This window comes from Streptomyces sp. NPDC048636, assembly GCF_040650655.1.
GTDB lineage: Bacteria > Actinomycetota > Actinomycetes > Streptomycetales > Streptomycetaceae > Streptomyces.
Window position 1 is genome coordinate 224,812 of the sequence record NZ_JBEZHR010000001.1, and the last position, 56,775, is coordinate 281,586.

Genomic DNA, 56,775 nt, shown 5'->3' on the forward strand with positions numbered 1-56,775 from the left:
GATGGCCGCGGCGGCGGGCGGCGCGGTCGGGGTGCTGGCCGGAGGGCTGCTCACCGAATGGGCGGGCTGGCGCGCCGTGTTGCTCATCAATGTACCGATCGTGCTCGCCGCGCTGGCCGCGGCCCGCTTCTCGGTGGCGCCGGATCGGCGCGAGGGCCCGCCCGCCCGGTTGGACGCGGCCGGTGCGCTGCTGGTCACCGGCGGAATGACGGCCCTGGTGCTGGCGCTGGTGCGGACCGGGACCCACCCCTGGGGATCGGCGACCACCCTGACCACGCTCACCGTCGCGGCCGCGCTGCTGATCGCGTTCGTCGTGGTGGAACGGCGGGTGGCACAGCCGCTGTTGCGGATCGGACTGCTGCGGCAGCGTTCGGTGCTGGTCGCCAACCTCTTCGTACTGCTGCTGTTCTCCGGCCAGTTCGCGGCCTTCTACTTCACCTCGCTCTATACGCAGCAGATCCTCGGCTACGGACCGATCCGGGCCGGGATCGCCTTTCTGCCCTTCTGCGTGGGCATCGTGATCGGCTCGCTGACGGCGACGCGCACGGTGGCCCGGTTCGGGGTGCGGACCCTGCTGGTCGCGGGCGGGCTGCTGGGCGCCGCCGGGTTCGGATGGTTCTGGCTGACGGTCGGGGTGGACGGCGGATTCGCGGACTCGATCCTCGGTCCCTCGCTCGTGGCGAGCGTCGGCATCGGGCTGTGTGTCGTCCCGATGGGTACGGCCGCGACGACGGGCGTGGCGGCGCGGGAGGCCGGTATGGCCTCCGGACTGGTCAACAGCTCACGGCAGATCGGGGGTTCACTGGGGCTCGCGGTCCTCGCGACGGTGGCCTCGCACGCCACGGACGCCGACGGGGGCGAGGGCCCGTCCGCCCTCGTCTCCGGCTACGCCACGGCCTTCGGGGTGGCGGGCGCGCTGCTGGCGGTGGCGGCCCTGAGCGCGGCGCTGCTGCTGCCGGGACGTACCGCACCGATGGCGGCGGGCCCGGACCCGGCGGACGAGGAGGCGGCGGACCAGCAGGCGGTAGGGCCGGAGTCGACGGGCCGGGAGGCGGCGGCACCCGCCGCGTCATCCGTCGTCACGGCGCCGCGAGGTGGTCGAACGCGCCTGCCGTGACGGCGTCGAGCGGGGCCCGCGGCCGCGCGGGAGCGGTGGCCGGGACGATGTCGAGGTCATCGCTCTCGCGCGGGGCGACCCGCCGCCGGGTAGGGAGGCGAGCCTCACACAGGAACTGCCCTCCCCTGCGCGGAGTATGGATGCCGATGTTTCCCCATCTGCCCTACCGTGGGTGGCGGAACCGCTACCACGCGTCGATCGCCGCAACGGTGCGCCCACCATCGGCCCCCTCGCAGGGAGTTGACCCATGGGAACCGACCACGAGCCCGAGGACCTCCCGCCGTCCGCGCCCTCCTCGCCGCCCCCGTCCGTCCCGGCTGCCCCGTCCGGCCCGTCCGCCCCGTCCGGCCCTCGCGCCGCCGAAGCCTCCGACGACCCGTGCGTCTACACCCTGCGCGGCTGCCGCGGCCCCGCATCGCCCAAGATCCTGCGGGACTTCGTCGCCTGTGTGCTGAACTCCACCGGCCAGCAGGGCCTGGTGGACTCCGCGACCGTCTGCACCTCGGAACTGGCCACCAACGCCTATCTGCACGCCGAGGGCGACGCGCTGCTGCTGCGCGTGGTGATCGAGCCCCCGCGGCTGCGTGTGCTGCTCTACGACGGCTGCGCCGCGCTCCCGGTGCCCTCACGCCTCCCGGCCGGCGACCAGCTGCGCGGCCGGGGGCTGCGCGTGGTCGGCGCGCTGGCCGACGCGTGGGGGACGGCGGCGGGCGATCCGACGGGCGGATACGCCAAGGGGGTCTGGTTCGAGCTGTGGAACACCGGAGAGGCCGGGCGGGCGGTGCTCACGGACTGACCGGAGCGGTCTCCTCGGCCGGATGCCCCAGCAGCATCGTCGGAGCGCCGTCGGTGCGGGTGAGCAGGATGGTGCAGGAGTTGGGCCCCGCCAGCCGCAGCTTCTTGCGCAGTGTCTCCGGCTCCACCGCCGAACCGCGCTTCTTGATCGTGGCGATGCCGACCTCCCGCTCCCGCAGCAGCGCCTTGAGCTTCTTCAGATTGAACGGCAGCGCGTCGGTGATCTCGTACGCCGTGGCGTACGGCGTCGGCCGCAGCTCGTCCGCCGTGATGTAGGCGATCGTCGGGTCGATCAGCCGGCCGCCGATACGGGCCGCGACATCGGCCACCAGATGGGCGCGGATCACGGCGCCGTCCGGTTCGTACAGCCAGCGGCCCACCGGACCGGTCGGCGGGTCGGGCAGCAGCCGGGTGCCCAGCAGTGAATGGGCCGCCGGGAGCAGGGTGGCGCGGCGCATCCCGGGGCGGGCCGTACCGAACCAGAGCACGGCCTCCTTCACCTGTCCGTGGTCCGAGATCCACTCAGCCTCGGTGTCCTCCGGGACCGCCTCGTGGGGAATACCCGGGGCGATCTTGAGGGCGGCGCGCGGCGCGGTGCGGGCGGCCTCGACGGCCCAGGAGAGCGGCGGGGAGTACGCCTCCGGGTCGAAGATCCGGCCCCGGCCGCCGCGCCGGGCGGGGTCGACGAAGACCGCGTCGAACGGGGCGGTGTCGATCTCGGCGACATCCGCGCAGCGGACCTCGATGAGATCGGTCAGGCCCAGCGACCCGGCGTTGGCCCGGGCCACCGCACATGTCAGCGGATCCCGGTCGACGGCCAGTACGGAGATCCCGGCGCGCGCGAGCGCGATGGCGTCGCCGCCGATCCCGCAGCACAGATCGGCCACGCCGCGTACGCCGAACCCGGCGAACCGCTCGGCGCGGTAGGCGGCCACGGAGGTGCGGGTGGACTGCTCGACACCGTGCGGCGTGAAGTACATCCGGTGGGCGTCAGCGCCGAATTTGGCGACCGCCCGCTGACGCAACTGGGCCTGTGTCAGCGCCGCCGAGACCAGCGCGGCCGGATGGTCGCGGCGCAGCCGGGTCGCGGTGGTGAGTTCGTCCGCCGGGTCGTGGTCCCGGAGCGCGGTGAGCAGCTCCTGTCCCTCGTCGCCGAGCAGTGAGTCGAAGGCGTCAACGTCCACATGGCCCATTCTCCCCGCTCCGGCGGGCGAATTCGCACCCGCGCGGCGCGCGCTTCCACGCCTTCCGACTGAAGATCACTTATGTGATGGTGATCAAGAATGGGTTTTCGAGGTGTCTGGTTCTCGCCGCCGCGGCGGTCGTGCTCGCGGGCTGTGGAAGCCTCGAGGGCCCCGGTCCGCTCGCCCGGACCACCGTGGAAGGCGACCCGGCGACGGCGTCCTCCGCACCGCGCACCGCGGGGCGTTCCTCCACCGCCTCGCCCCCGGAGGGGCGTTCCCCACAGCCGTCCGCACCCCCGGAGCACTCCCGGCCACCGGTTCCCCCGGCCCCGGACGCGTCCGGTCCGTCAGATGACTCCGGTCCGTCCGGCGACTCCGGCGCGCCCGGTCCGTCGCGGACGCGCCCGGCCCGCGCGGGCGACCCCGAGGCGTACCGCATGTGGGGCCTGGACCGGCCGCTCGACCAGCCGCCGCCCCCGCCCGCCACCAAACCGCCGCTCGCGCCCGAGGAGCCGCCCGTCGAGGGGCTGCCGTCGGTCATCCGCCGGGTGCAGACCACCGATCGGGTGGTCTTCCTGACGATCGACGACGGCATCGAGAAGGATCCGCGCTTCGTGGAGCAGGCCCGCGATCTCGGGCTGCCGTTCACCGGCTTCCTCACCGACAACGTGATCGGCGACCACTACGACTACTTCGACCAGCTCCAGCGGCTCGGCAACCCGATGGAGAACCACACCCTCACCCATCCCAGCCTGGCCGGACTCGACTACGACGGCCAGCGGCAGGAGATCTGCGGTCAGCAGGAGAACCTCCGCGACCGCCTCGGCCGCCAGCCGAGGCTGTTCCGCCCGCCCTACGGTGAGTACGACGAGACGACGCTGCGCGCGGCGGCCGACTGCGGCGCGGAGACGGTGGTGCTGTGGCGCGCCGAGATGGAGCCGGGCGGGCTGGTGTACCGGTCCGGCGGCGGTCTCCAGCCGGGGGACATCGTGCTCGCGCACTTCCGCGGCCCGGAGCAGCTGGAGGGGAAGTCCATGACCGACATGATCACGTCGCTGGTGCGGGCGATCCAGGAGCAGGGCTTCACGGTCGCGCGGCTGGAGGACTACGTGTGAGGCCGGCCTGCTGACGTGGCCTGCTGACGTGGTCCTCGAGGGCGCCGGGACGGGCCGGTGACAGGGCGGCGGCCGGAGCTCGTCCCCGCATCGCCTGGCACTCTAGTTGACTGAGTGCTAACCGCGTCATAATGTCGAGGCTGGCACTCGGCAGTACGGAGTGCCAGCCACACAGCGACGGGCAGGTCCGGCACCCGCGACGACGGATCCACCTGGTCGCCACCTCAGACAGTTAACCCCGTGAGATCTCCGAAGGGGGAGGTCGGATCGTGACGACCACCAGCTCCAAGGTTGCCATCAAGCCGCTCGAGGACCGCATCGTGGTCCAGCCGCTCGACGCCGAGCAGACCACGGCTTCCGGTCTGGTCATCCCGGACACCGCCAAGGAGAAGCCCCAGGAGGGCGTCGTCCTGGCCGTGGGCCCGGGCCGCTTCGAGGACGGCAATCGTCTTCCGCTCGACGTCTCCGTCGGTGACGTCGTGCTCTACAGCAAGTACGGCGGCACCGAGGTGAAGTACAGCGGCGAGGAGTACCTCGTCCTCTCGGCTCGCGACGTCCTCGCGATCGTCGAGAAGTAATCACCGAAGTTTTGCCTATGAGCCGCGCCCCGGTGCCCGTGTCACAGATACCCGGGGTCGGGGCGCGGTTCGTTCGAGAGGACATACGCAACTCATGGCGAAGATCCTGAAGTTCGACGAGGACGCCCGTCGCGCCCTGGAGCGCGGCGTCAACAAGCTGGCGGACACCGTCAAGGTGACCATCGGCCCCCGTGGCCGCAATGTGGTCATCGACAAGAAGTTCGGCGCCCCGACCATCACCAACGACGGCGTCACCATCGCCCGTGAGGTCGAGGTCGAGGACCCGTACGAGAACCTTGGCGCCCAGCTCGTCAAGGAGGTGGCGACCAAGACCAACGACATCGCGGGTGACGGCACCACCACCGCCACCGTGCTGGCCCAGGCGCTGGTCCGGGAGGGCCTGCGCAATGTGGCCGCCGGTGCCTCCCCGGCCGCCCTGAAGAAGGGCATCGACGCCGCGGTCAAGGCCGTCTCCGACGACCTGCTGGCCAGCGCCCGTCCGATCGACTCCAAGTCCGACATCGCCGCCGTGGCCGCGCTGTCCGCCCAGGACAAGCAGGTCGGCGAGCTGATCGCCGAGGCGATGGACAAGGTCGGCAAGGACGGTGTCATCACCGTCGAGGAGTCCAACACCTTCGGCCTGGAGCTCGACTTCACCGAGGGCATGGCCTTCGACAAGGGCTACCTCTCGCCCTACATGGTGACCGACCAGGAGCGTATGGAGGCCGTCCTCGACGACCCGTACATCCTGATCCACCAGGGCAAGATCGCCTCGATCCAGGACCTGCTGCCGCTGCTGGAGAAGATCATCCAGGCCGGTGCCAGCAAGCCGCTGCTGATCATCGCCGAGGACGTGGAGGGCGAGGCCCTGTCCACCCTCGTCGTCAACAAGATCCGTGGCACCTTCAACGCCGTCGCGGTGAAGGCCCCGGGCTTCGGCGACCGCCGTAAGGCGATGCTCGGCGACATGGCGACCCTCACCGGCGCCACCGTCATCGCCGAGGAGGTCGGCCTCAAGCTGGACCAGGCCGGTCTGGACGTGCTGGGCACCGCCCGCCGCGTCACCGTCACCAAGGACGACACCACCATCGTCGACGGCGGCGGCAACAGCGAGGACGTCGCCGGCCGGATCGCCCAGATCAAGGCCGAGATCGACACCACCGACTCCGACTGGGACCGCGAGAAGCTCCAGGAGCGTCTGGCGAAGCTGGCCGGCGGTGTGTGCGTGATCCGTGTGGGCGCGGCCACCGAGGTCGAGCTCAAGGAGAAGAAGCACCGTCTGGAGGACGCCATCTCCGCGACCCGCGCCGCGGTCGAGGAGGGCATCGTCTCCGGTGGTGGCTCCGCCCTGGTCCACGCCGCCAAGGTGCTCGAGGGCAACCTCGGCCTGGCGGGCGACGAGGCCACCGGTGTCGCCGTGGTCCGCCGCGCCTCCGTCGAGCCGCTGCGCTGGATCGCCGAGAACGCCGGTCTCGAGGGCTACGTGATCACCGCGAAGGTGTCCGAGCTCGAGAAGGGCCACGGCTACAACGCGGCCACCGAGGAGTACGGCGACCTGGTGAAGGCCGGCGTCATCGACCCGGTCAAGGTCACCCGCTCCGCGCTGGAGAACGCGGCGTCGATCGCCTCGCTGCTGCTCACCACCGAGACCCTGGTGGTCGAGAAGCCGGCCGAGGAAGAGGCCGAGGCCGGTGGCCACGGCCACGGTCACGCGCACTGACCCGAGCCGTACGCCACGAAGGCGCGGCCACCCCGGACGGGGCGGCCGCGCCTTCGCGTCGCGCGGCGACCGCTGACGGTTCGCGTGGCGTGGCGACCGCCGACGGGTCGATCACCGGTGGGCGTATTTACGGCCGACCCGGGAGGAGACCGCGGACACCGCCGCCCTCGGGACCAGCTTCGCCAGCCCCGTCATCGTCTTGTAGCGCGGGTCCGGGATGGACAGCGACTTACCGCGCGCGAAGTCCTTCAGCGCCGACGCGACCAGCCGGTCGGCGTCCAGCCACATCCAGCTCGGCACGCTGTCCGGCTTGATCCCCGCCCGGGCGTGGAACTCCGTCCGTACGAAGCCGGGGCACAGCGCCATCAGCCGTACGCCCGAGCTCGCCAGGTCCTTCGCGGCGCCCTGGGTGAACTGCACGACCCACGCCTTGCTCGCGCCGTACGTCCCGCGCGGGAAGAACGCCGCGATCGACGACACATTGATCACTCCGCCGCGGCCCCGGGTGCGCATCGTCTCGCACGCCGCGCCGGTGAGCCGGAGCACCGCCTCGCAGTGGAGCCTGAGCATCCGCAGCTCATCGGTGAGCGGCACCTCCAGATAGCGGCCGCGATGGCCGAACCCGGCGTTGTTGACGAGCAGATCGACCGGATGGGTACGGTCGCCCAGCCGGTCCTCGACCGCCGCGATGCCGTCCTCCTCGGACAGATCGGCCCGCAGGACCTCGGCCTCCACCCCGTGCCGGTCGTGGAGATCCGCCGCCTGCTCGTGCAGCCGCTTCTCGTCACGGGCGACGAGCACCAGGTTGTGCCCGTCGGCGGCGAGCCGGCTCGCGAAGGAGGCGCCGATGCCCGCGGTGGATCCGGTGATCAGTGCAGTCGTCATAGGCGCACGTTATCGGCCCGGGAGTGACCGGGCGGGCCGTGCGGCGATCTCGCGCGGACTCGGCCGGAACGCATACCCGCGTCGGCTGCCCGAGTGGGCTGCCCGCGTCGGTTACCCGCCTCAGCGGTCGGCGGCCGCGGTGCGCCGCCGCTCGGCCTTCGCCACGTAGTCGAGTGCCTTGGCGCGCGCCTCGGGGTGCAGGGCGTCGCCCGCCGCCAGCACCCGCGGCAGCAGCGTCCGTTCGGTGGTCACGGCGCGGAACTGGAAGGCGACCGTCACCTCGTGGTCGGGCCGGTGCACCACCTCGATCCGGTCACCGGAGCGGATCTCGCCCGGTTCGAGCACCCGCAGATAGGCGCCGGGGACGGCCGCCTGGGTGAACCGCTTCAGCCAGCCGCGCTGGTCCAGCCAGCCCGCGAACGTCAGGCACGGGATGCGCGGCGCGGTCACCTGGACCAGCAGCTCGCGGCCGATCCGCCAGCGCTCGCCGACCAGGGTCCCGGTGATGTCGAGCCCGCGGGTGGTGAGGTTCTCGCCGAAGGCGCCGTTGGGCAGCTCACGGCCCAACTCGCGCTCCCAGACGTCGAGATCCTCGCGGGCGTAGACGTAGACGGCCTGGTGGTCGCCGCCGTGGAAGCGGGTGTTGCAGACATCGTCCCCGGCCAGACCGCTGCCGCCGACGCCCTTCGGACCCGGGGCCGTGACCCGTACCGGGCCGTCGACCGGCCGCTTGTCGATACCTGTGCCGGAGGGGCATTCGGTGTAATCGGTGATCGTCGCGCGCCCGACGTTCACGGTGAGCACGGATCCCGCGGAGTGCAGCATGGTCAAAACCGTAATCGACCGAGACCAAAGCGTCGACGGGATATCTCCGTCGGTGTCCAAGGGTCGCTTATGCTCGAAACATGATCGAGGCCCGTCATCTCAGGGTGCTGCGCGCGGTGGCCGCCACCGGTTCCTTCTCCGCGGCGGCGCGTGAGCTGGGCTGCACCCAGCCCGCCGTCAGCCAGCAGATGAAGGCCCTGGAGGGCGCCGCGGGCACCCCGCTGCTGATCCGCACCGGCCGGGAGATGCGGCTGACGGAGGCGGGCGAGGCCCTGGTACGCCACGCCGCGGGCATCCTGGCCGGGCTGACCGCCGCCGAGGAGGAGGTCGCGGCGATCGCCGGGCTGCGGGCGGGCCGGGTGCGGCTGGTGTCGTTTCCCAGCGGCAGTTCGACCCTGGTGCCGACCGCGCTGGCCGAGATGCGCGCCGCCCACCCCGGGACCCGGGCCTCGCTGGTGGAGGCGGAACCACCGCGTTCGGTGGAGATGCTCCGGGCGGGCGACTGCGAGATCGCCGTGGCCTTCCGCTATCCGCAGGCCGACGCCGCGGCCGAGGCGGGTCCGGGCTGGGAGGACCTGGTGGCCCGGCCGCTGCTGAGCGACCGGCTGGTGGTCATGGTCCCGCGCGAGCACCGGCTGGCGGGAGCCGGGACGGTGGGGATGGCGGAGCTGGCGGAGGAGCCGTGGATCGCGGGCTGCCCGCGCTGCCGCCGTCATCTGGTGGAGGTGTGCGAGTCCGAGGGCTTCACCCCGCGGATCGACTTCGCGACGGATGACTATCCGGCGGTGGTCGGCCTGGTGGCGGCCGGGCTCGGGGTCGCGGTGCTGCCGGAGCTGGCGCTGGAGTCGGTGCGCGCCAAGGGGGCGGTGACGCTGGAGGTCAAGCCCGCGGTGCGGCGCGAGGTGGTGGCGCTGACGCTGCCGGACCTGGCCCGGGTTCCCGCGGTGGCGGCCACGCTGGACCGGCTGGAGCGGGCGGCGCGCCGCTGAGGATCGCGTCGGGCCCGGGGGCCCGCGGGTGAAGGGGCGTGAGAATCCCCGCCGTGCACACGGAAATCGGCCGTTGGCCGCGCCGATGTGGGGCCGGGTGGGTGATGGAACGTTTCTTCAATGGGCCGGGTCCGGAATCCGGTCAGGATCCGGGATGCCCTGACGAGGTGGCCACCGCGCGGTGCCGCGCCCGCCCCATGAGCTCCTCGCGCTCGTCCTCGGTCAGTCCGCCCCACACGCCGTACGGCTCGCGTACGGCGAGTGCGTGAGCCGCGCACTGCGCCCGTACCGGGCAGCGCATGCACACCTCTTTCGCCGACATCTCCCGCGCGCTGCGGGCGGCGCCGCGCTCCCCCTCGGGGTGGAAGAAGAGCGAGCTGTCGACCCCGCGACACGCGGCCAGAAGCTGCCAGTCCCACAGGTCGGCGTTCGGACCGGGAAGACGGGAGAAATCTGCCATTGCCTTATCTCCTCGAAGCGATCGGTGCGGACGCTGTGTCCTGGGTCGCACACCTACGGTGTAAGTAGATGTAAATATGACTCATTGCGAATCTAGCCACACAGGTCGGCAAATTGGAAGCAAGGTCGCCAAATGCCACCGAAGGGGATGACCTGGGGGAGACCTATGGGGGAGAGGCGCTGGCGCGCGACCGGCGCGACGAAGCGGCTCCGTATTCGGGCCCTCACGTAGAGTGTCGAAGGTGGCCGCCGAACCCCGTAACTCTTTCGGGTGACCGTCGTTGAGAGTGCGGAGGCGGTTGATGGGTAAAGCTCTCGGACAGATATCCGGGGCTGTCAATCGCTCAGGTGACGATATGTACCAGCCTGGAGGCTCAAGGTGACGCGCATCAGCTGCGGAGGACGGCCATGACATCCGTCCTCGTCTGCGACGACTCCCCGCTTGCCCGAGAGGCGCTCCGCCGCGCGGTGGCGACCGTGCCCGGTGTCGAGCGTGTGACGACAGCGGCCAACGGCGAGGAAGTCCTCCGCCGCTGGGGTGCCGATCGCTCGGATCTGATTCTGATGGACGTACGGATGCCCGGTCTCGGCGGTGTCGAGACCGTGCGGCGGCTGCTGTCCGCCGACCCCGGCGCCCGGATCATCATGCTCACGGTGGCCGAGGATCTCGATGGAGTGGCGCTGGCGGTGGCCGCCGGCGCGCGTGGCTATCTGCACAAGGACGCCTCGCGCGCCGAGTTGCGGGCCACCGTGACCCAGGCGCTGGCCGACCCCACGTGGCGGCTGGCGCCGAGGCGGCTGCGGTCCGCCGAGATGGGCGCGGCCCCCACCCTCACCGCCCGGGAGATCCAGGTGCTGGAGGGCATGAGCCACGGCCGGTCCAACGCGGAGATCGGCCGTGAGCTGTTCCTCTCCGAGGACACGGTCAAGACGCACGCCCGCCGGCTGTTCAAGAAGCTCGGTGCCTCGGACCGGGCGCATGCGGTGGCCCTCGGATTCCGCTGGGGGCTGGTCCGCTAGCGGACCGGTCCCTCATCGACGTGCTGCGCAGCGGGGGCGCGACGGTCCCCGCCCGCCGGTTGGCGGGCGGGGCGAGAGCGTGTCCGGCGGGCGCGGTGACGGCGGCTTGTATCAGTTCCCCGCGCGATGCCGCATCCTTGATGGTGTGGAGTTCCTCGGGGACGAGTCGGTCGGGCGTGAGGGGAGGGCGCAGGACGTGACAACAGCCGGCGCACCTGCTCATAACGCTTCAGCGCACAACGAAGGACGCGGTGCCACGGAGCCGCCGGGCCCAAGGCACCATGGACGGATGCGCGACGACGAGAGGCCAGGGGCCCCCACGGGCGGTGCCCCGGCGGCCACGGGGCCGATCGGTGCCCTGGTCGGGCGCGCCGTCGAAGGTGATGAGCAGGCCACCCATGACCTGCTGGCCCATGTGCATCCGCTGGCCCTGCGCTACTGCCGCACGCGGCTGTCCAGGCTGCCCGGGGACGCCCGGCACTTCGTCGACGACCTCGCGCAGGAGGTCTGTCTCGCGGTGTTGTGCGCGCTGCCGCGCTACCGCGACACCGGAAAGCCCTTCGAGGCGTTCGTCGTGGCCATCGCCGCGCACAAGGTCGCCGATCTCCAGCGGGCCGCCATGCGGCACCCGGGGAGCACCGCCGTGCCCTCGGACGAGATGCCGGAGCAGCCGGACGACTCCCTGGGGCCCGAGGAGCGGGCGCTGCTCAGCAGCGACGCGGAGTGGGCCAAGAAGCTGCTCGCCAATCTCCCGGAGAACCAGCGCGAGCTGGTGCTGCTCCGGGTCGCGGTCGGGCTGACCGCCGAGGAGACCGGACAGATGCTCGGGATGTCGCCCGGAGCGGTACGGGTCGCGCAGCACCGGGCCCTCAGCAGGCTGCGCGCGCTCGCCGAGCAGTAGCCGCGAACCCGGTCTGAGCAGCGGCATCGTGCGGGAGCGCACAGTTGTCCACAGGGCGGGATGGGGCACCCGGGAAGGCCGTTAGCATGGGAGTCCGCGCTGGGGCAAGACCATTGGAAGGGTGTCATGACTGACAACGTCGACGGAGTGCCTGAGAAGTTCGCGATGCTCGGGCTGACGTACGACGACGTGCTGCTGCTGCCGGGCGCCTCCGAGGTGCTGCCGAACGCGGTCGACACCTCGTCCAGGGTCTCGCGGCACGTCCGGGTGAACATCCCGCTGCTGTCCGCCGCGATGGACAAGGTCACCGAGTCCCGGATGGCCATCGCCATGGCCCGGCAGGGCGGCGCGGGCGTGCTGCACCGCAATCTGTCCATCGAGGACCAGGCGAACCAGGTGGACCTGGTCAAGCGTTCCGAGTCCGGCATGGTGACCGACCCGATCACCGTCCGCCCGGACGCCACGCTCCACGAGGCGGACGCGCTGTGCGCGAAGTTCCGCATCAGCGGTGTCCCGGTGACGGACGCGGCGGGCAAGCTGCTCGGCATCGTCACCAACCGGGACATGGCCTTCGAGGTGGACCGCGGCCGTCAGGTCCGCGAGGTGATGACCCCGATGCCGCTGGTCACCGGCAAGGTGGGGATCTCCGGCGAGGACGCGATGCAGCTGCTGCGCCGCCACAAGATCGAGAAGCTGCCGCTGGTCGACGACGCCGGGGCGCTCAAGGGCCTGATCACCGTCAAGGACTTCGTCAAGGCCGAGAAGTATCCGAACGCGGCCAAGGACGCCGAGGGCCGGCTGGTCGTGGGCGCGGCCGTGGGCGTCGGCGACGAGGCGTACGACCGGGCCCAGGCGCTGGTCGAGGCCGGGGCCGACTTCCTGGTGGTGGACAGCGCGCATGGCCACAGCCGGGGCATCCTCGACATGATCGCCAAGGTGAAGTCCAATGTCGCGGTCGATGTGGTGGGCGGCAATGTCGCCACCCGGGACGGCGCCCAGGCGCTGATCGACGCCGGGGTGGACGGAGTGAAGGTCGGCGTCGGCCCGGGCTCCATCTGCACCACCCGCGTGGTCGCGGGGATCGGTGTGCCCCAGGTGACCGCGATCTACGAGGCGGCGCGGGCCTGCCACGCGGCGGGTGTGCCGCTGATCGGTGACGGCGGGCTCCAGTTCTCCGGTGATATCGCCAAGGCCATCGCGGCCGGTGCCGACACGGTGATGCTGGGCAGCCTGCTGGCCGGGTGCGAGGAGTCGCCGGGCGAGATGGTCTTCATCAACGGCAAGCAGTTCAAGTCCTACCGGGGCATGGGCTCGCTGGGCGCGATGCAGTCGCGCGGCCGGGGCCGTTCCTACTCCAAGGACCGCTACTTCCAGGACAATGTCCTCTCCGAGGACAAGCTGGTCCCCGAGGGCATCGAGGGCCAGGTGCCCTACCGCGGCCCGCTGGGCTCCGTCGCCCATCAGCTGGTGGGCGGTCTGCGGGCGTCCATGGGCTATGTCGGCTCGGCCGATGTGGCGGAGCTGAAGGAGAAGGGCCGCTTCGTGCGGATCACCGCGGCCGGTCTCAAGGAGAGCCACCCGCACGACATCCAGATGACCACCGAGGCGCCGAACTACTCCGGCCGTTGACCGCCCCGCCCCCGCGCGACCCCGGGCCATGGGGCCCGTGCGGGGGACAGGGATACTGGTACGGCAGATTCAGGCAGCGAAAGGCACCCACGTGACTGAGATCGAGATCGGGCGCGGTAAGCGCGGCCGCAGGGCGTACGCGTTCGACGACATCGCCGTTGTGCCCAGTCGTCGTACCCGGGACCCCAAGGAGGTCTCGATCGCCTGGCAGATCGACGCCTACCGCTTCGAGCTGCCGTTCCTCGCCGCCCCGATGGACTCGGTGGTCTCCCCGCGGACCGCGATCCGCATCGGTGAGCTGGGCGGTCTGGGCGTCCTCAATCTCGAGGGACTGTGGACCCGTTACGAGGATCCCGAGCCGCTGCTTGCGGAGATCGCCGAGCTGGACGAGCGCGCCGCCACCCGCCGCTTGCAGGAGATCTACGCCGAGCCGATCAAGGAAGAGCTGATCGGCCAGCGCCTCAAGGAGGTGCGTGACGCGGGCGTGGTGACCGCCGCCGCCCTGTCGCCGCAGCGCACCGCGCAGTTCTCCAAGGCCGTGGTGGACGCCGGGGTCGACATCTTCGTGATCCGCGGTACGACGGTCTCCGCCGAGCATGTGTCGGGCGCCGCCGAGCCGCTGAACCTCAAGCAGTTCATCTATGAGCTCGATGTGCCGGTGATCGTGGGCGGCTGTGCCACCTACACCGCCGCGCTGCATCTGATGCGCACCGGCGCGGCCGGTGTGCTGGTCGGCTTCGGCGGCGGCGCCGCCCACACCACCCGCAATGTGCTGGGCATCCAGGTGCCGATGGCCACCGCGGTGGCCGATGTCGCCGCCGCCCGCCGGGACTATATGGACGAGTCCGGCGGCCGCTATGTGCATGTGATCGCCGACGGCGGTGTGGGCTGGAGCGGAGATCTGCCGAAGGCCATCGCCTGCGGTGCGGACTCCGTGATGATGGGCTCGCCGCTGGCCCGCGCCACCGACGCGCCCGGCCGTGGCCACCACTGGGGCATGGAGGCCGTCCATGACGAGGTGCCGCGCGGAAAGCGGATGAATCTGGGCGCGGTGGGCACCACCGAGGAGATCCTGCTCGGTCCCTCGCACACCCCGGACGGTTCGATGAACTTCTTCGGAGCGCTGCGCCGGGCGATGGCCACCACCGGTTACTCGGAGCTCAAGGAGTTCCAGCGGGTCGAGGTCACGGTCGCGCCGTCACAGCACGACAAGCCCTGAGGTTTCCAGCGGCTCCCCAGCATGGGGAAGGCCCCGACCGCGGTGCGGTCGGGGCCTTCCCGTGTGCTCGGTGTGCCGTGGGCGTCAGCGGTTGCTGAGACGGTAGGCGGAGCCGACGGCGGCGATCGGGGCGAGCGCCATGAAGATGTAGGTCAGCGCGTCCGAGTCTTCCTTCCACGCGTCGATCAGGCCGGTGCCCGAAGCGCCCGGCGCCAGGGGCTCGGTGAGGTGGTTGAAGAAGATCTCCATTGCGGACGTGTGCTCGATCCCGGCTGCCTGCAACTGCGAGGCCGGCACCTTGTCCAGCAGGTCGGCCGTGATCATGGCGTAGCCGAAGAGCTCACCGATGAACACGGCGGCCAGTGCGAGCACCGCGCCGACGACCCACAGACCCGGGTTGCGGCCGCCGAGCTTGGCGATGACGAAGCCGATCAGACCGCCGAGCGCGACACCGGCGTAGGCGAACTGCGTCACCTTCGGCTCCGCGCCGTCCGTGTCCGCCATCGCGCTCAGCAGGAACGCGTAGAGGAAGGCGCCCACGAGCGCGGCGACAACGGCGGCACCGACGGCGAGGAGCGCGTTGCCCTGGCTGCCCTGCGGTGCGGGCGGCGGGAAGCCGCCGCCGAACTGCGGCTGCGGAGCGCCGTACTGCGGCGCCGGCGGCTGCTGCTGCGGGTAGCCGTATCCGGCGGGCTGCTGTGGCTGCTGGGGCTGGTGCGGCTGCTGTGGCTGCTGCCAGTTCTGGCTCATGGAGATCCCCCGGGGATGAAGGCGGAAACCCGCGTTCCGGGGACAGCCCTGAGCTGCGGTGCAGTGAGCTGGGAACGCGGACGAATGGTTCGCGCCATTAAATTAACAGCAGGGCATGACAACGGGACAAGTCGTGTCCGGCGTCCGTGACATGGCTGGGACCGGACGGAGACACGGTGCCCCGTCATATGTGGATATCCCCGGTGCTATTCGGTGATCCGTTTCGCTACGAGATAACTTCCGGCCCCCCGCCAGGGCGTAGAACGTGATCTCGCTCCGGCCCGGGACCTCTTCGCGCCGGTATTCGGCCACCCGGTCGAAGTGGTCGACCAGGGTATCCGCGGTGGCCCGGGAAGTCTGGTCCCCCCATCTGTGCCGCGATACCGATCAGTTGCGTGAAGAAGACGCCGACCAGGGCAGGCGGTATGCCGATCGGGGCGAGCGACGGCGTCCGGCCGCCCAGTCCGCCGAGTGCGGCCGCCGGTCAACAGCCCGGTGCCCAGGACCCCGTAGCCGACCTCCTGGCCGCCATGGCCGATTTTGCCCTGTGCCTCCGCGAAGACCGGCGCGCCGAGCGGTCCGGCCGCGACGCCCGCGCGCGGCCGCGGCCGGGTCGTGCCCGGGCGGCGGCGGAGGAAGCGGACGCGATCATGACGGCAAGGTAGCAGCGGTGGCTCCGCCCGGAAGTGCGCATGACACCGGGGGGAGGACAGAATCCGGCATAAGCAATAATGTCAACTTATGGCGCAGAACAAGTCGTTCACAGGACGAGACATGGGCATCGACCTGGGCACCGCGAACACGCTGGTGTACGTCCGGGGCAAGGGAATCGTGCTCAACGAGCCGTCGGTCGTGGCCGTCAACACGGTCGACGGCAATGTGCTGTCGGTGGGTTCGGCGGCGAAGGAGACCATGGGGCGGACCCCGACGAACATCGTCGCCGTCCGACCGCTGCGCGATGGCGTGATCGCCGATTTCGAGATCGCGGAGCGGATGCTCAGGTACTTCATCAAGAAGGTCACGGGCAGCCGTCGTCTCGCCCGCCCCCGCGTGGTGGTCTGTGTGCCCTCCGGTATCACCGGCGTCGAGCGGCGCGCGGTGATGGAGGCCGCCACCCAGGCCGGGGCCCGTCAAGTGCACCTGGTCGAGGAGCCGATCGCGGCGGCGATCGGCGCGGGGCTGCCGGTGAGCGAACCGACCGGCTGCATGGTGGTGGACGTCGGCGGCGGTACGACCGAGGTCGCGGTCGTCTCGCTGGGCGGCATCGTCACCGCCCGTTCGGTGCGGGTGGCGGGCGATGCGATGGACACCGCGATCAGCGCGTATGTGAAGAAGCACTACGCGCTCGCGATCGGTGAACGGACCGCCGAGGAGATCAAGGTGAGCATCGGCTCGGCGGCGGCGGGCGGTTCGCTCTCGACACCGCGGCTCGGTGTCCCCGTCCGGCAGTCGGAGCGGAACGTGGAGGTCGTCCTCGAGGGTGACAGCGGCGATCCGGAGGACACCCAGGCGCTGTTGCCGCCGGACCGCTGCACCATCCGGGGCCGAGACCAGGTCACCGGACTGCCCAAGGTGCTCGAACTGACCGCGGAGGAGGTGCGGCACGCGCTGGGCGAACCGGTGGACAGCATCGTGGCCGCGGTCCGCTCCACGCTGGACGAGACCCCGCCGGAGCTGGCGGGCGACATCATGGACCGCGGCATCGTGCTGACCGGCGGCGGTGCGCTGCTGCGCGGGCTGGACGTCCGGCTGGGCCGTGAGTTGGACATCCCGGTGCTGGTGGCCGATGACCCGCTGGACTGTGTGGCCATCGGCACCGGCCGCTGTGTCGAGGACTTCGAGTCCCTGCGGACCGCGATGCACGCCCGCCCCCGCCGCCTCGACACCGTCCGGGTCTGACGGCCCGACGGCGCGGAAGGGCCCCGGGCGACCCGGCCACCACCGGCCCCCGGACGCTCGCTCGGCCGCCGGGCCCGGGCGCCCCGTCCGCCGTCCGGCCCCGGGCGCCCTGTCCGCCGGGGTGCCCCGTCCACCGGGGTGCCCCCGCCTCCGTACGGCCGCGTCTCGGCACGCGGTCCCCACGGCCGCCCCCCGGCCGGGGTGTCCGGGCGTGCGGCGGTGCGGTGCCCGTGGTGGGCTGGTGGCACCGCGTCCCGAGCGGCGCGGGCGGACGGGAGGTGCGGGCGTCGACGTGACGGCAGTCGTGCGCGGGGCACACAGGCGGGCGGTCGTCCTGACCCTCGCCGTCCTGACCACGATCACCGCCGTCCTGCCCTGCGTGCTGCCCTCCGCCGCGGCCCTGCCCGCCGCCCCGCGTACAGCGCGCCCCACCGCCCACCCGCCGTCCGCGTACGGCCCCGGCAACGCCCCTGATCGGCCCACCCGGCCACGGTCCGTCAGCCGGACGTCGTACCCCACCTCCGTCGAACTGAAGTCGCTGAACCCCTCGGTGGTGCGGCAGGGCGGGCAACTGGTCATCGGCGGAACCGTCACCAACACCTCCGGCCGCCGGATCGGCGCCAGCCGCCTCGAGGTCCGGATCGGGAAGCGGGGCGCCATCGACACCCGCGGCGGGCTCGCCGCCGTGGCCGTACGCACCTCCCTGGGCCGCGCCGACGGCCCCCCGGTGCCGGGCCGTGACGCCGGCGTCGCCGCGCTCGCGCCCGGCGCCACCCACCGCTTCCGGCTCACCGTGGACGTACCGGACCTGGGCCTGGACGGGCCCGGGGCGTTCGCGCTGACCGTCGACGTCGCCCGAGAGGACGGCACCGTCCTCGGACTGACCCGTGATCATGTGTGCGCCTACCCCGACGGCACCGAAATGGAGCCGCTGCGCACCACCGTGCTGTGGCCTATCACCGATGTGCCGCATATGGAGGCGCTCACCCAGCGCACCACCGACCAGGTACTGCCGGTGTTCCGCGATGACGCCCTGAAGGCCGCCTTCGGCCCCGGCGGACGGCTGCGGCGGCTGGTCGAGGCGGGCGAGGACCAGCCGGTGACCTGGGTGATCGACCCCGACCTCATCGTCCAGGCGCAGGCCATGGCCGACGGCTACCGGGTCGCCAGGACCCCCGGCGGCACCGATCCGCAGAACGCCACCGCCGGTACGGGCGGTGACGCGGCGGCGGACTGGCTGGCCGCGCTGCGCAAGGCCGTCCACGGCCGGGATGTCATCGCGCTGCCGTACGCGGATCCGGACCTGGCCTCGCTCGCCCGCGGCGGAGACGAGGCCCTGGCCGGGCTGTTGCGCCGGTCGTCCAGGGCGGGCCGGACGGTGCTGGACCGGGCGCTGGACACCCGCGCCCGCGCCGATGTGGCCTGGCCCGCGGGCGGCGCCGTGGACGGCGCCATCGCCGCGTACACCCGGCGGCTGGGCCTCGGCACGGTGCTGGCCTCGGGCGGGACCGCCGGTCCCTCGGCCGAGCTGGTCGCGGGGGGAGCGACGGACGACGGCGCGGTGTCGCTCGGCGGCGGGACGACCGCGCTGACCTACGACACCACGCTCGCCGCCCTCCTCTCCCAGGGCCTCCAGGGCCCCCACGGCGAACCCGCCTCCGGGGCGGGGGCCCGGCTGCGGCTGCGGCAGCGGCTGCTCGCCGAGACCCTGACGGCCGTGCGGGAACTGCCGTACGCCCACCGCGACCTGGTGGTGGTGCCGCCGCGCCGGATGCCCGCCGCGGTGGCGGATGTGCTGCTGGGGTCGCTGGCCGACGGCCAGAAGGCGGGCTGGCTGGAGCCCGCCCGGTTCGAGGTGGCCCTGCGCGAGCCGGAGCCGGGGGAGGTGGGCAGCTTCGACGGCTATCCGGTCGCGCTGCGCGCCTCGGAGCTGCCGCCCGCCCGGCTCGCGGCGGTCGCCCGGGACCGGCGGCGGCTGCGGTCGCTGGCCAAGGTGCTGTCGGACGCGCGGGCCACCGCCGCGTCCGTACGGGCCGCGATGGCGCGCTCCCTGTCGACCGCCTGGCGCGGCGACGCGGCGGGCGCCGGGGCGTACCAGCGGGCCGTGGCGCGCTATCTGACCGCCTCGACGGAGTCGGTGCGGCTGGTGCCCAAGTCGCGGGTGGTGGTGGCCGGGGGCAGGGCCATCATCCCGGTCACCGTCGACAACGGGCTCCAGCAGGACCTCACCGGGGTCGAGCTGCGGGTGTTCTCCAGCCGCCCCGAGCGGCTGAGCACCCTGGACCGTTCGGTGGAGGTGCGGGCGTCCCGGGCGGTGAGCCGGACGGTACGGGTGCGGGTGAGCGCGTACGCCAACGGCCCGGTGCGGCTGACCGCCCGGCTCTACACCACCGCGGACGGCAGGCCGTGGGGCGAGCCGATGATGTTCACCGCGGATGTGCGGTCGGTGCCCTCGGGGGCGATCGCGTTCGTCGGCGGCGGGGTGCTGCTGATCGTGCTGGCCGCCACGGTCCGGCTGCGCCGCGCGCGCGGGCGGTGAACCACGGCCGGGTGCGCGGGCGGTGAACCACGGCCGGGCCTCAGGCCCCCTGGCGGTATGCGGTCAGCGCCGTACAGTGGGGCGGTTTCCGACACGCCGCATGCCGTCATCTGCGTCGTCCGGCGTGACTGCCGTGAACAGCAGCAATGAGCCGTGAAAGCCGTGAAGCCGTGGAGGTTGCCGCCATGACTATCGAGGTCCGCAAGCGCACCGGCCGGAGACCAGGCGCGACGGAGAGCCGCGACACCATCCTGGGGGTGGCCCAGGAGATGTTCGCGGAGGGCGGCTTCGACGGCGCCTCGGTGCGGTCGATCGCCAAGGCCGCGGGGGTCGACGCCGCGCTGGTCCACCACTTCTTCGTCTCCAAGGAGGGGCTGTTCGCCGCCTGTATGCGGGACGCGCTGCGCCCGGAGCTGCTGCTCGGCCCGGTCCTGGACGGCGGGGTGGAGGGGCTGGGGGAACGGCTGGTCCGTGCCTTCCTGCGGTTATGGGAGGAGGAGCCCACCCGCGACAAGCTGCTGTCGCTGCTGCGCTCGGCGGTCTCCCATCCGCCGTCCGCGCGGACCGTGCGCGGTTTCCTCGCCCGTGAGGTGCTGGGCCGGGTGGCCGAGGTGGCGGGCGGGCGGCGTCCGGAGATACGGGCCGGGCTGGTCGGCTCCCATCTCGTCGGGCTGGCCCTCACCCGCTATGTCCTGGAGATACCGCCGCTGGCCTCGCTCGACCGGGAGGTGGTGGTGGGGACGGTCGGGGCCACGGTCCAGCGGTATCTGACGGAGGAGCTGCCGGGCGTGGCGTAACCCCGGGGTGCTCCAGGGGGCGGGCGGGCCGCCGGACCGTTCCGGTGGCCCGCCCGTGGCCGGAGCCGGTGGCCCGCCCCGCCGTCAGAGCCGGTGGGCGGTGCCCGCCGGGCTCGCCCCCCTGGTGTCCAGCAGCAGTTGGGCCTTGACCGCGAGCCCTTGCAGGTCGTACGCCCGGTGGTGTTGCAGCAGCACGGTGAGGTCCGCGTCGGCGGCGGCCTCGTACAGCGCGTCCGCGCGCTCCACCCGCCGCCCCCGCACCCGCCACTGCGGTACGTACGGGTCGTGGTAGCTGATCTCGGCGCCCAGGTCCATCAGCCGGGACGCGACCTCCCGGGCGGGCGACCCCTCCTCGTCGGCGATATCGGGTTTGTAGCCGACGCCCAGGAGCAGCACGCGCGCACCGCGCGCGGACTTGCCGTACTCGTTGAGCAGGGCGGTGCACCGCTGGGTGACATAGCGCGGCATCCGCCCGTTGACCTGCTGTGCCAGCTCGACCATCCGCAGCGGCAGGCCGAGGCCGCGCTGCTGGTAGGCCATGTGGTCGTGGTCGACGGCCGCCCCATGGCCGCCGACGCCGGGGCCCGGCCGGAAGGACTGGAAGCCGAAGGGCTTGGTCTCGGCACAGCGGACCACGTCCCACAGGTCCACGCCCAGGTCGTGGCAGTACACCGCCATCTCGTTCACCAGGGCGATGTTGACGTGGCGGTAGTTGGTCTCCAGGACCTTCACGGCCTCGGCCTCGCGGGGGCCGCGGGCGCGCACCACCTTCTCGGTGAACCGGCCGTAGAAGGCGGCGGCCGCCTCGGTGCAGGCGGGGGTGAGTCCGCCGATCACCTTGGGGGTGTTGGCGGGCCCGTAGGCGCGGTTGCCGGGGTCGAGGCGGCAGGGGGAGTAGGCGAGGTGGAAGTCGCGTCCGGCCCGCAGTCCGGAGCCCTGCTCCAGAACCGGACGCAGGAATTCCTCGGTGGTGCCGGGGTACACGGTGGATTCCAGCAGGACAGTGGTGTGCGGCCGCAGCCGCGCCGCGAGCGTACGGGCCGCCTCGGCGACCGCCGACAGATCGAGCTTCCGGTCCTCGCCCGGCGGGGTCGGGGCGCAGATCACGGCGGTACGGACACGGCCCAGCTCGGCGGGGTCGCCGGTGACCTGGAAGCCGCCGGCGACCATCCGGCGCAGATCGGCGGCGGACAGCCGGCCGTCACCGGTCCCGGAGGGCAGCCGTCCGGCCCGCAGATCGCCGGTGACGCGTGGATCGGGGTCGTAGCCGACGGTGCGGATGGCCGCGGAGGTGGCGGCCTGGGCGAGGGGGAGACCGAGATGGCCGAGTCCGATGACGGCGAGATCTGCGGGCATGACTGCATGCCGTCCTTCCCGAGGTGATTCCGGATGGCGCAAAGGCAGACTAAGCGGAAATATGACTCGTATTCAGTATTGGTGGGTGATGTTGGTCCGGTGTTGCGGCAGTGGACGGAGCAGCGCCATGGCACAGCGAGGAGAAAGCCAGGAAAATCTCTGAACGTGCGACGTGATGTCGATCACAACGGGAGGCAGCGGTGAGGACACCGGCACTGGGACCGGCCGAGCGCGGCGAGGCGTTGGCCCGGATGGCGGACCGTGAGCTGGATGTGCTGGTCGTGGGCAGCGGGGTGGTCGGCGCGGGCACCGCGCTGGACGCCGCGACCCGCGGCCTGGAAACCGGTCTGGTCGAGGCGCGTGACTGGGCCTCGGGCACCTCCAGCCGGTCCAGCAAACTGGTCCACGGGGGGTTGCGCTATCTGGAGATGCTGGACTTCGCCCTCGTCAGAGAGGCGCTGAAGGAGCGCGGACTGCTGCTGGAGCGGATCGCTCCGCACCTGGTGAAGCCGGTGCCGTTCCTCTATCCGCTCAAGCACCGGGGCTGGGAGCGGCTGTACGCGGGGGCGGGGGTGGCGCTCTACGACGCGATGTCCGTCTCCTCGGGACACGGCCGCGGGCTGCCCGTCCACCGCCATCTGAGCCGCACCAAGGCGCTGCGGGTGGCCCCCTGCCTCCGTAAGGACGCCCTGGTCGGGGCGTTGCAGTACTACGACGCCCAGGTGGACGACGCGCGCTTCGTCACCGCCCTGGTCCGTACCGCCGCCCGCTACGGCGCCCATGTCGCCAACCGGGCGCGGGTGGTCGGCTTTCTGCGGGAGGGGGCGCGGGTCGTCGGCGCCCGGGTGCACGATCTGGAGCAGGGCGGGGAGTTCGAGGTCCGCGCCCGCCAGGTGGTGAACGCCAGCGGGGTGTGGACGGACGAGACACAGGCGTTGATCGGCGAGCGCGGCCAGTTCCACGTCCGCGCGTCCAAGGGCATCCACCTCGTGGTGCCCCGGGACCGGATCCACTCCACGAGCGGGCTGATCCTGCGCACCGAGAAGAGCGTGCTGTTCGTCATCCCCTGGGGCCGTCACTGGATCGTCGGCACCACCGACACCGACTGGGATCTCGACAAGGCCCATCCGGCCGCCTCCAGCGCCGATATCGACTATCTGCTGGAGCATGTCAACGAGGTGCTCGCGGTGCCGCTCACCCGTGACGACGTGGAGGGGGTCTACGCCGGGCTGCGCCCGCTGCTGGCCGGGGAGTCGGACGCGACCAGCAAGCTCTCCCGCGAGCACACGGTGGCCCACCCCGTACCGGGCATGGTGGTGGTCGCGGGCGGCAAGTACACCACCTACCGGGTGATGGCCAAGGACGCGGTGGACGAGGCGGTGCACGGCCTGGACCGCCGGGTCGGGCCGTGCGTCACCGAAGAGGTGCCGCTCGTCGGGGCCGTGGGCTACAAGGCCCTGTGGAACGCGCGGGCCCGGATCGCCCGGCGCTCCGGTCTCCATGTGGCCCGGGTGGAGCATCTGCTGAACCGCTACGGCGCGCTGGCCGAAGAGGTGCTGGAGCTGATCGCCCAGGACCCCACCCTCGGCGAACCGCTCCAGGCGGCCGACGACTATCTGCGCGCCGAGGCCGTCTACGCCACCTCCCACGAGGGCGCCCGCCATCTCGACGATGTGCTCACCCGCCGCACCCGCATCTCCATCGAGACCTTCGACCGCGGTACGCGCAGCGCGCGTGAGGTGGCCGAGCTGATGGCCGGGGTACTGGGCTGGGGCCAGGAGCAGACCGACAAGGAGGTCGAGCACTACGAGAAGCGGGTGGAGGCCGAACGCGAGTCGCAGCGGCAGCCGGACGATCTGACGGCGGACGCCGCCCGGCTGGGCGCGCCGGACATCATCCCGTTGTGAGCGCGGCGCGCGGCGCGCGCGTGGGTCCCGCGGCCGGGCGGTGGAACGCCCGGCCGCCGGTCACTCGGAGCGCGCGCAGAACGCGGCCTTGAGCAGGGTCGACTCATCGGCGGGGGAGGGCCGCGCACCGCTGTTGAGGCGGTAGGCGAGGCTGCGGCGGCCATCGGCGGTGGAGACCGCCAGCGCGTAGGAGCCGGGGATCTCCCCGTTGTGCCCCCAGAGCGTCACCCCGCAGGGCAGCCGCACCGGGAACAGCCCCATGCCGTACCGGCCGTGGGAGCCCGAGGTGTCCCGCAGGGTGCGCAGCCCGGTGCGGTCCACCACCCGGCCGCGCTGGAGCGCGGAGACCAGCCGGGCCAGGTCGTCGAGGGTGGAGACCATCTCGCCCGCGGCCCCCGCCGCCGAGGGGTTGAGGTCGGTGACATCCCGTCGGGCGCCGTCCTCGCCCGCGTACGCGCGGCCGTGCGGGGCCGGAAGGGTGGTGCGGGCGCCGGGGAAGGACGTGGCGTCCAGGGCGAGCGGACGCAGCACCAGCCGCCGCGAGACGTCGGCGTAGGGGCGTCCGGTGACCCGCTGGATCACCATGCCCAGCAGGACGTAGTTGGTGTTGGAGTAGCGCCAGCCGGACCCGGGCCGGAAGTACGGGCGGTGGGAGACGGCGGTACGCACCAGCGAGGCCGGGGTGCGGGTGCGGGTGTCGGCGGCGGACAGCCGCCGGGACAGCCGCCGGGACAGCTCCGGGTCGGCCGTGTAGTCGTACAGACCGCTGGTGTGGCGGAGCAGCTGACGGAGGGTGATGCGCCGCCCGTCGTTGCCCTGACCCCGCACCAGCCCCGGCAGATGGCGCTCGACGCTGTCGTCGAGCCGCAGCCGCCCCTGGGCGGCCAGCCGCAGCGTGGCCGCCGCGAGGACGGTCTTGGTGAGGCTCCCCGCGCGGAAGTGGTCGTTCCGGTGGATCGGCCGCCCGGTGCGGATATCGGCCGCCCCCGCCGCGGTGAACCGGGTTCCGCGCCCGTCCCGGACGAGCACCGCCGCGCCCGGCGCGTCGCCGTCCGCCACCAGCGCGCGGAGTGCCGTACGCACCGCCGCGTCACGCGACGCCGCCGCACTCGCCCGTGTCTCCCCGCGCGCCCCGCCGTTCGCGCCCTGGCCGCAGCCGGAGAGGACGACCGCCAGCGCGGCCGTCGCCGCGGCCAGCCGTACGGGCGCGGTCGGCATACGGCGCCGCCTGTGCCATCGTAGGGCGGAGATGGGCATGACACCGGCCTTCCTCAGCTGCGTACTCACCGATGTTCGCAGGTGTCGCGGAGGGTGGCGCGCCACGCCGTGGACCCCGGACTTCCGCGGGTCCGCGGATGAGAGACAATGGTCGCTCTCCCAGGGTGGGTTCAGGGTGGGTTGATTTGCAGAGGGGTCGCATGTCGGAGGCGGAGCAGACGCAGGGCTCGACTGGGCGCCTCCTCGCCGGGCGGTACCGGCTCGGGGAGATTCTCGGTGCGGGCGGTATGGGAACGGTCTGGCGCGCGAGCGACGAGACCCTCGGCCGTACGGTCGCGGTCAAGGAGCTGCGCTTCCCGTCCAGCGTCGACGAGGACGAGAAGAGACGGCTCATCACCCGCACGCTGCGCGAGGCGAAGGCGATCGCCCGCATCCGCAGCAACGGGGCCGTCACCGTCTATGACGTCGTCGACGAGGACGACCGCCCCTGGATCGTCATGGAGCTCATCGAGGGCAGCTCGCTGGCCGATGTGGTCCGTGACGACGGCCCGCTCACCCCGCGCCGCGCCGCCGAGGTCGGGCTCGCCGTCCTCGATGTGCTGCGCGCCGCGCACCAGGCGGGCATCCTGCACCGCGACGTCAAGCCGTCCAACGTCCTGATCTCCGACGACGGCCGGGTGGTGCTCACCGACTTCGGTATCGCCCAGGTCGAGGGCGACCCGTCGGTCACCTCCACCGGCATGCTCGTCGGCGCGCCCTCCTACATCTCGCCCGAGCGCGCCCGCGGCCATAAGCCGGGCCCGCCCGCCGACCTGTGGTCCCTGGGCGGTCTGCTGTACGCGTCGGTGGAGGGCGTACCGCCCTACGACAAGAGCACGGCCATAGCGACGCTCACGGCCGTGATGACCGAGCCGGTGGAGCCGCCGAAGAACGCGGGCCCGCTGGAGGAGGTCATCTACGGCCTGCTCGACAAGGACCCCGAGCGACGGCTCGACGACGCCGGTGCGCGGGCGCTGCTGGAGGACGCGCTGAGCGCCCCGGAGGGCACCGCCACCCCGCCGCCCGCCGACGCCACCCGCACGATGAGCCTGCCGCCCGCGCCGTCGGCGGAGGAGGAGGCCGCGGCCAAGGCCAAGGAGTCGGCCGTATCGGAGCGCAGGCGGGGCGCGCTGCGCTCGGTGCGCAACGCGGCGGCGGCCACGGCCGCGAAGCGGTCGGAGAACGCGCGGAAGTCGGGCTCGGGAGCGGGTTCGGGTTCGTCGGGTTCCGGTTCCGGGGCGAAGGCTGCCGGGGGTTCGGGCTCCACATCCGCGGGCTCCGGGTCCACGGCGAAGTCCGCGGGCTCGACGTCCGGTTCCGCTTCCGACTCCGGCGCGGATGCGGCTTCCGGGCCCGCCGCCGCGAAGAAGAAGGGCACCGCGAAGAAGACCAGCCCTGCGAAGAAGACGGCCGCGTCCGCTTCGGCGTCGTCGTCCCGGTCCCCGGTCAACCCGGAACCGCCCGCACCGCCCCGTGCCTCGCTCACCGATGTGGTGCCCAAGCGCACGCTGATCATCATCGCGGTGGCCTTGGCCCTCGCCGTCCTCGCGGTCGTTCTTGTCGTCGCCCTCAACGGCGGTGACGGCAGTGACGGCGCCAAGGGCACGTCCGGCGGCGACAAGACCGCTTCGGCCGGGGCGGGGGGCGATGCGAAGACCGAGAAGGACGACGCGAAGAAGACCGGGGGGTCGACGGGAAGGGCTTCGGGCCCGGATGGCTCCGGTGGCAAGCCGGGGCAGGAGGACGACCACTCCGGTAAGGGCGGCGGCGAGGGTTCGGACGACGACGGCGGCAAGGGCGAGGACTCCAGCGGCAAGGGCGGCGGGAAGGAGGACGGTTCGCTCCCGGACGGGTACCAGATGGTCAAGGACGACCGTTTCCCCTTCACCATGGGGATGCCGGAGGACTGGCGGGGCCACCGTGGGAGCTACGACGGAAGCCGCAGATACTACGGCGGTTCCACCATTCCGCGCATCCAGGTCGACTTCACCGACTCGCCCAAGGACGACGCGGCGGCGGACTGGCGCGCGAGCGAGAAGAGCGCACCGGGCCGGATGACCAACTACCAGGGGTTGGGCATCAAGGCGATCGACTGGCACGGCTACCCGACCGTCGCGGACTGGCAGTTCGAGTACAACACCGGGGGCAAGCGGGTCCGGGCGATCAACCGCGGGTTCAAGGTCGACGGCAGCCACGGCTTCGCCATAGTGGTCACCTGCGAGGCGTCCAAGTGGGACGACAAGGAGTGCAAGACCCTCCGCGAGACGGCCTTCAGGACCTTCGACGTCACGGACTGAGCACTCCTGTCGGCGAAGCGCCGCGCGGGCACGTATCGTGAGAGGCCGTGGACCGTGCGCAGCCGTATCGACCGGCAAAATGACCGTACTTGACGGTTTCCGGCTGTGCTGATGAGCGTGTGGAACGTGCGCTCGGGGAGGCGTCGTGGACGAGTACGCCGGTCGGGTGCTGGCCGACCGCTATCGCCTGCCCCTGCCACCCGCTGACGAGTACGAGTTCGTCGAGACCCGCGCCTTCGACACCTACAGCGGGCAGGAAGTCCATCTGCGGCAGATACCGCTTCCGGAGGTCGTGGACGCCGAAGTCGTCGACGAGGGCGCCCGTTTGGGCAATGGCCGCTCCGGCGGCCCGGGGTGGCCGAGCGGGGGCATGTCCGACGGCACGGCCGGGAGCGGCGACCCGGCCGTACGGCGCGCGATCGTCGCGGCGACAGCCGCCGCCCAACTCCCCGACCACCCGCGCCTTGGACAGGTCTTCCACGTCTTCGCCGAGTCCGGAAGTCTGTGGATCGTCAGCGAACTGGTCGCGGGACGGCCGCTCGCCGCACTGCTGGCGGAGGGGACGCTCTCCCCGCACCGCGCCGCCGAGATCGCCAATGACGTCCTGACCGCGCTGCGCGCCCTGCACGCCCACGGCTGGACCCATCGCAACATCACCACCCGCACGGTCCTGTTGTGCGAGGACGGCCGCGCGATGCTGACCGGCCTGGCGGCCGGTGCCGCCGAAGAGGCGCTGTGCGGCTACGACCCGGTGCCGTCGCCCTCCGGGGCGGATGAGGACGACGCCCCGGCCGACGCCCCGCCCCCGGCGCCGGTTCCGCCTCCGGCGCCCGCTGCCACGGAACGGGGCGCCGGGCCGGTCTACCGCGATCAGGGCACGGCCGGCGGCTTCCCCGGCCCGCGTACGGCGCCCGAGACGGGTGCGGTGGGAAGTAACGGTGGAACGAGCGCGGCGGGCGGGCCTGATGGGCCTGCCGGGGTGGAACGGGAGCCCGGTATGCCCTGGGTGCCCGGCGCGCGGGAGGGCGAACCGGCGGGCGGTGGGGCCGATCCGCAGGGCGCGGCCGCGCGTGCGGCGCGGGCCAGCGCCATCGCCGCGTACGCGGCGGGCGCCCGCGCCGCCGCCCGTACGGGCGCCGACCGCTCCCCGGACGCGTACGCGGGCCCGTACGACGCGCAGGACGCGGACGACGCGCAGGACCCGTACGACGAGCAGGACGCGCAGGACGCGTACGACGAGCAGCATCCGTACGAGGCGACGCGGGGCGAGCACCCCGAGCAGGACCTCTACGACGCACCGGACCCGAACGACGAGCAGGCCCAGGACCCCGGCCAGGACCTGGTCACCAGTGGGGCGTCCTGGCCCGGGGCGCGGGATGCCCACCCCCGCGCCGGCGGCGGTTCCTGGGACACCGACGGCGCTCCCGGCGGCGCCACCTCCGGCCGGGGCCCCGGCACCGCGCTGGCCGCCGAACGGGCCCGGCAGGCACGGATCGTGGTGGTCGGCGCGGTCACCGAGCGGTGGGCGCCCGAGCAGGCCGTCCCGGTCCATACGCATTGGCGGCTCGCACCGCCCGTCGGGCCGGCCGCCGATCTGTGGGCGCTCGGTGTGCTGCTGTTCCGCGTCGTCCAGGGCCATGCCCCGTACCCCGAGGACAGCGCCGCCGAGCTGGTCCAGCTCGTCTGCGCGGAGGCACCCGCGTACGCGGAGGAGTGCGGTCCGCTGCGCCCCGTCGTCGAGTCGCTGCTGCGCCAGGACCCCACCGAGCGGCCGGACTTCGAGGAGCTGCGCGGCTGGCTGCGGTCGCTGATCCGGTCCGCGCCCGAGCCGGACGTGGGCAGCCGTACGGTCACCGTGCCGTCGATCGGTCCTGGGGGGACGTCCGACCCCCGGCGGCTGCCGGTGGTGCGCCGCCGCGGCTGGCTGGTGCGCAGGGGCCGCGGCCGCCCCACCGCCTCGTCGGCCGCCGCCGCGCACGGACGGCACAAGAGGGCCAAGCAGCCGCGCCAGCCCCGCGCGGCCGCCCCGCCGCGCGAGGACCGTACGGCGGCGCGGCAGCCGTCACGGACCGCGGCCGAGGAGCGGCGTGAGCCGCGCAGACTGGGGCGGCTGCTGTTGCTGCTGATACTGCTCGCGCTGGTGGCGGCCGTGCTGTACGCGGTGATGTTCATGCCGCGCGACAAGGAGACCGGCGGCCAGGACCGTACGGGGTCTGCGGGTGCGCAGAGCGCCGCGCCCAGCACCCCGCATGACCCGGCCGGGTCCGCCTCCTCCGGCGGCAAGGGGGACTCCGACTCACCGGAGCCGCAGTCCACCCACCCGGCCGGGGTGGCGAAGGGCTTCGTCGTCCGCAACGACCCCAAGGGCTTCAAGGTCGCGGTGGACGAGGACTGGACGCGCCGGGGCGAGAACCAGCGCGGTCAGATCCGTTACCTCGGCGGTGACTTCGAGCTGCTGGTGGTGGCCGGGCGGGACACCTCGTCGGAGTTCGGCGGCGATCCGATGGCGTACCAGCAGAACCGGGAGGCGGAGCTCGCCGCCTTCCGCGGCTCCTCCTGGGCCTCGTCGTCGGGGCTGCGGCGGATCGACGTCGGCCGTACGGCGATGGCGGAGGGCGAGTTCAGCTGGCGGGACAGCAGCGGGCGCGATGTCTACGCCCGGAACCTCGCGATGCTGATCGACGGCCGGTACCACGTGGTGCTGGTGATCGGCCCGGCCGATGAACGCCGCGCGGTCACACGCTACTTCGAGCAGGCCACGGCCACGTACAGCACCACGGGTTAGCCCGGCGCGTCCTGGCCGTCGCCGCCGAAGCGCCCGCGCAGCCGGTACTTCAGCACCTTCCCCAGCGTCGGGTTGCGCGGCAGCGCCTCCACCACCTCCAGCCGCTCCGGGAGCTTGTGCACGCTGAGTCCCGCCTTCCGCAGATGCGCGGTCACGGTGTCGAGCGTCAGCGGCCGGGCGCCCGCGGGCTGTTCGACGACGGCGCACACCAGCTCGCCGCGTGCCGGGTCCGGCAGTCCGACCACGGCCACGTCGCCCACGTCCGGGTGCTGGTACAGCAATTGTTCGATCTCCTTGGCGGAGATGTTCTCGCCCTTGCGGATGATGATGTCCTTGGCCCGCCCGGTGAGGACGAGATGGCCGCTTCCGGTGAGGTGGCCGAGGTCGCCGGTGCGGAAGAAGCCGTCCTCGTCGAACGTCTCCCGGGTCTGGGCCTCGTCCAGATATCCGGCGCAGACCGCCTCACCGCGCAACCGCACCTCCCCGTCCACCACGCGGATCTCCATGTCCGCCGGGGGACGTCCCTCGGTCGTCGCGAGCAGTTCGTCGGTGTCGTCCGGGTCCCCCATGGTGATCATGGGGGCCTCGGTCATCCCGTAGCCGTGGGTGAGCGCGCAGCCCAGCTCCCGGGTGACCTCGTAGTACAGCTCGGGCGGCTTGGGGGCGCCGCCGCCCGCGAGCAGCCGCAGGGTGGGGATGAGCGGCCGCGCCGGGTCCTTGCGCTGTTCGGCCAGGAACATCGCGTAGAAGGCGGTGCTGCCGCCCGCGGTCGTGACCCCGTGCCGCCGGTACGCGGTGAGCGAGCCGGGCAGTGCGAAATGCTCGAGCAGCATGGCGGGGAAGCCGTAGAGCAGCAGCATCACGGTGTAGTCGGGCCCGGCGACATGGGCGTAGGGGAAGGCCATGGAGCCGATGTCGTCCGGGCCGAGCCGGAGGGCGTGGCCGAGACAGGCGCCCGCGGCGATGAGGCTGCGGTCGGTGTGCAGTACGCCCTTGGGGTCGGAGGTGGTGCCCGAGGTCCAGTAGATCCAGCGCACCGCGGTCCCGTCGGCCGGGGGCGGCGGCAGCCGTACGGTCGCGGGGTCGGCCTCCGGCAGGGTGTCGTACGCCTCCAGGACCAGCGGTGGTTCGGGCATCCCGGCGGCGAGGCGGTGGGCCAGCGCCGTGTGGTCGAAGCCGCGCCAGCGCCCGGGGACGGCGAAGAAGCGCGCCCCGGACTCGCGCAGCGCGAACCCCACTTCGCGGTCGCGGTAGGAGGGGATCAGCGGTGACTGGACGGCGCCGAGGCGGGCCAGCGCCATCGTCAGGACGACCGTCTCGATACGGGTGGGCAGCTGCCAGGCGACCCGGCTGCCGGGGCGTACGCCCAGCTCGTGCAGACCGGCCGCGGTCCGCTCCGCGCGCCGGAGCAGGGCGCCGAAGGTGAGCCGCCGGTCGTGACGGGGGTTGTCGGCGGCCTGGAGCAGGGCGGGGGCGTCGGGGGTGAGGGCGGCGCGCCGCTCCAGCAGCTCCCACAGCGTCGCCGATCGTCCGAGTTCACGCGCGGTGTCGGTCATCCCGGCCTCCCGTGGCACGCGCTCGCCGTAGCTGACGGTCAGTCAGATCGTGCGGGGAAGCGTAGGGCTCCGGGCCTTGTCGGTCCAGAGGGTGCGGGCTAGCCTTCCGGTGTCACGCTGTTCTGACGCTCCATCAGAAACGTCCATCAGAGTCAGCGGAATCGAAGGGCGGGCGGTGGCCGATGGATCTCTCCTGCACCGAGGAAGAGGAGGACTTCCGGCACCGGCTGCGCGGCTGGCTCGGCACGGTCCTGCCCACGCTGCCGCCCCGCCCGGACCCGGCCGACTGGCCCGGCCGCCGGGCCTACGACTGCGGCTGGCAGCGCAGGCTGTACGACGCCGGATACGCCGGGCTGCACTGGCCGGAGGAGGCCGGGGGCCGGGGCGCCACCCCCACCCAGCATCTGATCTTCCTGGAGGAGACGGAGCGCGCGGGCGCGCCCTACGTGGGCGCCAACTTCGTCGGACTGCTGCACGCGGGCCCCACCATCGCCGCCGAGGGCACGGCCGGGCAGCGGGCGCGCTGGCTGCCACCGATCCTGCGCGGCGACGAGGTCTGGTGTCAGGGCTTCTCCGAACCCGGGGCCGGATCCGACCTGGCGGCGCTGCGCACCAGGGCGGTACGGGACGGCGACGCGTATGTCGTCAGCGGCAGCAAGATCTGGACCTCGCACGCCGAGGTCGCCGACTGGTGCGAACTCCTGGTGCGTACGGCGCCGGTGAGCGAGGACACCCCGAAGCACCGGGGCATCTCCTGGCTGGCCCTGCCGATGGACGCGCCGGGGGTGACCGTACGGCCGCTGCGTACGCTCGCCGGAACCGCGGAGTTCGCCGAAGTGTTCCTGGACGAGGTGCGGGTGCCGGTCACCCACAGGGTCGGCGCGGAGAACGACGGCTGGCGGGTGACCATGGTGACGCTCTCCTTCGAGCGCGGCACCGCGTTCGTGGGCGAGGTCATCGCCTGCCGCCGGGTGCTGGAGTCGCTGGCCCGGACGGCGAAGGCCAACGGCCGCTGGGACGACCCGGGGCTACGGCGGCGGCTGGGGCGGCTCGCGGCCGACTGCGCCGCGCTGTGGCGGCTCACCCAGTGGAACGTGAGCGAGGCGCAGCGTACGGGCGGAGTGCCGGGCGTCGGCGGCTCGGTCTTCAAACTGCGCTTCTCACAGGTGCGGCAGGAGCTCTACGACGCGGCCGCCGAGGTGCTGGGGCCGGACGCGCTGGACGCGGGGCGGGAGTGGGTCGTGGACCGGCTCTCCTCGCTGTCGTACACGATCGCGGCCGGGACCTCGCAGATCCAGCGGAACATCGTGGCCGAGCGGATCCTCGGCCTGCCGAAGGGGCGGTGACCGGAACCGTGGACTTCTCGCTCACCGAGGACCAGCGGGCGCTGCGGGCGGGGATGCGCGAGCTGATGGAACGGCGCTATCCGCGCGCGGAGCTGCGGGCGGTGGTGGACGCGGTGGCGGCGGAGGGGGACGGCGCGGACGGCGCGGACGGTGCGGTCGACCGGTCCGTATGGCGGGAGCTGGGCGTGGCCGGGTTCTTCGCGCTACGGCTGCCGGAGGCGGCGGGCGGGGTGGGGCTCGGACTGCCCGAAGCGGTACTGGCCTTCGAGGAGGCGGGCCGGGCACTGCTGCCGGGCCCGTTGGCCATCACGCAGCTGGCGGCGGGGCTGTCGGCGGTGGGCCTCCCGGTGGCCGGCGCGGCCGAGGGGGAGGCCGTGGTGACGGGGCTGGACGCGGCGGATGAGGTACGTGCGTCGGGTGGCTCGGGTGGGGTGCTGGTCGAGCATCTGGCGTCGGCCGACGTGGTCCTGGTGCTCGGCGATGAGGACGCCGAGGTGCGCCCGGCGAAGGAGATCATGTCCACGGCCGAGGCCATCCGCTCCGTGGACCCGGCCACCCCGCTGCACCGGGTGCGCGGCCGGGCTCGTGGTGGGTCGGATGGCGGGGCGCGGTCATCTCCGGGGCGCGGGATCGCGGCCCGGCTGCGGCGGGAGGCCGCGCTGCTGACCGCCGCGCAACAGCTCGGCAGTGCGGCGCGGACGGTGGAGATGGCGGTCGCCCACGCCCGGGAACGGGAGCAGTTCGGCCGGGCGATCGGTACTTTCCAGGCGGTTCAGCATCTCTGCGCGTCCATGTTGGTACGTGCGGAAACAGCCAGAAGTGTGGTGTACGCGGCCGCGGTCACAGAAGACCCGGGTGACATCGCCGCGGCCACGCTGCTGGCGGATGAGGCGGCTGTCCGTAATGCCCGCGATTGTCTGCAAGTCCACGGTGGAATGGGGTTCACCTGGGAGGCTGATGTCCATCTGCACCTGAAGCGGGCCTGGGTGAGGGCCGAGCAGTGGCAGACCGCCGCGGCGGCCGAGGAGGAGCTCGCCACTGGTCTGGTGTCGACCGGTGCACGATGTTTGTAGCCGAGCTCAGGGGATACGCCTGAATTGTTGGGATGTCGCGATCTCTGGGGAAGTCCCCTGGGCTTAGAGGTGACCGAGCGTTGATACCGGGTTGTTTCCTAGGCGTGACTCGTCACAGGGGGGAGTCGGGCCCGAGCTCGGGTACTCTCCGTTGGGTGCGAGCTCTTTTGGGGTACGAAGAGTCCGGTGTTGCCCGTGGGGCGACTCCGGGCATGACAATGTGCCCCGGTCGCGCGGGGTGTGCGGCGGTTCGGGCTCGGTGTTCGAGTCCGCGTACCGCGCGTCGCACAGTATGCCCCACGCATACTCCTTGGCGCTGGAATATGACCGAAGCGCTTGTTGGGGTGACTGTACGTCAACCATGCTGTCTTGCAAGGGAGTCACGGTCCGTGACCTCTTGGAGGTACGAGGCGATGTGTCCGCCGGTTCGGATGGTGTGAGCGGTGCAGGTGCTTCAGATGCAGATGGAGGTCAAACCAGACCCCGCGGAGGTGAGCCGAGCCCGTCGATGGGCGCGCTCACGTCTCGCCGGTTCCGGGATCGCGGCCGACGAGGCGCTCGCCGATACGTTGGTGCTGCTGATTTCCGAGCTTGTCACCAACGCCGTGGTGCACACGGGCTGTCCCGCGGTGCTGCGGATGCTCTTCCCCGCGCAGTCCGCCACGGGCGGAGGTGCCGGGAGCGGTGGCGGCTCCGGTAGTGGCGGCGGTGGCGCGGCCGGTGGCGGTGGTCCGTTCGCGAGTAGGGGCGCGGGCCTCGGGACCGTCCGGGTCGAGGTCGCGGATACCAGCACCCGTGCGCCGCGGCAGCGCTGCGCCGATGAAGAGGCCACCAACGGCCGCGGTCTGGAACTGGTCGACGGTCTCGCCGACCGCTGGGGCTGGCAGCCGGAGGGTGCGGGCAAGAGCATTTGGTGCGAGATCGACCGCGGCAAGGGTGAAGATCCTTATCTGGCCGCACACAGCACCGCCCATCCGTCATCACAAATAGGGCGAACTCGACAAAGTCCAGACCAGGTGTTGACGTGACGTGGTCGGGTGATCACTCTAGGATCAGCGATTCGTCGCGAGGGGACGCCGAGGGCGTTGATGACTCTGTGAGCTCTGTGGTCAGGGAGTCGTTCCTCGGCGAGTGCGGGTCGCGGCCCGGTGGCTGAACAGGGCTCAGCTCCGGAGCCGGGTGGCGGTGCGCGGTGCCGTGCTCGGGGTGTGCATCGGCGCACCGCCGCCCGTTGACCCGCTCGTCCCCTCGCGCCGTTCGGCGCCCTGCGGGCGCGACGCCGGTGAGGCGGGGGCATGGTGCTCCTGACCGCGGTCGGTAAGCGGGTCGGTCGGCCGCGGGTCGGTCGGCCGCGGGGTGGTCAGAGGATCGCCACCGGGGCGACGGGGGAGCCCGTTCCGCCGGTGAACGGCTCGGGTGTGGCCGACAGCAGAAACGCGAAGCGGCCCTCGTCGGCGCAGACCGCCGCCAGCTCCTCCAGATTCCAGTTCTGGCCCTGCATCATTCCCATCTCGACGAGATCGAGGGCGTGTACGGGCAGCCAGAGGTCCTCGATCTCCGGCGGGAAGATCTCGAAGGTCAGCGTGTCATTGGCGACCGCGGCCACCTCACGCGCGTGGAACCACTCCGGAGTGCGGATCGACAGCCCGGGTGAGGGGTACGCGTATGCCTCCCTCTCGCCCGCCAGACAGCGCTGGATCTGACCGGTCCGGATGAGCGCGATGTCGCCGGAGCGCACCGTCACTCCGGCCAGCTCCTCGGCGGCGTCGAGATCTTCGGGGGTGACCGGGTGTCCCTCCGGCAGCCGGTCCATGCCACGGGCGCGGGCGACATCGAGGAGGACGCCGCGGGAGACGAGGTGGCGCGCCGTGTCGATACCGCTGAACGCGGCGCGGGTGTGGGCGGTGATGGAGTCGGCGGGGCGGCCGTTGTAGATCCTGCCCGAGTGCGAGACATGGGCGAGCCCGTCCCAGTGGGTGCCCGCCTGGAGGCCCATGGTCACGGCGTCGTCGCTGGTGGCCACGGTGTCCGGGCCGAAGATCTCCATATTGACCGCGACCATGGTGTGCAGGGGGTTGACCCGCCCGGGGATCATCCCGGTCTGGACCCCGTCCTGGCGCAGCGGGACCGCGAGAGGTACGCGCCGGCCGGTCCGTATGGTCGTCGCGGCCTCCCGGACCACCTCGTCGGTGATCAGGTTGAGGGTGCCGATCTCGTCCGCGGCCCCCCAGCGGCCCCAGTTGTTGACGCGCTTCGCGATCTCGTGGAACTCGGCCGGCAGCGTCATGGCATCTCCTTGGTGGTTTCGTTCGAGGGCTTGTACTCGGGCCGCCTCTGCTCAAAAATCTAACGGACCGTCAGAAACTCCGGGAGGGGACGCGACGTGGGCAACTTCTTGGACGGCAAGGTGATCGCCGTTACCGGGGCCGGGCGCGGCATCGGCCGGGCCGTGGCCCTCGCCTGCGCGGCCGAGGGAGCGAAGGTCGTCGTCAACGACTACGGGGTCTCGGTCGAGGGCGCCGAGCCCAGCAGCGAGGTCGCCGAGGCCGTGGTCAAGGAGATCGAGGCCATGGCGGTGGCGGGCACCGGCGGTGAGGCGGTCGCCGTCGCCGACGATGTCTCGACCATGGCCGGGGGCCAGCGCGTCGTGGACACCGCGCTCGCACGGTTCGGCAGCCTCGACGGTGTCGTCTGCGTCGCCGGGATCCTGCGTGAGCGGATGCTCTTCAACATGACCGAGGAGGAGTGGGACCCGGTCGTCGCCACCCACCTCAAGGGAACCTTCACCGTCTTCCGCGCCGCCGCGGCCGTGATGCGGGGGCAGCGCTCCGGCACGCTGATCGGCTTCACCAGCGGCAACCACCAGGGCAGCGTCGCCCAGGCCAACTACGCCTCGGCCAAGGGCGGGATCATCTCGCTGGTCCGCAGCGCCGCTCTGGGCCTGCACAAGTACGGAGTCACCGCCAACTGTGTGGCCCCGGTCGCCCGCACCCGGATGTCCGCCAACGTCCCCATGGAGCTCAAGGAGATCGGCGAACCGGAGGATGTGGCGGCACTCGTGGTCTATCTGCTGAGCGAGCGGGCCCGCGCGGAGCAGATCACCGGGCAGGTCTACACGATCGCGGGCCCCAAGATCGCGGTCTGGGCCCAGCCACGGGAACTGCGCGCCGGATACGCGGAAGGCGCCTGGACCCCCGAGAAGATCGCCGACTTCCTCCCGGGCACCGTCGGCGCCGACCCGATGCCGATGCTGGCGCAGTTGGAGGCGATGGCCCGGGCGGCCGCCGGCGACGAACGGCCCAATGCCTGACCGACCGGGAACCACTCCGCCGTCGGGAACGGCCACAAACGGCCAGATCGGAGAGGGGAGAGGTCGTGGACTTCGCTTTCGGGGCGGAGGACGAGCGGTTCCGCGGTGAGGCGCGGGCCTGGCTCGATGAGCATGTCGTCGGCCGGTTCGCCGCCCTGCGTGAGCAGCCACCCGGGCAGGACGGCCGGGCGGCCGCCCACCGGGAGTGGGAGCGCGCGCTCGGTGGGGACGGCTGGATCGGCCTCGGCTGGGACCGTACGCACGGGAGCTACGGAAACCGGGCCGCCACCCTGCCCCAACAGGTGGTCTGGGCCGAGGAGTACGCCCGCGCCGGGGCACCCGCCCGGCTCGGGCATATCGGCGAGAACCTCCTCGCACCCACCCTGCTCGCCTTCGGCGACACCGCCCAGCGCACCCGTTTCCTGCCCGCCATCGCGCACGGCGAGGAGCTGTGGTGCCAGGGCTACAGCGAACCGGGCGCCGGCTCGGACCTCGCGGGGGTGCGGACCCGCGCCGTCCGCGACCCGCGCGAGGGCGGCTACCGCATCACCGGGCAGAAGATCTGGACCTCCCTCGCCCATGAGGCGGACTGGTGCTTTGTGCTGGCGCGCACCGAACGGGACTCACAGCGCCACCATGGACTCTCCTTTCTGCTGGTGCCGATGGACCAGCCGGGCCGGATCGAGGTGCGGCCGATCCGGCAGCTGACCGGGACCGCCGACTTCAACGAGGTGTTCTTCGACGGGGCCGTGGCCCGCGCCGAACACCTCGTCGGCGGCGCGGGCCACGGCTGGCAGGTGGCCATGGGCCTGCTCGCGGTGGAGCGCGGGGTCTCCACCCTCGTCCAGCAGATCGGCTTCGCCCAGGAGCTGAGCCGGGTCGTGCGCCAGGCCCTGGAGAGCGGGGCCGCCCAGGAACCCGTGCTCCGCGACCGGCTGGTGCGGCAGTGGGCCGAGCTGAAGGTGATGCGCTGGAACGCCCTGCGCACCCTCGGCGCCGTGCGGGACCCGGGCGCGCCCAGCGTCGCCAAGCTGCTGTGGGGTGGCTGGCACCAGCGCCTCGGCGAGCTGGCCGTCCAGGTCAGGGGTGCGGCGGCGGCACTGGGCCCGATGTGCTGGACCGCGGGGCACCCCTATGAACTCGACGCTTCCCAGCGTCTCTTCCTCTTCTCCCGCGCCGACACCATCTACGGCGGCTCGGACGAGATCCAGCGCAACATCATCGCCGAGCGGGTACTTCACCTCCCCAAGGAATCACGCCGATGACCACAGACCGGCAGCGTGCGTACGGACATTGGATCGATGGCGCCTGGCGGGCGCCCGGCCAGGGGCACTACCCCGTGCTCAACCCCGCCACCGAGGAGACCGTCGGCCACGCCCCCGAGGCGGCCGAGGCGGATGTCGACGCCGCGGTCCGGGCAGCCCGCGCCGCGTACGACGGCTGGTCGCGCACCGCCCCGAGGGAGCGCGCCGCCGTACTCGACCGCGTGGCCGCCCTGCTGGCCGAGCGTGCTCCGGACCTGGTGCCCCTGCTCCAGGCGGAGACCGGCGCGACGCTGCGCGTCACCTCGGCGCTGCAAGTGCCCCCGGCCGTCGACCGCTTCCGCCGCTATGCGCGCGGTGCCGTCGAACCGGACACCCTGCCGCTCGCCCCGCTGCCCATGGCCGCCACCCCGCTGGCGCCCGGTGGGCTCATCGGGGCGGCCGCGGTCCGCCGCCCCCTGGGTGTCGTCGCCTGTATCACCTCCTACAACTTCCCTCTCGCGAATCTCGCGGGCAAGGTCGCCCCGGCGCTGGCCATGGGCAATACCGTCGTGGCCAAACCGGCCCCGCAGGATCCGCTGTGCTGTCTTGAACTCGGCCCGCTGCTGACGGAGGCCGGGCTCCCGGACGGTGTCTTCAACGTCGTCACCGGATCGGGCCCGGTGGTGGGCGAGGCACTGGTCGCCCACCCCGGTGTCGACATGGTCAGCTTCACCGGATCCACCACGGTGGGGAGGAAGATCGCCGAATCCGCGGGGCGGTCGATGAAGCGCACCCTGATGGAGCTCGGGGGCAAGGGCGCGGCCATCGTCCTGGGGGACGCCGACGAGCGAGTGATCGCGTCGGCGGTCGGGGCGGTCGGTTCGACCTTCTCCTTCCACAGCGGGCAGATCTGCACGGCGCCGACCCGCGTGCTCGTCCATCGATCGCTGTACGAGAAGGTCACCGCCGCACTCACACATTACGCACGGTCACTCAAGATCGGTGACCCTGTGGATAACTCCACGATCGTCGGCCCGTTGATCTCCGCGGCCCAGCGCGACCGCGTCGAGGCGTATCTCGCCGGAGCCCGTGAGCAGGGCGCCCGCGTCGTCGTGGGCGGTGAACGCCCTTCCCTCAAACCCGGTTTCTACGCCGCCCCCGCCCTCGTCGCCGACGCCACCCCCGCGATGACCATCGCGCAGGAGGAGGTGTTCGGCCCGGTCGTCGTGGCCCTGCCGTTCGACGACGAGGACGAGGCGGTGCGGATCGCCAACGGCACCCCGTACGGCCTCTACGACTACGTCTTCAGCGCCGACCCGGGCCGCGCCTGGTCCCTCGCCGCCCGTCTGCGCAGCGGCAACGTCGGCATCAACACCGCACAGCGCCACCCCGAGACCCCCTTCGGCGGGTTCAAGGACAGCGGAGTGGGCCGCGACGGCGGCTCGTTCGGCCTGCACGCGTACAGCGAACTCCAGTCGGTCGTCTGGGCCTCATGAGAGCGGTCAGAGGGAGTGTGATGAGGATGCGAGGCGTCGTCTTCGACGGCACGGAACCGCGGGTCGTCGACGATCTGGAGGTCCGGGACCCCGGCCCGGGCGAGGTCCTGGTGCGCGTCGCCGCCGCCGGGCTCTGCCACAGCGATCTGTCGGTCATCGACGGCACCATCCCCTTTCCCGTCCCCGTCGTCCTCGGCCACGAAGGGGCGGGCGTGGTCGAGGCGGTGGGCCCCGGCGTCGGCCATGTGACCCCCGGCGACCACGTCGCGCTGTCCACCCTGGCCAACTGCGGGACCTGCCCGGACTGCGACCGAGGCCGCCCCACCATGTGCCGTGCGGCGATCGGCCGGCCGTCCCGGCCGTTCTCACGCCCGGGCGGGGAGCGGCTGTTCAACTTCGCCTCGAACTCGGCCTTCGCCGAACGCACTCTGGTCAAGGCCGTTCAGGCGGTGAAGATCCCCGAACAGATCCCGCTCACCTCGGCCGCCCTCATCGGCTGCGGCGTCCTCACCGGTGTCGGCGCCGTGCTCAACCGCGCCCGGGTGGACCGCGGCGAGTCCGTCGTGGTCATCGGAGCCGGGGGGATCGGGCTCAATGTGCTCCAAGGGGCCCGGATCGCCGCCGCCTCCACCGTGGTGGCCATCGACTCCAACCCCGCCAAGGAGCCCCTGGCCAGACACTTCGGCGCGACCCACTTCGTCCCGTCCGCCGAGGCAGCCCGGGAGATCCTGCCGACCGGCGCGGACCATGTCTTCGAATGCGTCGGCTCCACCCCCCTCATCCGCCAGGCCGTCGATTTGCTCGACCGGCACGGTCAGGCGGTGCTGCTCGGCGTCCCGCCCGCCGACGCCGAGGCGTCCTTCCAGGTCTCCTCGCTCTATCTGGACAAGTCCATCCTGGGCTGCCGTTACGGCTCCTCCCGCCCCCAGCGAGATATCGCCCTCTACGCCGCTCTCTACCGGCGGGGCAGACTTCTGCTGGATGAACTGATCACCCGCAGCTATCCCGTGGAGGACTTCGCCAAGGCCGCCGACGACGCCCACCACGGGCGGGTGGCGCGGGCCGTACTCACCTTCTGACCCGACCGTCGGCGGAGGAGGAAGCCGCGCTCCCGGTGCGGAAGGTGCGCCGGTAGACCGTCGGCGAGACACCGAGCGCCGCCTGGAGGTGCTGGCGCATCGACGCGGGGGTGCCGAAGCCCGCGTCCCGCGCGATCCGGTCCACGGACAGATCGGTGTCCTCCAGCAGCTGTCGCGCGCGCTCGATCCGCTGCGTCGCCAGCCACTGGCCCGGGCTGGCACCGGTCTCCTCACGGAAGCGCCGGGTGAAGGTCCGTACGCTCATCGACTCCCGGGCGGCCAGCTCGCGCAGCGAGACGGGGCGGTCCAGACGGCCCAGGGCCCAGGCGCGCGCCGCCGTCGTGGTGGCCTGCTGCGGTTCGGGGAGCGGACGGCGGATGTACTGCGCCTGGCCGCCGTCGCGGTGCGGTGGCACCACACTGCGCCGGGCGACCTCGTTGGCCACGGCCGTGCCGTGGTCGCGCCGCACGATATGCAGACACAGATCGAGACCGGCGGCGGCACCGGCCGAGGTGAGGACATCGCCGTCGTCCACGAAGAGCACGTCCGGGTCGACCTTGATGGACGGGAAGAGCCGCTGGAAGTGGTCGGCCTCGTGCCAGTGGGTGGTGGCCGGGCGGCCGTCGAGCAGACCGGCCGCCGCGAGCACGTACGAGCCGGTGCAGATCGACACCCAGCGGATGCCGGGGCGGGCATGGGCGAGCGCGGCGGCGAGCGACGGGGGCAGTACGCCCTCCTCGAAGACCGGCCCGAGTTCGAACGAGGCGGGCACCACGATGGTGTCGGCCTCGGCCAGCGCCTCCGGACCGCGCTCCACGGTGATCGGGAAGTCGGCGTCGGTGCGTACCGCACCGGGCTCGGGGGTGCAGGTCACCACGTCGTAGAGGGGGTGACCCTCGGACGAGCGGGCCTTGCCGAAGATCCGGTAGGGGATGCCGAGTTCGAAGGGGATCACGCCGTGCAGGACGAGCACCACCACACGGTGGCGCGCTGTGGTCGTCTCCCGCCGGGACATCCGCCACCTCCAGAACGAAACCGCCACCGGGACAGGGGCTGGCCCGATTCTAGCGAATGCTGTCCCACGGGCCACTCGCTCGTCCCGGCCACTGCGCCGATGCTGGTCCGGTGACGCAGACAGCCGGACTCCCCGGAGCCTCAGAACAGGATGGGCGGCCGCCCGGAACGACCTCGCGGCGGGCGCCCCGCGTGCGCCTGCCCCGCCGTACCCCGCACCGCGCGTGGCTGGTCGCCGCCGTCACCTTCGTGACGATCATCGGGGCGGCAGGCTTCGCCTCGCTGCCCGGTCTGCTGATCGATCCGCTCCATGAGGAGTTCGGCTGGTCACGCGGCACGATCGGGCTGGCGGTCTCCGTCAATCTCGCCCTCTACGGGCTCACCGCGCCGTTCGCGGCGGCCCTTATGGATCGCTTCGGCATCCGTAAGGTTGTCGCCGCCGCCCTGATCGTGATCGCCGCGGGCGGTGGGCTGACGGTCTTCATGACCGCCGCATGGCAGCTCGTCCTCTGCTGGGGCGTGCTCGTGGGGCTCGGCAGCGGCTCCATGGCGCTCGCGTTCGCCGCGACCGTCACCAACCGGTGGTTCACCGCCCGACGCGGGCTGGTGACCGGCCTCCTCACCGCGGGAGGGGCCTCCGGACAACTGGTCTTCCTGCCGCTGCTCTCCTGGATCGTCGAACACCACGACTGGCGGCCCGCCGCCGTGACGGTCGCGCTGGCCGCGCTCGCCATCGTGCCGTTGGTCTGGCTGCTTCTGCGCGACTATCCCTCGGACGTGGGGCTCGCTCCTTACGGTGTCGACGGCCCGCCCGCCCCGCGCCCCGCGCCACGGCGGGGAGCGGCCCGCCGCGCGGTCTCCGCGCTCACCTCCGCGGCCCGCGGCGGCACCTTCTGGCTGCTCGCCGGGACCTTCGCGATCTGCGGCGCCTCCACCAACGGTCTGATCAAGACCCATTTCGTCCCCGCGGCGCACGACCACGGGATGCCGGTGACGGCGGCCGCGAGCCTGCTCGCCGTGGTCGGGGTCTTCGACATCCTGGGAACGGTGGCGTCCGGCTGGTTCACCGACCGCTTCGACGCGCGGCGGCTGCTGGCCGTCTACTACGCGCTGCGCGGGATCTCGCTGATGTTCCTGCCGATCCTGCTGGCCGACGCGGTACATCCGCCGATGATCTTCTTCATCGTCTTCTACGGCCTCGACTGGGTCGCCACCGTGCCGCCGACCATGGCGCTGTGCCGGGAGCGCTACGGCGAGGACAGCGCGATCGTCTTCGGCTGGGTGCTGGCCTCCCACCAGGTCGGGGCGGGGCTGGTGGCCTTCCTGGGCGGCGCCGCGCGCGACGCCTTCGGCTCCTACGACCTCGTCTGGTACGCCTCCGGGGCGCTGTGCGCGGTGGCGGCCCTGATGGCGCTGGTGATCCGGCGGTCCGCACCGGTCACGGCCGAGCCGGTGGCCCCCGCGGTCTGAGGGCCGCCGTCCGGGGCGCCGGGGCGCTACGAGGCGGGTGTGAAGGCGCCGAACCCGCCCCGGTGGAAGAGCAGCGGTCCCGCTCCCGCCGCCGACTCGTCCGTGCCCAGCGCGCGCACCCGGCCGACGACGACCAGGTGGTCGCCACCGGTATGCACGGTGTGCACGGCGCAGTCGATCCACGCCGGAGCGCCGGTGAGCCGGGGGGATCCGGTGGCCGGGGTCGGCTGGTGGGCGACGCCCGCGAACTTGTCCGGCCTTACGGAGGAGCTCACCGCGAAGCCCCGGCACAGCTCGCCCTGGTCCGCGCCGAGGACGTTGACGCAGAAGACCCCGGCGCGGGCGATCCGCGGCCAGGTGGTGGACGTACGGGCGACCATGAAGGCGATCAGCGGCGGGACCAGGGACAGTGAGGTGAACGACTGGCAGGCGAAGCCCGCCGGGCCCTCCTCGTCCGTAGTCGTGATCACGGTGACGCCGCTCGCGAAGTGCCCCAGCACCCGGCGGAATTCGGCCGGGCCGAACGGAACGCGCTCGTCGGCCCGGACGCAGCGCAGCTCGGGCGGGGGCAGCGGGTCCACCGCGCGCGGGGCGGACGTCGGTGAGCCGACCGCGCGCAGATAGCGGACGGCGGTGGCGGCCATACCGGCATGTCCCATCATGGGTTCCATTGAATCTGATGGATCGTCAGATAGGAAGGGCGGTGACACGGGGACCCGGCCCCTCAGCGGCCCCGGTACTCGGGGGTGCGGCGTTCGGCGAACGCGCGGAGGCCCTCCGCCGCGTCGGCCGTGGTCATGTTGATCTCCTGGGCGGTCGCCTCGGCGGCGAACGCGGCGGCCCGGCCCGACTCGAGCGAGGAGTTCACCAGCGCCTTGGTGAGGGCGATGGCCCGGGTGGGCCCGGTGGCCAGGCGCTCGGCCCAGGTGCGCGCGGTCGCGGTCAGTTCGGTGTCCGGGACGACCCGGTTGACCAGGCCGAGCCGTTCGGCCTCGGCGGCGGGCAGCCGGTCGCCGAAGAACATCAGCTCCTTCGCCCGCTGCGGTCCGGTCAGCCGGGGCAGCAGATAGGCGCCACCGCCGTCCGGCACCAGACCCCGGCGGATGAACACCTCGATGAAGGTGGCCGATTCGGCGGCGAGCACCAGATCGCAGGCGAGCGCCAGATGGGCGCCGAGCCCGGCCGCCGTGCCGTTCACCGCGGCGATGACCGGTTTCTCGCAGTCGAGCACGGCGGCGATCAGCCGCTGTGCCCCGGCCTGGATCAGCCGCGCCACATCGCCGGGAATCCTCTCGTCCGGCTGTGCGGCGCCGCCCGGCCGTCCGTTCGCCGACGGACCGCGCAGATCGGCGCCCGCGCAGAACCCCTTGCCGGTGGCGGTGAGCACCACCGCCCGGACCGCCGGGTCGGCGGAGGCGGCGTCGAGCAGGGAAATCAGCCGTTCGCGCTGGTCGGGGGTGAGGGCGTTCAGCGCGGCCGGGCGGTTGAGGGTGATCCACGAGACGCCGTTGTCAGTGGCGTGCCGTACAACGGAGTCGAGGGAGTCCTCGGGGGAGGGAGACATCATGGGGAAGCTCCGGACATCGGTGTGCTCGGCGGGGTGGACGAGTACGGCGGGCCGGACCGCGCCCACCGGACAGGCGGGGCGGACCGTCCCTTTCGCGCCGGGGGTGCGGATCGGAGCCGCCGGACCGGCGGGGTCGGCCGTGTGGGGGGGGCGGGGCCGGTGGGGTCAGCGGCAGATCGCGAGCGCGTCCAGCGCCACCGCGCCCTGCCCGCGCTCCAGCACCATCAGGGGGTTGACGTCGAGTTCGGCGAGATCGTCGCCGAGTTCCAGCGCCATGCGCTGGACCCGCAGCACCACCTCGACCAAGGCGTCCACATCGGACGGGGGAGCCCCGCGGACACCGTCCAGGAGGCCGCGGCCACGCAGTTCGTCGAGCATCGCGCGGGCGTGGTCCTCGCCGAACGGGGGGACGCGTACGGCGGTGTCGTTGAGGACCTCGACGAGCACACCCCCTACACCGACGGTCACCGTGGGGCCGAAGAGCGGGTCGTGGCTGAGGCCGACGACCATCTCCACCCCGCGCTCGACCATCTGACAGACCAGTACGCCGTCGAGTTCGACGCCTTCGTAGCGGGCGATGTCGGTCAGCTCGCGGTAGGTGTCGCGGACCTGGCTCGCGGAGGTCAGCCCCAGCCTGACCAGGCCGAGTTCGGTCTTATGGGCGAGCTGCGGGGCGGACGCCTTCATCACGACCGGGTAGCCGACCAGCCCGGCGGCGCGGACCGCGGCGGCGGCGCTGGTCACCAGCTGCTCGCGGGGCACACGGATGCCATAGGCGCGCAGCAGCTGTTTGGCCGCGTACTCGCTCAGCTGCTGGCCGGGCCGCATCAGTCCGCGCACCTTGCGCACCGCGGGCGAGGGGGTGCGCGGGGCGTCGTCGAAGGGGGAGCGGTAGCCGGTGGTGAAGCGGTGGTGGTCCAGATAGGCGCGGACGGCGGTGATGCAGTTGGCGAAGGTGCGGAAGGTCGCCACCCGGGAGGAGCCGAGCAGGGTGGTGCGATAGGCGTCCTCGGTGCCCACCGGGGAGCCCCACACCACACACACCAGCTTGTCGGTCTGCTCGGCCGCGTCCACCAGGTCCTGGGCGAGGCGGTCGCTCATGGGCGGGAAGGGGCCGGTGATCGGGCAGATCAGCACGCCCACGGCCGGATCGGCGAGGATCGCGTCGATGATCTTCCGGCCGCGCCAGTCGCCGACCGGATGGCCGCCGTTGTCCACCGGGTTGGCCACGCTGAGGTCGCCGGGTATCCACTGGTGGAGTTCGGTCTGCTTCTCGGCGGAGAGGGCGGGCAGCGGGAGTCCGGCCGCGGTGGCGAGGTCGGCGAAGTGGGCCCCGGTGCCCCCGGAGATCGAATACACCACCACGCCCTCGGCGCGCGGGGGCCGGGCGCGGGCCAGTAGCGCGGCGGTGTCCTGAAGCTCGTCCAGGCCGTCCACCCGGATCACGCCGAACTGCCGCATGGCCGCGTCCACCACCGTGTCCGTGCCGGTCAGCTTTCCGGTGTGGGAGGCGGCGGTGCGGGCTCCGGTCTCGGTCCGGCCCACCTTCACGGCCACGACGGGCACCTTGGCGCGGGCGGCCCGGTCGACGGCCAGCAGGAAGCCGCGTCCGTCCTTGAGCCCCTCCGCGTACAGGGCGATGGCACCGATATCGGGTTGGGTGGCGAAGTAGGAGATGAAGTCGGCCGTCTCCAGGTCTGCTTCATTGCCGGTCGGGGCCCAGTGGCTGAGCCGGATGCCGAGTTCCTGGAGGGTGAAGACGGGGCGGCCCTGGTGGCCGGACTGGGTGATCAGGGCGATGGCGGGCCCTTCGAGGTCTTCGCGGAACTCCTCGAAGGCGTTGAGGTTGGTGTTGGGGCCCAGCAGCCGCACCCCGGCGCGGCGGGCCGCGGCCACCAGCTGCTCCTGGGCGGCGGCGCCCTCGGGCCCGGTCTCGGCGAAGCCGGAGGCGAAGACGACGGCGAACTTCACCTTGGCCGCGGCCAGTTCCTCGATGACCGGGAGCGGATCGCGGACCAGCAGGACGGCGAGGTCGACCGGTTCGGGCAGCTCGGCCACGGACGGGACACAGGGGAGGCCGAAGACGGACGGACGGGAGGGATGGACGGGGTGCAGCCGGGCGTTGACGCGCTCGGCCCAGGCCACGAGCTGCCGGGTGATACCGGTGTTGGGACGGCCCTCGGTGTCGGAGGCGCCGATGAGCGCCATCGACTCGGGACGGAAGAAGCGGTCCAGATCGGGGACCTCGGCGTGCAGCGGACGCCCGCTGACGTCCCGGTCCACCGCCTCCTCCGCGCTCCCGGCACCCGCGGTGCCGGTGTGGACGTGGACGGTGGGGCCGGGGGCCCGTCCGCAGGCGACGGCTCGGGCGTGACGGGAGTTGGTGGTGAGGGTGCCGTGAGTCGATCCAAGCATCGGTGTCCGCCACTCCTGCTCGATGGCCAATAGTCGAATAACTGACGCCCAGTCAAATTACTGCCAAGTCAGGTTACTCAAGCGATGGCGTGTCAGGAATGCTCAAGGCGCGGATAACACGCACCGTGACGGCCCGGGGGTGGCCGGGCCGTGCGCGACCACGGGCGGTCGGGAGCTGGTGCGGGGTGCCCGGTGCGGAAGACGGGGGTGGTCAGGAGGTGGTGCGGGCGATGGTTTTCGCGATCTTGCGGGCGTCGATGGCCAGTTCGCGCAGCATGCCGCTGATCGGGTTGGTGTAGCCGGTGAAATGCAGTCCCGGGGCGGACTTCAGGGTGCGCCGGCCGTGGGTGCGGGGGCGGCCGCGGGCGTCGAGCACGCCCAGATGGCCGACCAGTTCCTCCAGTCCGCGCCGGTAGCCGGTCGCCGCCACGACCACCTCGGGGCTGATCCGGGTGCCGTCCGCCAGTACCACCTTGTCCTGGTCGAACGAGTCCACCGCCGCGACCACCTCGATCCTGCCCGTCCGTACCGCGTCGACGAGCCCCACGTCCTGCACCGGGATGGCGCCCTGCCGCACCCGGGTGTACAGCCCGGTCTCCGGCCAGGGCAGCCCGCGTTCGGTCAGATCCGGCATGCTCATCCGGCACATCAGCCGCGCCGCCCGGTCCACCAGGGGCCGCGGCAGCCGCCGTACCAGGATGCCGGTGCGCTGCGCGGGCCAGCCCGCGGTCGAGCGGCGCAGGATGTGCGGTGGGGTGCGGACCGCGAGCCGCACCCGCTCCGCCCCGCCCTCGACCAGGTCGACGGCGATCTCCGCGCCCGTGTTGCCGACCCCGACCACCAGCACGTCCTTGCCCGCGTAGGGGCGGGCGTCGCGGTAGTGGCCGGCGTGCAGCAGCTCACCGGTGTAGGTGTCACGGCCCGGCCAGTCCGGCACCCGCGGGGTGTGGTTGAAGCCGGTGGCGATCACGACGACGGGCGAGGTCAGCACCCGTCCACCGGTGGCCCGCAGCATCCACTCCGTATTGTCCGCCGTCCGTTCGATCCGGGAGACCTCCACCCCGGTGACGACCTCCAGCCGGTGGTGTTCGGCGTACCGCTCCAGGTACCGGACGACGTTGTCCCGGGCGACCCACCGCCCGAACGACCGCGGCATGGTGAGCCCGGGCAGGGCGGACAGCCGACGGGTGGTGTGCAGATGCAGCCGGTCGTAGTGGGTGCGCCAGGAGGCGGCGACCGCCTCGGACTTCTCCAGGACCACGGCGTGGATCCCGCGCTCGCGCAGCGTGGCGGCGGTGGCGAGTCCACCTGGTCCGCCGCCGATCACATACACGGGTGAGGACTTCGGAGAGGAACTGTCGACTGCCATGCGCGCGAGCGTAGTCGGGTAATTTGACGGGTTTCGGTCAAAGTGATTCCGAATCGATTGCGGAAGGGTCACGGCATGTACCGCCACCCCTACCCCTTGCGCACGCCTCGCCCGTCCGTTGAAACTGACGTACCGTCAGAAACGAAGGAGATCAGCCGGTCAGGAGGTGGGGGCACCATGCGGACGATCTGGATCAGCGGCCCCGAATGGCTCGCCGTGCTGCGCATCGGACTCGGGCTGTGGTGGCTGGAGAGCTGGCGGCACAAGGACAAGGAGAGCTGGTTCCGGCGCGGCAGCGGTATCGCCTGGGCGAAGGGGGTGGCGGACGAGCACCGCTGGGCGTTCGTCCGGCGCGGTTTCGACGCGGTGGTCGCACCGAGACCCAAGGCCATGGCGTATGTGGTGGTATATGCCGAACTGGCCCTCGGTCTCGGGCTGATCCTCGGTCTGCTGACCCCGATCGCCCTGATCGGCGGACTGCTCCTCAACCTGCTCTACCTCCTGCTCATGATCCACGACTGGGCCGAACAGGGGCAGAACAGCATGATGATGCTGATCTCCCTGGTCGGGCTGGCGGGGATGAGCTGGCAGACCTGGTCGCTCGACGAGGCGTGGGGGCTGTTCCTGTGAGCGCCGGGTCAAGCCCCGGTGAGGCCGGCGCCGACGGGTCCCCAGCCCGCGCGGCGGCTCCGCGGTTCGATCTGCCCGAGCCCGACGCGTTCACCCGCCCCTACTGGGACGCCGCCGCCGAGGGCCGGTTGCTGATCCGCCGCTGCGCGGCCTGCGGGCGCGCCCACCACTACCCCCGCGAGTTCTGCCCGCACTGCTGGAGCGAGAACGTCGTCTGGGAGGAGGCGAGCGGTGACGCCACCCTCTACACCTGGTCCGTGGTGCACCGGAACGACCTGCCTCCGTTCGGCGAACGCGTCCCGTACACCGCCGCCGTCGTCGATCTCACCGAAGGGCCGCGGATGATGACCGAACTGGTCGACGGCGCCACCGGCGAACCGCACCGCGGGACCGGACTGCGCATCGGGATGCCGCTCCGCGCCGCCTTCCGCGCTCCCCGCGACGACGTCACACCGACTGTTCCCGTCTTCCGCCCGCTGCTTGAATGACCGGGTGCTGAAACCGGTGGAGCTCCAGGCCCCTGGGCTGCGGCTGCGCCCGTGGGAGAACACCCCGGGCGACCGCCGGGCCGCCCTGCGCGGACTGACCGACCCCGACTTCCGCCGCTGGAACACCCCGGTGGCCCTCGTCGACGACGAGGAGGACGTCGGCGCCTGGACCCACGGCCGGGCCGACGGCTGGCGGCGCGGCGATATGGCGTCGTTCGCCGTCCTGGAGGACACCGAGGTCCGCGGCCATGTCTCCCTCGGCGTGATCGACTATGGAGCGCGCAGCGCGCGGGTCGGCTACTGGGTGCTGCCCGAGGCCCGCGACCGCCGGATCGCCTCCCGCGCCCTGGGGGCCGTCACCGGCTGGGCCTTCCGCGACCTCGGTCTGCACCGCCTGGAACTCCGGCACGACATCGGCAACGAGGCGTCCTGCCGGGTCGGCCTCCGCTGTGGATACGTAGCCGAGGGCGTGCTGCGCCAGGCGCGTTTCGACCTCGGCGGGGCGCCCCGCGACGTCCATCTCCACGCCCAGCTGGCCGTCGACGGGCCGCCGTGACCCCTCCGGACCATCAGGGCCAGAGCAGCTCCCGTCGCCAGCCACCGGGCTCCTGCGGGGCGTGCCGGTAGCGGAGCCGTACATGCCGCCGCCGCGCCTCCTCCTGGTAGAACTCCACCTCGTCCGGCTCCAGGACGTACAGCGTCCAGCTGGGGGCGTCGGCGTCCGGCTCCCGTTCCGCCCGCTCGTACGCCGCCTCGAAGGCGCGCACCAGCTCCCCGTACGAGCCGAGGACCTCGCTCTGCCGCCCGGCCCCGGCCAGCGCGGCCGCGAGCGCGGCGGGGGACCGGCCGCGCAGATCCGCCGCGCTCTGCTCGCCCCCGACCTCGTGCACCCGGCCGCCGATCCGCACCTGACGGCCGGTGTACGGCCAGTGGAACGCGAGTGAGGCGTACGGGCGCTCGGCCAGCTCCCGGCCCTTGCGGCTGGTGCGGTGGGTGCCGAAGTGCCAGCCGCGGGCGTCGGCGCCGCGCAGCATCACGATGCGCTGGGACGGGCGGCCGTCGGCCCCGGCGGTGGCCAGCGTCATGGTGTGCGGGGCGGGTTCGTCCGACGCGGCGGCCTCGCGCAGCCAGCGCCGGAACAGCGGAAGCGGAGCGTCCGGGGCCTGCTCCGGGTCGAAGACGGGCAGTTCGCCGCCGTGGCGCACGCGCAGCCCGCGCAGCAACTCCTCGAACGATGCGTCGGTCTCAGCCGGTGCGTCCGTCGCACCGGTCCCATCCGCGCCGGACGCCCCGGACTCGCCGGACGCCCCGGACACTCCCGGCCGCTTCTCCTCGGCTCCGCTCATCGGACGTTCTCCGCCTCCCCGCGCGTCCGCGCACGCTCGACTGCCCCACGGTTTCCGGCCATCCGATCACCCGGAACCGGCCGGGGCAAGCGTGGCGGGCCGTGTCAGCCGCGGCCGAGCACCACCGTGCCCGACGAGCAGAACCAGCCACCCGTCCCCGAGGCCACGGCCAGCTCCGGCAGCCGTCCGCCCGCCTTGCGGACCTGGCGTTCGCCCGCCTCGCCGCGCAACTGCCGTACCGCCTCGACCAGCAGGAACAGCCCGCGCATACCCGGGTGGCAGGCGGAGAGGCCGCCGCCGTCGGTGTTGGTCGGCAGCTCGCCGCCGAGCGTCAGCCGTCCCTTCGCCGCGAACGCGCCGCCCTCGCCCTTGGCGCAGAAACCGAGGTCCTCGAGGGTCACCAGGGTCATATAGGTGAACGCGTCGTACAGCTGGGCCACATCGATCTCCGACGGGCGCACCCCCGCCCGCCCGAAGGCCGCGCGCCCCGAGGCGGCCGCGGGGGAGACCGTGAAGTCGTCCCACTCGGACATGGTGGTGTGCGAGAGGGCGGTACCGGAGCCGAGCACCCACACCGGCGGCGCGGCGGTGTCCGGTACGTACTCCTCGCCCGCCAGCAGCACCGCGCAGCCGCCGTCCGAGCGGATGCAGCAGTGCAGTTTGGTGAAGGGATCGGCGATCATCGGCCCGCTCAGTACGTCGTCCACGGTGATCGGATCGCGAAACATCGCATCCGGATTGTGCGCGGCGTTGGCGCGCGTCTGAACGGCGATGTCCGCGAGCTGCTCGAGTGTGGTGCCGTACTCCTCCATATGGCGACGGGCGGCCATCGCGTACTTGGCGATGAGCGTATGGCCGTAGGCCACTTCGAACTGGAGGGGGCCGCGGGCCCCGAAGGACAGATTGGCGGTGCGGCGGCCCGCCCGGATGTCGGCGCGGGCGGTCGAGCCGTAGACCAGCAGAACGGCGCGGGCGTGCCCCGCCGCTATCGCGTCCACGGCGTGGGCCGCCATCACCTCCCAGGTGGCGCCGCCGACGGCCGTGGAGTCGGCCCACGCGGGGCGCAGCCCCAGGTACTCGGCGACCTCCAGCGGCGCGAGGGTGCCAAGACCGGCGGAGGCGAAACCGTCCACGACGGAGCGGTCGAGCCCGGAGTCGGCGAGCGCGCGCCGCGCGGCCTGGGCGTGCAGCGCGTAGGGGGTGGCCGTGTCGACACGGCCGCAGTCGGAGAGGGAGACGCCGACGACGGCAACCTTGCGGGTGCGCTTCGCTGCGGACATGAATCTGACGGTACATCAGGTATCGGAAGTCCGGCAGGGTGGGAAAGTGCGGAGCGGCTCTCTAGTATGACGGCCCGTCAGAAACGGCCGGTCGAAGACGGAGGGCTCGCCGATGGACGCCGCGTTCACCGAGGAACAGGAAGAGATCCGCCGTACGCTGCGCGAACTGCTGCGGGAGCGGAGCGACGCGGACGCGGTCAAGGCGGCGGTCCGCACCGCGCCCGGCCATGACGTATCGCTGTGGCGGCTGCTCGCCCGCGGTCCGGGTCTGCCCGGACTGGCCCTTCCCGAGACGTACGGCGGCGTCGGCTGCGGCCCCGTCGAACTGGCCCTGGCCTGCGAGGAGGCGGGACGGGCGCTGCTGCCGTCGCCCCTGCTGGCCACCGCCGTGCTCGGCGCGCCGCTGATCGCCCGGCTCGGCACCGATGCCCAGCGCGCCGAGCTGCTGCCGCGGATCGCGGAGGGCGAGCTGACGGCGGCGCTCGCGGTGCCGGGCGGCGCGCTGCCGGAAGCGCTCGGGCTGACCGGGGCGGGCGCGGAGGCCGCCGGGGGAGCGCGGGACGCCTGGGCGGGCGGCGGACGCGCGGGCGGGGTGCAGGCGCGCCACGACGGCGAGGCGGGGTGGCGGCTGTACGGGCAGGTGGAGCAGGTGCTCGACGGGCACAGCGCCGGGCTGCTGCTGGTCGCCGCCCGCACCGGGGGCTATACACGCGGCCGGACCGTGCTGTTCGTGGTCCGGGGCGACGCGGCCGGGCTCATCCGCACCCGGCTGACCGCGCTCGACGAGACGCGGCCGCAGGCCCGTGTCCAGCTGCGGAACGTGGCGGCGGAGCCGCTGGGCGGCGACGCGGGCGGCGGTCCGGGCCGCGACGCGGGCCGCGATACGGATCGGGGCGCGGGCGGGGGCGCGGAACGGGCGGTGGACGGGCTGGTGCGGCTGGGTACGTCGGCCGCGGCCCAACTCGCCGCCGAGGCCGTGGGCGTGGCCGACGCGGCGCTGACCAGCACGGTCGCCTACGTATGCGAGCGGGAGCAGTTCGGCCGTCCGATCGGCTCCTTCCAGGCGGTCAAACACCGGCTGGCGGATGTGTACGTCAGGGTCCAGGCGGCCCGTTCGGCGGCGTACTACGCGGCCTGGGCGACGGGCCGGGCGGACGGGTCCGACCGGAGCGACGACAACGAGGCGGCGGTCGCGGGCGGGCTGGCGCTTGCCCAGGCGCTGGAGGCGCAGCGCGCGGCGGCGGCCGAAGCCGTACAGCTCCACGGCGGCATCGGCTTCACCTGGGAGCACGACGCCCATCTCGCCTTCAAGCGGGCGGCCTCGGACGAGCTGCTCTTCGGCCCCGTCCATCGGCTGCGGGCGCGCGCCGCGGAGCGGGAGGGACTGTTCGGCGCCGGGCCGCACGCGGTGGCTCCTCCGACGGCGGTGGCGGTCTGATGGCCGGTTACGGCGTGCGGCTGGTGCGGAAGGTGTCGTCGACCCGCGCCTTCGCGAGGGTCGCACCGCACGTCATCCCGGCGTTCGACCGCGCCGTCCACCGGCTGACCCGCGGCCGGGTGCTGCCGAGCGCGCTGATGCTGCCCGGGGTGATCCTCACCGCCCGGGGCGCGCGGACGGGACAGCCCCGCCGTACGCCGCTGGCGTGCCTGCCGGAGGAGGACGGCGGCTGGATCCTGGTCGGCAGCAACTTCGGCCGCCCCGGGCATCCGGCGTGGACCGCGAATCTGCTGCGGCACCCGGACGCGGAGATCAGCTGGCGGGGCCGGGACATCGCGGTGCGGGCACGGCTGCTGGAGGGCCCGGAGCGGGAGTCGGCGTGGTCGGCGGTGCTGGCCTTCTGGCCGCCGTACGCGGGGTACCAGGCGCGGGTGGAGCGCCGGATCCGTCTGTTCCGCCTGGAACCGGCCCCGAGCGGCCACCACGAGTCTCCGCGCGAACGACACGAGTCCCCGCGCGAAGTGCGTGAACGCGGCGACTGACGCCGCTGACGCGCCGCTGCACGCCTCCGCCGCACCGCTCGCCGCCGCGCTCCGCCGCCCCGCTCCGGGAAACGGCCGCGGCGGACCACTCGGGTGGAGTGGTCCGCCGCGGCGTGACAGGACGTGCTGGCCCGCCGGTCGGCCGGACCGGCGCGCGCGGTGCTCAGACGGCTATTTCGCCGGCTTCCGGCCGGTGATGCCCAGGTGCACGATGTAGGCCAGGCTCGGCTTGAGCTCGGCCTGCTTCACGCCCCAGCTCTGGAACCCCTTCTGGTGCGCGGCGACCGCGGCCAGCATCGCGACGAGCGACCCCGCCACCGCCGCGGCGCTGACGTGCTTGTCGATCCGGCCCTTGGCCTGGAGGTCCTTGACGGCGTCGGTCAGGGAGTTGGTCACGGCGTTGAGGATCTTCATGCGGATCTTGTAGAACCGCTTGTCCCCCTCGGCCGCACCCAGGTCGACCACCCTCAGGATGGCGTCGTGTTTGCGCCAGAACGAGAGGAAGCCGTCGACCAGGTCCTCCGCCGCCTGCGCGCCGGACTTCCCGGCCCAGGAGCGCCCGGCGGCCAGATCGGTCAGCGCCGCGCCCTCCTTGGCCATCTCCTCCGCGAGCTCGAGGACGGCGCCCTCGACATCGGGGAAGTACTGGTAGAACGTCGCCGGCGAGGTCCCTGCCTTGCGCGCGACATCGATGACCTTGACATCTCGGTACGGGGATGAGCTGAGCATCTCGCTGAGGCAGTCGAGCAGCTTCTGCCGTGTCGCCTGCCCGCGGCGGCCGGCCACCCGCCCGTCGACGGTGCGTACTTGTCCTGTCATGCCGTCAGCTTACCGAGGGGTGATCAGAGCGCGATTCGGCTGCGTGCAAATGGGGTTAGCGAGGGATGAGACGGTTTGTCGGGCCTCTTCAGCAGGTCGGAATGGCTTATTCCGGCTGCTACCGGTCCAGGGAACCCCCTCCGAGGCCGCTCACCCACATGAGTGATTTGTGTTATCAACAGCCTGTGGATAACGAGAGTGGGTGAGCCGCCGAGCCCCATCGCGGGAGTACAGGATTGGCCGAAAGGTGAGAATTCCGGAGCGGGCGCGGGGAGCGATCCCCCGTTAGCGTGGCAAGAGGGGAGAACGCCCCCAACAGGAGGACGCGGGAGGATCCGGGACATGGGCGCATTCGCCGAAGGCGTGCCCTGCTGGGCGGACGCGATGCTTCCCGACCTCGAGGCGGGCAAGCGCTTCTACGGTGAGCTGTTCGGCTGGACCTTCGACGAGCGGGCCACGGACTACGGCTCGTACACCCGCGCCCTGCTCGGCGGAAAGGATGTCGCGGGGCTCGTGCCCAAGCCCGACGGACGGATGCCGACCGTCTGGAACATCTACTTCGCCACCAGGGACGCCGCCGCGACCGCGGCCCGGATCCGCGAGGCGGGCGGCCGGGTGATCGCCCCGCCCGTGTGGATCGACGACTCCTGTGTCATGGCCACGGCCGCCGACCCGGGCGGCGCGGTCTTCGGGCTCTGGCAGGCGGGCAGCCACACCGGCTTCGCGCGGCGCGGCACCCCGGGCTCGTACGGCTGGACCGAGGTCCACACCCGGCAGCCCCGGCCGGTGGACGCCTTCTACCGGGCGGTCTTCGGATACGGCATGGAGCCCGTCACCCTGCGCCGGCCCCCCGCCGCCGCGGAACCCCGTGAGGCCGCCGCTCCGGAGTCCCACGAGACCGCCCCGCCGGAGCCCCGGCGCGCCCCCGCGCCCGATCTTGTCCTCTGGTCGCCGCGCGGCGAGCCCACCGGGGCCCGGCACGCGATCGGCGGACGGGTCGTGATCGGCGAGCGGTACCCGACCGAACTGCCCGCCCATTTCCTCACGTACTTTGTGGTGGCGGACTGTGAACAAGCGCTGCGCGCGGCCCACCGGCTGGGCGGGCGAGTTCTCAATGACCCCGAAGATACGCCGTACGGGCGTTTCGCGGTCCTTGCGGACAATCAGGGCGCGGTCTTCGCCGTCATCGACCCCTCGGCGACAGGCCCCTCCCCCGCGGAGAGCAGGGCGGGACCGGGCTGAGAGCGTGGTGACGGCCGTACCGTCGAAC

General features: G+C 72.5%; 47 protein-coding genes (1 of these 47 only partly in view). 30 read left to right on the top strand and 17 right to left on the bottom strand.

Translation table 11 applies throughout. The features are described from left to right. Together AB0C66_RS01135 and AB0C66_RS01140 are read left to right on the top strand one after the other, a co-directional pair. On the top strand, nucleotides 1–1,117 hold the 3' portion of the coding sequence (locus AB0C66_RS01135) for an MFS transporter (RefSeq protein WP_362431227.1). Its footprint begins 422 nt before the window's first position; only the last 1,117 of its 1,539 coding nucleotides appear in the window; the start codon falls outside the window, past its left edge; its stop codon occupies nucleotides 1,115–1,117. A 247-nt stretch (nucleotides 1,118–1,364) separates the two neighbouring features. Continuing rightward, nucleotides 1,365–1,913 (top strand): ATP-binding protein, encoded by a 549-nt coding sequence (locus AB0C66_RS01140; RefSeq protein WP_362431229.1) that lies wholly within the window; start codon nucleotides 1,365–1,367, stop codon nucleotides 1,911–1,913. Here the strand turns inward: AB0C66_RS01140 and AB0C66_RS01145 are convergent. After that, on the bottom strand, nucleotides 1,903–3,105 hold the full coding sequence (locus AB0C66_RS01145; RefSeq protein WP_362431231.1) for a methyltransferase domain-containing protein: 1,203 nt from the start codon (nucleotides 3,103–3,105) through the stop codon (nucleotides 1,903–1,905). The genes AB0C66_RS01140 and AB0C66_RS01145 overlap by 11 nt on opposite strands. 77 nt (nucleotides 3,106–3,182) lie before the next feature. Here AB0C66_RS01145 and AB0C66_RS01150 point away from each other — a divergent pair, with 77 nt between their 5' ends. The 3 genes from AB0C66_RS01150 to groL all read left to right on the top strand — a co-directional run bounded on the left by AB0C66_RS01150 (nucleotide 3,183) and on the right by groL (nucleotide 6,509). Then, on the top strand, nucleotides 3,183–4,211 hold the full coding sequence (locus AB0C66_RS01150; RefSeq protein ID WP_362431234.1) for a polysaccharide deacetylase family protein: 1,029 nt from the start codon (nucleotides 3,183–3,185) through the stop codon (nucleotides 4,209–4,211). Between the two features lie 269 nt (nucleotides 4,212–4,480). Next, nucleotides 4,481–4,789: a co-chaperone GroES gene (gene groES / locus AB0C66_RS01155; RefSeq protein ID WP_362431237.1), complete on the top strand. Its 309-nt coding sequence runs from the start codon at nucleotides 4,481–4,483 to the stop codon at nucleotides 4,787–4,789. A gap of 94 nt (nucleotides 4,790–4,883) precedes the next feature. Next, nucleotides 4,884–6,509: a chaperonin GroEL gene (gene groL / locus AB0C66_RS01160; RefSeq protein WP_362431239.1), complete on the top strand. Its 1,626-nt coding sequence runs from the start codon at nucleotides 4,884–4,886 to the stop codon at nucleotides 6,507–6,509. A 111-nt stretch (nucleotides 6,510–6,620) separates the two neighbouring features. Here the strand turns inward: groL and AB0C66_RS01165 are convergent, their stop codons facing one another. Together AB0C66_RS01165 and AB0C66_RS01170 are read right to left on the bottom strand one after the other, a co-directional pair. Next, nucleotides 6,621–7,394 carry an SDR family oxidoreductase gene (locus tag AB0C66_RS01165; protein ID WP_362431241.1) on the bottom strand — a complete coding sequence of 258 codons (774 nt, stop codon included), beginning with the start codon at nucleotides 7,392–7,394 and terminating at the stop codon, nucleotides 6,621–6,623. A 120-nt stretch (nucleotides 7,395–7,514) separates the two neighbouring features. Beyond that, the gene (locus AB0C66_RS01170) at nucleotides 7,515–8,219 is read right to left on the bottom strand and encodes an MOSC domain-containing protein (protein ID WP_362431243.1); all 705 of its coding nucleotides are present in this window, start codon (nucleotides 8,217–8,219) and stop codon (nucleotides 7,515–7,517) included. 80 nt (nucleotides 8,220–8,299) lie between these two features. Here AB0C66_RS01170 and AB0C66_RS01175 point away from each other — a divergent pair, with 80 nt between their 5' ends. After that, nucleotides 8,300–9,208 carry a LysR family transcriptional regulator gene (locus tag AB0C66_RS01175; protein WP_362431245.1) on the top strand — a complete coding sequence of 303 codons (909 nt, stop codon included), beginning with the start codon at nucleotides 8,300–8,302 and terminating at the stop codon, nucleotides 9,206–9,208. 142 nt (nucleotides 9,209–9,350) lie between these two features. Here AB0C66_RS01175 and AB0C66_RS01180 read toward each other — a convergent pair whose 3' ends face one another. Further along, nucleotides 9,351–9,668 carry a WhiB family transcriptional regulator gene (locus AB0C66_RS01180; protein ID WP_362431248.1) on the bottom strand — a complete coding sequence of 106 codons (318 nt, stop codon included), beginning with the start codon at nucleotides 9,666–9,668 and terminating at the stop codon, nucleotides 9,351–9,353. A 407-nt stretch (nucleotides 9,669–10,075) separates the two neighbouring features. Here AB0C66_RS01180 and AB0C66_RS01185 point away from each other — a divergent pair, with 407 nt between their 5' ends. From AB0C66_RS01185 to AB0C66_RS01200, 4 genes are all read left to right on the top strand, one after another. Further along, nucleotides 10,076–10,687 carry a response regulator transcription factor gene (locus AB0C66_RS01185; protein WP_003948568.1) on the top strand — a complete coding sequence of 204 codons (612 nt, stop codon included), beginning with the start codon at nucleotides 10,076–10,078 and terminating at the stop codon, nucleotides 10,685–10,687. Between the two features lie 289 nt (nucleotides 10,688–10,976). After that, entirely contained in the window at nucleotides 10,977–11,588 is a 612-nt protein-coding gene (locus AB0C66_RS01190) for a sigma-70 family RNA polymerase sigma factor (protein WP_254743752.1), read from the top strand. Nucleotides 11,589–11,714: 126 nt separating this feature from the next. Then, the gene (guaB, locus tag AB0C66_RS01195) at nucleotides 11,715–13,217 is read left to right on the top strand and encodes an IMP dehydrogenase (protein ID WP_362431250.1); all 1,503 of its coding nucleotides are present in this window, start codon (nucleotides 11,715–11,717) and stop codon (nucleotides 13,215–13,217) included. A 91-nt stretch (nucleotides 13,218–13,308) separates the two neighbouring features. After that, nucleotides 13,309–14,436, top strand: a complete 1,128-nt coding sequence (locus AB0C66_RS01200) for a GuaB3 family IMP dehydrogenase-related protein (protein ID WP_362431252.1) — start codon at nucleotides 13,309–13,311, stop codon at nucleotides 14,434–14,436. Between the two features lie 84 nt (nucleotides 14,437–14,520). Here the strand turns inward: AB0C66_RS01200 and AB0C66_RS01205 are convergent, their stop codons facing one another. Beyond that, nucleotides 14,521–15,186, bottom strand: a complete 666-nt coding sequence (locus tag AB0C66_RS01205) for a hypothetical protein (protein WP_362431254.1) — start codon at nucleotides 15,184–15,186, stop codon at nucleotides 14,521–14,523. Nucleotides 15,187–15,927: 741 nt separating this feature from the next. Here AB0C66_RS01205 and AB0C66_RS01210 point away from each other — a divergent pair. From AB0C66_RS01210 to AB0C66_RS01220, 3 genes are all read left to right on the top strand, one after another. Then, the gene (locus AB0C66_RS01210; RefSeq protein ID WP_362431256.1) at nucleotides 15,928–17,085 is read left to right on the top strand and encodes a rod shape-determining protein; all 1,158 of its coding nucleotides are present in this window, start codon (nucleotides 15,928–15,930) and stop codon (nucleotides 17,083–17,085) included. Between the two features lie 292 nt (nucleotides 17,086–17,377). Further along, complete coding sequence (locus tag AB0C66_RS01215; RefSeq protein WP_362431259.1) at nucleotides 17,378–19,624, top strand: DUF6049 family protein; 2,247 nt, start codon at nucleotides 17,378–17,380, stop codon at nucleotides 19,622–19,624. Nucleotides 19,625–19,809: 185 nt separating this feature from the next. After that, entirely contained in the window at nucleotides 19,810–20,421 is a 612-nt protein-coding gene (locus AB0C66_RS01220; protein ID WP_362431261.1) for a TetR family transcriptional regulator, read from the top strand. Nucleotides 20,422–20,505: 84 nt separating this feature from the next. On the opposite strand, the gene AB0C66_RS01225 is transcribed toward AB0C66_RS01220, so the two are convergent. Beyond that, the gene (locus AB0C66_RS01225; RefSeq protein ID WP_362431263.1) at nucleotides 20,506–21,777 is read right to left on the bottom strand and encodes a nucleotide sugar dehydrogenase; all 1,272 of its coding nucleotides are present in this window, start codon (nucleotides 21,775–21,777) and stop codon (nucleotides 20,506–20,508) included. Between the two features lie 200 nt (nucleotides 21,778–21,977). Between AB0C66_RS01225 and AB0C66_RS01230 the strand changes: the two genes are divergently transcribed. Continuing rightward, nucleotides 21,978–23,684 (top strand): glycerol-3-phosphate dehydrogenase/oxidase, encoded by a 1,707-nt coding sequence (locus tag AB0C66_RS01230; RefSeq protein ID WP_362431265.1) that lies wholly within the window; start codon nucleotides 21,978–21,980, stop codon nucleotides 23,682–23,684. Between the two features lie 60 nt (nucleotides 23,685–23,744). Here the strand turns inward: AB0C66_RS01230 and AB0C66_RS01235 are convergent, their stop codons facing one another. Beyond that, nucleotides 23,745–24,902, bottom strand: coding sequence for a serine hydrolase domain-containing protein (locus AB0C66_RS01235; protein ID WP_362431267.1), 1,158 nt, complete (start codon nucleotides 24,900–24,902; stop codon nucleotides 23,745–23,747). 200 nt (nucleotides 24,903–25,102) lie between these two features. Between AB0C66_RS01235 and AB0C66_RS01240 the strand changes: the two genes are divergently transcribed. Together AB0C66_RS01240 and AB0C66_RS01245 are read left to right on the top strand one after the other, a co-directional pair. Beyond that, nucleotides 25,103–27,238 carry a serine/threonine-protein kinase gene (locus tag AB0C66_RS01240; protein ID WP_362431269.1) on the top strand — a complete coding sequence of 712 codons (2,136 nt, stop codon included), beginning with the start codon at nucleotides 25,103–25,105 and terminating at the stop codon, nucleotides 27,236–27,238. A gap of 145 nt (nucleotides 27,239–27,383) precedes the next feature. After that, nucleotides 27,384–30,023 carry a protein kinase gene (locus AB0C66_RS01245; RefSeq protein WP_362431271.1) on the top strand — a complete coding sequence of 880 codons (2,640 nt, stop codon included), beginning with the start codon at nucleotides 27,384–27,386 and terminating at the stop codon, nucleotides 30,021–30,023. On the opposite strand, the gene AB0C66_RS01250 is transcribed toward AB0C66_RS01245, so the two are convergent. Next, complete coding sequence (locus AB0C66_RS01250; RefSeq protein ID WP_362431273.1) at nucleotides 30,020–31,579, bottom strand: AMP-binding protein; 1,560 nt, start codon at nucleotides 31,577–31,579, stop codon at nucleotides 30,020–30,022. The genes AB0C66_RS01245 and AB0C66_RS01250 overlap by 4 nt on opposite strands. A 182-nt stretch (nucleotides 31,580–31,761) precedes the next feature. Here AB0C66_RS01250 and AB0C66_RS01255 point away from each other — a divergent pair, with 182 nt between their 5' ends. From AB0C66_RS01255 to AB0C66_RS01265, 3 genes are all read left to right on the top strand, one after another. Next, complete coding sequence (locus tag AB0C66_RS01255; protein WP_362431275.1) at nucleotides 31,762–32,925, top strand: acyl-CoA dehydrogenase family protein; 1,164 nt, start codon at nucleotides 31,762–31,764, stop codon at nucleotides 32,923–32,925. 8 nt (nucleotides 32,926–32,933) lie between these two features. After that, nucleotides 32,934–33,998: an acyl-CoA dehydrogenase family protein gene (locus AB0C66_RS01260; RefSeq protein WP_362433277.1), complete on the top strand. Its 1,065-nt coding sequence runs from the start codon at nucleotides 32,934–32,936 to the stop codon at nucleotides 33,996–33,998. A gap of 443 nt (nucleotides 33,999–34,441) precedes the next feature. Next, nucleotides 34,442–35,026, top strand: a complete 585-nt coding sequence (locus AB0C66_RS01265; RefSeq protein WP_362431278.1) for an ATP-binding protein — start codon at nucleotides 34,442–34,444, stop codon at nucleotides 35,024–35,026. 332 nt (nucleotides 35,027–35,358) lie between these two features. On the opposite strand, the gene AB0C66_RS01270 is transcribed toward AB0C66_RS01265, so the two are convergent. Next, complete coding sequence (locus tag AB0C66_RS01270) at nucleotides 35,359–36,285, bottom strand: cyclase family protein (protein WP_362431280.1); 927 nt, start codon at nucleotides 36,283–36,285, stop codon at nucleotides 35,359–35,361. Nucleotides 36,286–36,381: 96 nt separating this feature from the next. Between AB0C66_RS01270 and AB0C66_RS01275 the strand changes: the two genes are divergently transcribed. From AB0C66_RS01275 to AB0C66_RS01290, 4 genes are all read left to right on the top strand, one after another. Then, nucleotides 36,382–37,308 (top strand): SDR family oxidoreductase, encoded by a 927-nt coding sequence (locus AB0C66_RS01275; RefSeq protein ID WP_362431282.1) that lies wholly within the window; start codon nucleotides 36,382–36,384, stop codon nucleotides 37,306–37,308. Between the two features lie 65 nt (nucleotides 37,309–37,373). Continuing rightward, nucleotides 37,374–38,573 (top strand): acyl-CoA dehydrogenase family protein, encoded by a 1,200-nt coding sequence (locus tag AB0C66_RS01280; protein ID WP_362431284.1) that lies wholly within the window; start codon nucleotides 37,374–37,376, stop codon nucleotides 38,571–38,573. Next, nucleotides 38,570–40,048 carry an aldehyde dehydrogenase family protein gene (locus AB0C66_RS01285; protein ID WP_362431287.1) on the top strand — a complete coding sequence of 493 codons (1,479 nt, stop codon included), beginning with the start codon at nucleotides 38,570–38,572 and terminating at the stop codon, nucleotides 40,046–40,048. The genes AB0C66_RS01280 and AB0C66_RS01285 overlap by 4 nt, the downstream gene beginning before the upstream one ends. Before the next feature lie 26 nt (nucleotides 40,049–40,074). Next, entirely contained in the window at nucleotides 40,075–41,127 is a 1,053-nt protein-coding gene (locus tag AB0C66_RS01290) for a Zn-dependent alcohol dehydrogenase (RefSeq protein ID WP_362433280.1), read from the top strand. Here the strand turns inward: AB0C66_RS01290 and AB0C66_RS01295 are convergent. After that, nucleotides 41,117–42,142: a helix-turn-helix domain-containing protein gene (locus AB0C66_RS01295; protein ID WP_362431289.1), complete on the bottom strand. Its 1,026-nt coding sequence runs from the start codon at nucleotides 42,140–42,142 to the stop codon at nucleotides 41,117–41,119. The two genes, AB0C66_RS01290 and AB0C66_RS01295, sit on opposite strands and share 11 nt — an antisense overlap. Before the next feature lie 191 nt (nucleotides 42,143–42,333). Between AB0C66_RS01295 and AB0C66_RS01300 the strand changes: the two genes are divergently transcribed. After that, nucleotides 42,334–43,611, top strand: a complete 1,278-nt coding sequence (locus tag AB0C66_RS01300) for an MFS transporter (protein ID WP_362431291.1) — start codon at nucleotides 42,334–42,336, stop codon at nucleotides 43,609–43,611. Nucleotides 43,612–43,637: 26 nt separating this feature from the next. Here the strand turns inward: AB0C66_RS01300 and AB0C66_RS01305 are convergent, their stop codons facing one another. From AB0C66_RS01305 to AB0C66_RS01320, 4 genes are all read right to left on the bottom strand, one after another. Further along, the gene (locus AB0C66_RS01305; RefSeq protein WP_362431294.1) at nucleotides 43,638–44,282 is read right to left on the bottom strand and encodes a flavin reductase family protein; all 645 of its coding nucleotides are present in this window, start codon (nucleotides 44,280–44,282) and stop codon (nucleotides 43,638–43,640) included. Nucleotides 44,283–44,335: 53 nt separating this feature from the next. After that, entirely contained in the window at nucleotides 44,336–45,178 is an 843-nt protein-coding gene (locus AB0C66_RS01310) for an enoyl-CoA hydratase-related protein (protein WP_362431296.1), read from the bottom strand. Nucleotides 45,179–45,343: 165 nt separating this feature from the next. After that, the gene (locus AB0C66_RS01315) at nucleotides 45,344–47,593 is read right to left on the bottom strand and encodes an acetate--CoA ligase family protein (protein WP_362431298.1); all 2,250 of its coding nucleotides are present in this window, start codon (nucleotides 47,591–47,593) and stop codon (nucleotides 45,344–45,346) included. Between the two features lie 211 nt (nucleotides 47,594–47,804). Then, complete coding sequence (locus AB0C66_RS01320) at nucleotides 47,805–48,962, bottom strand: NAD(P)/FAD-dependent oxidoreductase (protein ID WP_362431301.1); 1,158 nt, start codon at nucleotides 48,960–48,962, stop codon at nucleotides 47,805–47,807. A 177-nt stretch (nucleotides 48,963–49,139) separates the two neighbouring features. Here AB0C66_RS01320 and AB0C66_RS01325 point away from each other — a divergent pair, with 177 nt between their 5' ends. From AB0C66_RS01325 to AB0C66_RS01335, 3 genes are read left to right on the top strand one after another with little or no spacing between them, the layout of a single operon-like run. Further along, nucleotides 49,140–49,592, top strand: a complete 453-nt coding sequence (locus AB0C66_RS01325; RefSeq protein WP_362431303.1) for a DoxX family membrane protein — start codon at nucleotides 49,140–49,142, stop codon at nucleotides 49,590–49,592. Beyond that, nucleotides 49,589–50,080 (top strand): Zn-ribbon domain-containing OB-fold protein, encoded by a 492-nt coding sequence (locus tag AB0C66_RS01330; protein WP_362431305.1) that lies wholly within the window; start codon nucleotides 49,589–49,591, stop codon nucleotides 50,078–50,080. Before AB0C66_RS01325 ends, AB0C66_RS01330 begins: the two co-directional genes overlap by 4 nt. 4 nt (nucleotides 50,081–50,084) lie before the next feature. Further along, complete coding sequence (locus AB0C66_RS01335; protein WP_362431307.1) at nucleotides 50,085–50,636, top strand: GNAT family N-acetyltransferase; 552 nt, start codon at nucleotides 50,085–50,087, stop codon at nucleotides 50,634–50,636. Between the two features lie 13 nt (nucleotides 50,637–50,649). Here the strand turns inward: AB0C66_RS01335 and AB0C66_RS01340 are convergent, their stop codons facing one another. After that, nucleotides 50,650–51,426, bottom strand: coding sequence for a pyridoxal 5'-phosphate synthase (locus AB0C66_RS01340; RefSeq protein WP_362431309.1), 777 nt, complete (start codon nucleotides 51,424–51,426; stop codon nucleotides 50,650–50,652). 104 nt (nucleotides 51,427–51,530) lie between these two features. After that, a complete protein-coding gene (locus AB0C66_RS01345; RefSeq protein ID WP_362431311.1) occupies nucleotides 51,531–52,706 on the bottom strand; it encodes an acetyl-CoA acetyltransferase in 1,176 nt (391 codons plus the stop codon). 112 nt (nucleotides 52,707–52,818) lie between these two features. Between AB0C66_RS01345 and AB0C66_RS01350 the strand changes: the two genes are divergently transcribed. Both AB0C66_RS01350 and AB0C66_RS01355 read left to right on the top strand, forming a co-directional pair. Then, on the top strand, nucleotides 52,819–54,144 hold the full coding sequence (locus tag AB0C66_RS01350) for an acyl-CoA dehydrogenase family protein (protein WP_362431313.1): 1,326 nt from the start codon (nucleotides 52,819–52,821) through the stop codon (nucleotides 54,142–54,144). Next, nucleotides 54,144–54,686 (top strand): nitroreductase family deazaflavin-dependent oxidoreductase, encoded by a 543-nt coding sequence (locus AB0C66_RS01355; RefSeq protein ID WP_362431316.1) that lies wholly within the window; start codon nucleotides 54,144–54,146, stop codon nucleotides 54,684–54,686. Before AB0C66_RS01350 ends, AB0C66_RS01355 begins: the two co-directional genes overlap by 1 nt. 171 nt (nucleotides 54,687–54,857) lie before the next feature. Here AB0C66_RS01355 and AB0C66_RS01360 read toward each other — a convergent pair whose 3' ends face one another. Continuing rightward, nucleotides 54,858–55,505 carry a TetR family transcriptional regulator gene (locus tag AB0C66_RS01360; RefSeq protein ID WP_362431318.1) on the bottom strand — a complete coding sequence of 216 codons (648 nt, stop codon included), beginning with the start codon at nucleotides 55,503–55,505 and terminating at the stop codon, nucleotides 54,858–54,860. 342 nt (nucleotides 55,506–55,847) lie between these two features. Between AB0C66_RS01360 and AB0C66_RS01365 the strand changes: the two genes are divergently transcribed. Beyond that, nucleotides 55,848–56,747: a VOC family protein gene (locus tag AB0C66_RS01365; protein ID WP_362431320.1), complete on the top strand. Its 900-nt coding sequence runs from the start codon at nucleotides 55,848–55,850 to the stop codon at nucleotides 56,745–56,747. Nucleotides 56,748–56,775 lie beyond the last annotated feature (28 nt).

Coding starts and splice junctions, on each gene's coding strand:
- AB0C66_RS01290 (WP_362433280.1), top strand. CDS start 40,075: ATGCGAGGCGTCGTCTTCGACGGCACGGAACCGCGGGTCGTCGACGAT.
- AB0C66_RS01325 (WP_362431303.1), top strand. CDS start 49,140: ATGCGGACGATCTGGATCAGCGGCCCCGAATGGCTCGCCGTGCTGCGC.
- AB0C66_RS01340 (WP_362431309.1), bottom strand. CDS start 51,426: ATGAGCGGAGCCGAGGAGAAGCGGCCGGGAGTGTCCGGGGCGTCCGGC.
- AB0C66_RS01315 (WP_362431298.1), bottom strand. CDS start 47,593: ATGCTTGGATCGACTCACGGCACCCTCACCACCAACTCCCGTCACGCC.
- AB0C66_RS01345 (WP_362431311.1), bottom strand. CDS start 52,706: ATGTCCGCAGCGAAGCGCACCCGCAAGGTTGCCGTCGTCGGCGTCTCC.
- AB0C66_RS01270 (WP_362431280.1), bottom strand. CDS start 36,285: ATGACGCTGCCGGCCGAGTTCCACGAGATCGCGAAGCGCGTCAACAAC.
- AB0C66_RS01175 (WP_362431245.1), top strand. CDS start 8,300: ATGATCGAGGCCCGTCATCTCAGGGTGCTGCGCGCGGTGGCCGCCACC.
- AB0C66_RS01180 (WP_362431248.1), bottom strand. CDS start 9,668: ATGGCAGATTTCTCCCGTCTTCCCGGTCCGAACGCCGACCTGTGGGAC.
- AB0C66_RS01360 (WP_362431318.1), bottom strand. CDS start 55,505: ATGACAGGACAAGTACGCACCGTCGACGGGCGGGTGGCCGGCCGCCGC.
- AB0C66_RS01320 (WP_362431301.1), bottom strand. CDS start 48,962: ATGGCAGTCGACAGTTCCTCTCCGAAGTCCTCACCCGTGTATGTGATC.
- AB0C66_RS01165 (WP_362431241.1), bottom strand. CDS start 7,394: ATGACGACTGCACTGATCACCGGATCCACCGCGGGCATCGGCGCCTCC.
- AB0C66_RS01220 (WP_362431261.1), top strand. CDS start 19,810: ATGACTATCGAGGTCCGCAAGCGCACCGGCCGGAGACCAGGCGCGACG.
- AB0C66_RS01250 (WP_362431273.1), bottom strand. CDS start 31,579: ATGACCGACACCGCGCGTGAACTCGGACGATCGGCGACGCTGTGGGAG.
- AB0C66_RS01255 (WP_362431275.1), top strand. CDS start 31,762: ATGGATCTCTCCTGCACCGAGGAAGAGGAGGACTTCCGGCACCGGCTG.
- AB0C66_RS01190 (WP_254743752.1), top strand. CDS start 10,977: ATGCGCGACGACGAGAGGCCAGGGGCCCCCACGGGCGGTGCCCCGGCG.
- AB0C66_RS01240 (WP_362431269.1), top strand. CDS start 25,103: ATGTCGGAGGCGGAGCAGACGCAGGGCTCGACTGGGCGCCTCCTCGCC.
- AB0C66_RS01210 (WP_362431256.1), top strand. CDS start 15,928: ATGGCGCAGAACAAGTCGTTCACAGGACGAGACATGGGCATCGACCTG.
- AB0C66_RS01365 (WP_362431320.1), top strand. CDS start 55,848: ATGGGCGCATTCGCCGAAGGCGTGCCCTGCTGGGCGGACGCGATGCTT.
- AB0C66_RS01350 (WP_362431313.1), top strand. CDS start 52,819: ATGGACGCCGCGTTCACCGAGGAACAGGAAGAGATCCGCCGTACGCTG.
- AB0C66_RS01145 (WP_362431231.1), bottom strand. CDS start 3,105: ATGGGCCATGTGGACGTTGACGCCTTCGACTCACTGCTCGGCGACGAG.
- AB0C66_RS01225 (WP_362431263.1), bottom strand. CDS start 21,777: ATGCCCGCAGATCTCGCCGTCATCGGACTCGGCCATCTCGGTCTCCCC.
- guaB (WP_362431250.1), top strand. CDS start 11,715: ATGACTGACAACGTCGACGGAGTGCCTGAGAAGTTCGCGATGCTCGGG.
- AB0C66_RS01140 (WP_362431229.1), top strand. CDS start 1,365: ATGGGAACCGACCACGAGCCCGAGGACCTCCCGCCGTCCGCGCCCTCC.
- AB0C66_RS01235 (WP_362431267.1), bottom strand. CDS start 24,902: ATGCCGACCGCGCCCGTACGGCTGGCCGCGGCGACGGCCGCGCTGGCG.
- AB0C66_RS01185 (WP_003948568.1), top strand. CDS start 10,076: ATGACATCCGTCCTCGTCTGCGACGACTCCCCGCTTGCCCGAGAGGCG.
- AB0C66_RS01295 (WP_362431289.1), bottom strand. CDS start 42,142: ATGTCCCGGCGGGAGACGACCACAGCGCGCCACCGTGTGGTGGTGCTC.
- AB0C66_RS01170 (WP_362431243.1), bottom strand. CDS start 8,219: ATGCTGCACTCCGCGGGATCCGTGCTCACCGTGAACGTCGGGCGCGCG.
- AB0C66_RS01205 (WP_362431254.1), bottom strand. CDS start 15,186: ATGAGCCAGAACTGGCAGCAGCCACAGCAGCCGCACCAGCCCCAGCAG.
- groL (WP_362431239.1), top strand. CDS start 4,884: ATGGCGAAGATCCTGAAGTTCGACGAGGACGCCCGTCGCGCCCTGGAG.
- AB0C66_RS01285 (WP_362431287.1), top strand. CDS start 38,570: ATGACCACAGACCGGCAGCGTGCGTACGGACATTGGATCGATGGCGCC.
- AB0C66_RS01355 (WP_362431316.1), top strand. CDS start 54,144: ATGGCCGGTTACGGCGTGCGGCTGGTGCGGAAGGTGTCGTCGACCCGC.
- AB0C66_RS01310 (WP_362431296.1), bottom strand. CDS start 45,178: ATGATGTCTCCCTCCCCCGAGGACTCCCTCGACTCCGTTGTACGGCAC.
- AB0C66_RS01150 (WP_362431234.1), top strand. CDS start 3,183: ATGGTGATCAAGAATGGGTTTTCGAGGTGTCTGGTTCTCGCCGCCGCG.
- AB0C66_RS01305 (WP_362431294.1), bottom strand. CDS start 44,282: ATGGAACCCATGATGGGACATGCCGGTATGGCCGCCACCGCCGTCCGC.